This is a genomic window from Dyadobacter sp. OTU695 (assembly GCF_038440355.1).
GTDB lineage: Bacteria > Bacteroidota > Bacteroidia > Cytophagales > Spirosomataceae > Dyadobacter.
On record NZ_JASATN010000024.1, the window covers coordinates 1 to 57,671 of the forward strand.

A 57,671-nucleotide genomic window follows, 5' to 3' on the forward strand; every position below is an offset into this window, starting at 1 on the left:
TTTTAATTTTCTAATCGTCAATTCTGAATCAGAATGTCACATTAAGCCCAAACACATACACTTTCTGGTTCGGATAAGCGGTTTCACGGTCGGTGTAGCCTACTTCCGGGTCCATGAATTTCAACTTGCTGAAAGTAAGCAGGTTTTGACCGGACGCATACACGCGCACGTTTTGAATGCTGATGGAGCGTGTGAGGCTTTTCGGCAGCGTGTAGCCGATGATAGCGTTTTTGAGGCGCAAGTGGGCCGTGCTCGTCATCCAGAAATCCGAAAGCTGGGTATTGTTCGCGTAAGGCGCCTGGGTAGCGCGCGGATAGCGCGCGTCCTGCGTCTGCGGCGTCCAGCGGTTGTCGTAATATTCGTAGCTCGAATTACTGTTGTTATTATTGAACGGAATAGTCTGGAACTGGCGGATATCCAGGCTAGCCAGCGACGAGCCCTGGAAGAACAGGTTCAGGTCGAAGCCTTTCCAGTCGGCAGTGGCATTCAAACCATAGGTGAGCAGTGGGTAAACGGGCTTGCCTATCACTACTTCATCGTTCGAATCGATCTTGCCATCCGGCACGCCCTGCGGGCCGCTCACGTCCACGTACCGGATATCGCCCGGGCGTAATGCACCAAACTGGGTTACATTATAGCCGTCCGCCGTGTTGATCAGGCCGTCGTCGTTTTTGTCATCGTCGGTCGTAAAAAGGCCATCGGTTTTATAGCCAAATTGCGTTCCCAGTGCCCGGCCTGTGCGGCTGCGGTTCGGATTGTTTCGCGTTGCGGCCGTTTCGAAGACCTTGATCATTTTGTTTTTGGCATAACTCACATTCCCATTGATGCCCAGCCTGAGGTCGTTCTGAAAGCGGTAATTCGTACCGAGGCTCAGTTCAATCCCGTTGTTTTCCATGATCCCACCGTTTTCATCGGCCAATGCCAGCCCGTATTCTACCGGCACACTCACTGCTGGCGGCAAGAGCATTCCGGTGCGTTTTTCGTGGAAATAATCGGCCTCGATCGTCAGCAAACCACGCCATAACGATGCTTCCAGACCGATATCGGTTTTGGTAGAGATCTCCCAGGTGATATTCTTGTTCGCCTCGTTCGGCACTACCGCCCCTTGGACCATCGAGCCCGGGCCGAATGCGTAGGCATTGCCATTGAGGTTGTAGCCGGTCAGGTATTGAAACGCCGTACCTGCCAGGTTCCCCGACTTGCCCCACGATCCACGGACTTTCAGGTTGTCGATCCAGTTGAAGCTATTTTTAAGAAAATTCTCCTCCGAAATCACCCAACCAGCCGAGAATGCCGGGAAATAACCCCAGCGTTTGCCCGGCGCAAAATAGTAGTGGCCGTCGTAACGTCCCGACGCTTCGAGCAGGTACTTGCCCGCATACGCATAGCCCGCGCGGTACACGTAGCCGATCTGGCTACCGGTAGAAGACGTACCGCCATTATCGAAATCGTTTTTGTTGGAGCTACCCATATTGAGCTCATCCACGTCCACGGCGAAGTTGTTGCGGCGGGCAGAAAACAGCTCGTAAGTATTATTGCGCGCCTCGGCCACCAGCAAACCCGTGAAATCGTGCTTACCAAATGTGTTGTGGTAATTAAGATAACCCTGATAGGTGAATGTCTGTGTCTTGATAAACTGTTGCGCCAGCCAGGAGAATGCCGCCGCCCCACCTTCCGCGGTAGAAATTTCGCGCTTGTAGGTGTAAGGCGTAGTGGTCAGGTCCTGGGTGTAATAATAGAATGGCTTGTGATACCCCTTCTTGGTACGCTGGCTCGGGTCGTAGCTGAATGTACCTTTGATACTCAATCCCTTGACGAACGGAAGCTGCTGTTCAATAGCAATGGTCGTCAGTAGTGTATTGTTTGAATTTTTGGTATAGCCTGCATTCAAAATCCCTACCGGCGAGTTGCCTGCAAATTCGCCCCACAAACCATTACTATAATACAGCGAGCGTATCGGCACATATTTGAAGCCGTTACGGAACAAATTCCCGGCTGAAACCGCGGTATCCACCGACGATATGCGTTCCACCGAACCGATCAATGAAAGCGACACCGTCGTCGTTTTGGTCGCCTCGGCCGTCAGGTTCATATTGTAGCTGTACCGCATGTATTTCACGGGATCGAACATCCCGTTTTGTTTCAGAAAACCAAGACCCGTCTGGTACTTGATCCGGTCCGAACCACCGCTTAGCTGCAAGGTATAATTCTGCATCGGCGCGTTCATATTTACGAGGTCCTTCGTGTTGCTGATCGGGTATTTGTCCGGGTCCTCGCGGTTCAGGTTCACATAGTTTTCGACCAGGTCCGTGGCGAATGGCAACTGCGTTCCGGTTGGATTTTCATTCAGATACGCCTCGTTTTTAAGCCGCATATAATCCTGTGCGCTCAGCATTTTGGGATAATAGGTCGGAGTCTGCGTGCCGTAATAGGTGCTGAACGACAAGGTAGGTGCGCCGGTAGCCCCTTTTTTAGTGGTAATCAGCAATACCCCGTTTGCACCGCCCAATCCGTATGGCGCAACCGCCGCAGCATCTTTCAACACGGTGACTGTTTCAATCGAACCGGGATCGATCTGATTGATATTGTCGCGGATCACCCCGTCCACTACCACCAACGGCTTGTTATTTCCCGTAGTACCAATGCCCCGGATATGTATTTCGGGAGAATCGGAACCGGGCTGTCCGCCATTCGGGCGCATGCTCACCCCGGCCACACGTCCGGCAATAGAGTTGGAAATGTTGGGAACCGGGTTTTCTGCAATCTCGCTCCCTTTCACGGCGGCAATGGAACCGGTTAATGTCGATTTCTTTTGCGTACCATAACCCACTACCACGATCTCGTCCAACGCCTTGGTATCGAGCTGCAATGCAATGGCGAGGTCGGTACGGTTGCCGACGATTACTTCCTGCGACAGGTAACCCACAAACGAAAAGATCAGCGTCGCGTTCTCGTCCGGTACATCCAGTTGGAATTTGCCGGAAACATCCGTGGTTGTACCGCGCTGGGTACCTTTCAGGATAATGCTCACACCGGGCAGCGGCTCATTGGTTTCAGGCGAGGTAACGGTGCCTTTCACCGTCCTGTCGGCTATCGAGGCCAGATTTTCAGCGGATAACACGGCAGCCGGAATTTCACTCGTCTTTTTCGACGCGCGGGAAAGGAGTATCTGGTTATTCCTGACACGGTAGCTGATTTCCAGCGGCAGCAGCAGTCGGTCGAGTACCGCGAAAAGTTTTTCCTGACGGGCATCGATACTCACGGTTTTTTGGAGGTTGACTAAACCACTGCTATACGCAAATTTTACCTTGGTACTCTGTTCGAGATGGGTAAGGGCCTCATTGAGCGTGACATTCCTAAGGTCCAGCGTCACGTCGCGGTTTAGCAGCTCCTGGGCCGGCGAATGGCTAGCCACGGCAACCACCGAGAACAGGCTGATCAACAGTAACTGATAAAAAGTCAGGCGCATGATATCGAGTAGCAATCTATGCCATGGATGAAAAGGTTTTTTCATAATTTTACATTTGACTGGGTTAAAATTCAGACAATAGTTATCCTGCCAAGCCTGCCTTCGGGCGAGCCTGTGAACCGCACGTTCCGGGATATTTTAGCCGGTCGTTATCAGGGGTGTCGTAACCACTCCTGATTTTTTTATGGCTAAAAGTTGCTGGTTGGGATCGTTAAGTTTTCATGATTTTGTAGGGGATTGAAATTTGGGTTAGTTATTCAAGCAGCGTTGTTTTAGATGGCTGGTGTTACCGGCAGCCCTGCCCTTTCAGCGTAATGCTGTCACCGTCGAGCCGGTAAGTACTACCAAGCAGCGTGTCGATCATTTCCAGGATTTCGGGCAGGCGCTGGTCGGTGAAATCTACTTTCAGTCGGCAATCCGCCAGGCCGTCGTCCGCGAAACCGATCTTTACATGAAATGTCTGCATCAGGCGCTCTGCCACCTCGGTCATGGGCGTATCGTTGAAAACCAGCGATGCCGACTGCCAAAGCTCCTTATCCGAAGTCTTTTCCTGCACCGCCAGAACTTCCAGGCGTTTATTTCCCGGTTCAAAAACTACCTCCTGCTCCGGTTTCAATACGACATGCTCTTTCTTTTTCACACCGCTTACTTCCACGCGCCCGGTCGCTACGGACACTTTGAATGTCCCCTCACCCGGAATAGCCCGCACATTGAAACTGGTACCCAGTACCTTTGTCTCCAGATCGCCGGTATGGATTACGAAAGGCCGCGAAGGATCGGGTTTTACATCGAAAAAGCCTTCGCCCGAGAATGTCACATGCCGGTTTGTAAATGGATGGGCATGAGAAACCTCAGCACCGGGATGCAGCCAGATAACCGTGCTGTCGGGCAACAAATGCGGAACGATCCTGGGTTTTTTGTTCGTAAATGTCACCCAATCCCCATCTGGCCTGGCGACCTTTGCGACGTTTTTCGGCCTTTCGTAAAGAAAATACAGTAAACCGAGGCCTATCAGGAGCACCGCAGCAATGCGGCCCAGGTAATTCCACAGGCTCACTGTCGGAGCGGCAGGCTCATCAGTGCGGCGCAACTCGGAGAGATGCGATTTAATGCGGCTATACAACCGGTCCTCATCAGCATCGGTGATCGGCTCGTCGGCTGGCAGGTCCAGGTGCTGGTACCATTCGTTCACCAGACGACGCTCTTCATCCGTGCAATCGTTGGCCAGATACTTTCTCAAGGTTTCAGGAGATAACGGGGGCTTTCTCATTAGGTGTAATTTTTACACTTATTAATCAACTAACAGTACAGTCCCGGAAAAGCAGGTGGAACCCTTACTCCAATAGTAATTTTTTTTCAAAAAATTGGATGTGTCAAATGAGAGCTAGCGTCAGGAGCGCCAATGCGATATAATCTTTCATCTCCACGCGCAGGATTTTCAGCGCTTTGCTGATATGTGCCTCCACCGTTTTCTCGGAAATTTCCAGCTGCGCGGCTATCTCTTTGAGGCTGTAACCCTTGCGACTGAGCGAGAATACTTCGCGGCATTTCTCGGGGAGTTTGAGCAGCGATTGCTCGTAGAATTCATTGAGTGTATTGAAATCGAGGTTTTCGGCTGTTATATTGTCCGGCAGAAAATCACCTTCTTCAAGCGTAAAAACCTGTTTACGTTGCTCCTCGTGGTAGTAGTTGATGATACAATGGCGGAGTGTGCCGTTGAGATAAGCCTGAATATTTTTTTGTATGTCAAACTTATGGCGTCCGAGCCAGAACTTTACGAAAGTTTCCTGCACAAGGTCCTCCGCGATCGCCTTCACTCCGGTCTTCCGGATGGCCGTATGCACGAGCAACCGCACATGCCTGCGATACAACTCCCTGAACGCCAATTCCTCGTCCTGCTCGCACACAAGCGTCAACAAGGCCTGTTCGGAATAGTTGGTGTATGGATGGCTCACGGGCGGCAAGTGGTAAACGTTTAATAATGTCAGGCAAAGCTACCCGGAAAAGCGGATGGTGTTTACAATTTAATGATATAAATCATAATAATTGTCCATCTGAAAGAACACACTGACAAGAAATGCAATACATTGTTACACTACATCTTTCACGCCAACTTTAAGTATGACCACCACCGAACTTCTTATTCAACAGAATGCAAGCTCCTACGACTGGACCAACAAACTCATCGAAAACGTTCCGTTTCAAAAGTGGGAAATCATCCCGGAAACCATTGAATCCAGCATCAGCTGGCAGGTCGGGCACTTGATCGTAAGCCATTATTTCAACACCATCATGGTCATCCGCGGCCATCAGATGGATATCCTCCGCCAGCTGCCCATCAAAGAGTACAACGACTATTTCACCGTCGCCAGGGCCGAGCAATCCTCCGGCAGGTTCTCCCCCGAAAAACTGCTCTCCGACCTGAAAGTAATGCAACAAAAATCACTGGAAATTCTTGGCACCCTCACATCGGAAGAGCTGGAAACGCCACTGGAACCCACCCCGGTCCGCCACCCCGTCGCCACCAACAAATTCGAAGCCATCGACTGGAATGCAAAGCACACAATGTACCACTGCGGACAGATCGGGATTTTGAGAAGAGTTGTGGATCAGAGGTTTGATTTTGGGTTGCGGCTCGTGTAGCTGCAATTCTTCTGTCACTCACTATCATAAATCGCCGCGATCTTCCTCCGGAAATCTTCCGGGGCGTATCCTGTCTGCTTTCCAAAAAACCGTGTGAAATAGGACGGTTCCGTGAAACCCAACTCGTAGCTGATCTCCTTAATGGGCTTCCGAACATAGCCGATTTCTCGCTTAGCTTCGAGAATGAGCCGCTCGTTGATCATCTGGCTAATGGTTTTCCCGAAGGATTCGCGGGTGAGCTCGTTGAGGCGCTTCGCACTCAGGGATAGCTCGTTGGCGTAAAAATCGGCTTTCCGCTGGCGGCGGTAGTTGTTTTCGATCGATTCCAGCAGCATCTGAAGGCGCGGATCGCGCGGGATGGGGTCGCCGGAGTCCTTTTGCAGATCGATACAATGCAGAAACCAGCTCCGGAGGTAGGATTCCAGGATAGCCGGACGTTTTGCCTCATCATATTCAGCTCGGATGAGGGTCAAAAGCGTGTTTAGTACGGACAAGCGGCATTCGGGAATTGTAACTTTGAAATTGGTCGAGTATTGAAACAGTTTGAATATATCATTGCCAATAAGCCTTTCAAAAAAGTCCCTGGAAATAGCCATCAGGAAACCGCTCTTTTCGCGCCGGTCCATGCTGTGGACCTGGTCGGGGAGCAAGAGAAATACCTGGTTGGGTGAGATCGTATATCGGTTGAAATCAATGTAATGAGCCTGCTGCGGCTTCACGTCGGTGAACCACAGCACCTCATAAAAGTCGTGGCGGTGGATGCCGTTGAAGAAGTGCTCGTCGCCGCCCTCGATCGTTGCCATTTCAAAAAAGGCGTCGCCCATGTCGTGCAGCGGGAATTCGCTGCGTTGTTGCTCGTAATGCTGCTCTTCTTTGACTCTGCTACCTGGGTAATCCATATCACTTTCCTGCTGCTTGCTCCGCGTTCTTTGCGGCAAATATCGGTTTTTCAACACAAATCCCCGCCGTTTCCAATGGCCGGCGGGGTTTGTAGTACTTCTAAAACCCAAACTATTTGACCTTGACAATGGCGGTAATAGCCCCGCCTTCGACTTTCAGGCCTTGCTTGGCTATCGCGGTGGCGATGTCCACCGTGTACACCCAGCTGCCGGCCTCGGTATTGATCCCTACGAAAACACTCTTTTTGTCGTCGCTGACGGTGTTGTTGTTATAAGAGGCCGAGGACGACGCGATCACATCGGGAACGCCGGTTACCCATGTAAATGTCTGATTATAAGCATCGGCAATAGCGAGTTTCTTGTTGCCAGACGCCTTACCCAGGTCTCCGTACATGTAAAGCAGGAACTTGCCGCTGCCGAGGTACGTCTGGTTAGCGATTTTATAACCGCCCGATTTTTCCTGTACATTAAAGAAATAGCTCTGGTCGAACTCGGTCGTTCCTTTTTTAATGCGCACGAATGCAGAAGGTTTGGTGGTGGTAGCCACGCCGCTGTTGGTGGCCGACGCAGGCGAGAAAGCGTACACGTCGCCATTTTCATCCACAGAAAGGCCATTATTGAAGTACGAACCAATAAAACTGGTACGGTTGTCCCTGATCACCTTATCGAGTGTCATGGACGGGTAAGAGAATACGGTGATCCAGCTGCTGTCGGGATAAGCCGTTCCGAACACGTCCGGTGCGGCGCCTTTGATGCTCATATAAGGAGCAAAAACCTTGTCGCCCACCTGCGTAGCCCATGTAAAGTGCGCACGCTCGCCGTTGCCTGCTAGTTTCACGATATTTACCTGCCCCTCGCCTACAATTTTGGATTGATCGGCATTAATGCGGAACCACGACGCGCTTTCGTTACCGCTTCTCGGGACTTTGATCGTCAAGATATCGTCGCCTGCCGGTGCGAAAACCTGAACGGTTTCACTCTGAAAATCAGAGGTTTTCACAAGCCCGCCTTTTTCGTCCAATGCATAAGTTGTTACAGCCCCCGGGTTGCCCTGACCGTATAACAAGCTGAAAAACTTGCCCTTATGCGTCAGATAATAGCGGTAGGAACCGTCCTGCTCGATCCCCTGCCCGACCGTGCTGATCGTCCCTTGCGAAAGGTCACCGGTAGTGAGGAGGTAATCGGCCACACCCTGCGAGCCGATCGGTGCGGAGGCCACCACGTAGCGCGCGCCCGCTCCTGGTTCCGGTGTTGGGTTGGTTGTATCGTCATCACTGCTGCACGCGCCCAAAGCCACGCCCATACCCACTGCGAAAAACCATTTCAAATATGACTTTTTCATTTTCTTATTTTGATTGGATAATTGAATTGTTAGAGATTATTTACTGATGAAATAGCGTAGTTTGACATAAAATCCCCGACTAGGCTTTTGTAAACTGAAATTATCGAACAGCTTGGCGTCGAGCAGGTTTTTGCATTCTAATGAAACATTGTACCGGCCGTCGGCCATGGCGTAAACCAGGTTCACATCGTGGCTGATCTGCTCCGGAATGTCCAGCTTATCGCTGCCCAGGCTAGGCCAGTAGAGGTAGTAGGCATGTACATAAAGCAGGTTGTAACCCAGTGTAAGCGTGTTGCCCTTTTTACCTAAATCCTTGAAAAACAAGGCAGCATCGGCATTACCGAAGAGGAAAGGCATATTAGGAATGCGGTCGCGGTAGAGCGGACTCTCGGTGGTGTAGCCTTCTTCGAAACGCGTGTTGTTGCGCAGGTTCTGGTAAGTGAGGTTCACGCCGACGGTTAGTAGCTGGCGGAAGGAGTAACGCACTTCCCCGTCGATGCCGAAATTGGTCACATCGGCCAGGTTATCCATGACCTGCTTGGTCTGGTTGGCATTCAGGCGGGGGCGGATAAAGCCCTGTGCGTCGCGGTAAAGCACATTTGCATCCACGCTGAACTGGTGCACACGGTTGATCGCACCATTGTAGCTGAAACCGAGGTTATAGTTGCAGCTCGTCTCGGGGTCGAGTTCGATATTGCCTTCGAGATTGAGCAGGTCCCCGAAGAGCTCGTCTGTTTCAGGCAAACGGTAACTCTTTTCAAATGAACCTTTTAACTGAAAATTACTGAATATAAAATAGGTAGAAGCGATGCCATAGCCTAGCTTTTCAAAACTGTTTTTCTGGACTAAAAATGCTTCGTCGCCCCAGTTGCCGGTCGGATTATAGGAGACTGAGAATTTGTTGTTTTGAGAAAAATGTTTGACAAACAAGGAAGTATTCCAACGCTCGTTGTAATCGAATTTGTAACCCAATCCCAGCACATTCTTGCGGTTAATGCGCGGTTGCTCGTATTTGGCCGATTCAGGGAAAAGTTCGTCTTCACCCTTCCGGTTGAAAGTATTAAATATATTATTAACAGTTATCGAATGGCGCGGGTCGATCTGGTAAGTCACGTTGGCAGTCGCCAGGCCATTGTTGTTCCGGAACTTGTACAGCGACCGCTCCCGCTCGCTACCCTTCCCTTCATATTGTTTGAACTGCTGAAACCAGTTGTACCGGCGGTACACCGTATCCACATTCTGCTCCTGGCCCAGGTTATAGTTAGCCGAGATGTTGACATTCAGTCCTTTGACAAACAGATCCTTCTTCTGGTATTTCAAACTCGGCATCACAATGTTGCCCTTTCGATGCCATTGCCCAAATACGCTCACCATCCGTGCGCCGGTCTGGATCTCCGCTTTATTTTTACCCAAAGTAACCCCTAACAGAAGCTTGTCGGCAAACTTCTTGCCCACCACGCCTACATTCGCGATAACGGTTTCATTATGGTAAGTATCGTGAAACCGGCGCAGCCGTTGATTGCGAAAATACTCGCCCGTATTTACATCCGCCACGTCGACAGTGATCCAGTAATTGTTATCGGAATAATTCTGAAATGCATTCAGCTGGGCCGTAAAGCCATTTTTGCCCGTGTAGCCTACATTGATCGTCGTGCGGTGCGTATTGAACGAGCCGTAGGAATAGGAAGCATCCAGGTAGCTGTTCTGGCGGGTGTTCGTCACGATATTCACCGCGCCGCCCAAGGCATCGGACCCGAGCCAGATCGGCACCACGCCTTTGTAAACCTCCACGCGCTCGGCGAGGTTGATCGGGATATTATTGAGCTGAAAGGAGGAACCGAAATTATCCATCGGTACGCCATCGAGGAAAAACTTCACTTGCCGGCCTGTGAAACCGTTGAGCGAAAAGTTCATGTTCGAGCCCACGCCACCGCTCTCCCGTACACGCACTCCCGACACCCGGTCGAGCGCATGGGAAAGATCGAGCGTGGAGTTTTGCAGCTTTTTGGCGTCGATAGCCGTTACATTATAGGCCTGCCGGTTAATTTCCTTCGTTTCCGTGCGTCCGATCACCGAAACGGATTCAAGCTCACGGGTTTCGGACACCAGTCTCGCATTGTGTTTGAAATGCTCCCCAGCTTTGACGGTAATGTCTTTGGTTTCCGTTTGATACCCCATAAACGACACCAGCAGCTTATAGGAACCCGGGCGGATGTGTTCAAGCATGTATTTTCCGTCGGCGCCTGTGAAGGTACCATGCGAAGTCCCTTTCAGGCTCACGGAAGCGCCGGGGAGCGTCTCGCCGTCCTCCGACCTTACGTGCCCGGTGAGGGTAACATCCGCGTGCTGGGCAACGGCAGCGAACGACAAGGCACAAAGGAGCCCTGTATGCAGAATTTTGCTAATTTGCATTACTTTAAATGTTCAAGCGTTTATAAGTGATGCGCTCCGGCGCAGCAAACCGGATGGGTACCAGCCATCCGGTTTTATTGATAAGTAGACTTATTCTAAATAACTCCGCAAAAGTAGCCACCCGGCGACAGTTATGCTTACACAATCTGCCGGTTTAGCTGGACAATCTGAACATCATTTGGAATGGCCCGAACCCGGACTAGCAACTAAATAGCTATTGGACTATCCGGTACGTGAAAGGTGCATCTATATTTGCCTCATCACCAAACCCGGACGAACAATGCGAACTTTTATTTTCCTGCTGCTAACGCTCACTTCAATCCCTTCGGTGGCGCAACATGAGCATTCCAAAACCAATGCACCCGCCGATCCTTTTCAGTTTCAGGCCGTTCGCAGCGAATGGCTCACCGACGTCGATCTGAAAGGCTATAAACTCGAATCGTCGGTGATGACGATCGCTCCCGGGGCAACGGATACCGTAAGCCACCGGCACGACTGCGACCTTTTCGGTTACGTGCTTGAAGGGGAGGTGCAGATTGGCCTGGACCACGCAGCTCCGGTTTTGTACAAAACCGGTCAGATGTTTTTCGAGAAAAGAAACGTCCTGCATTCATTAGCCGCCAATCCGCTCCGTGATCACCCGACGCGTGTGTTGCTACTGTTTCTGATCAAGGACGGCCGGGCCGCTTACACGCCCGAATACCCGGTCCCGGCAACCCGGAAATAGTTCAAAGCAGCACCAAGATCAAGTCAATATATCTATGAAGTTGAAACAATTACACAGAATTTCCGGGATCGTCATCGCCATGTTTCTCGTCCTACATCTTTGTAATCACCTTTTTGCCCTCGGAGGGCCAGCATTGCACATTACAGTGATGAAATATTTCCGGATGGTGTACCGGTTTCCGCCGGTAGAAATCCTGCTGCTGCTATGCGTAACAATCCAGATCGTTAGCGGCCTGCGACTTGTTTTCACCAATGGGTTCAGGAGGCAACCGTTTTACGTAATAGCACAGGCGCTCAGTGGCATTTACCTTTCGCTATTTCTAATCAACCATGTGAGAGCCGTACTGCTGGCCCGTTACGAGTGGCATATCGAGACAGATTTTTATTTTGCGTCGGGGGTTGCGGTCCATTATCCCGAAAAGCTGTTTTTTATCCCCTATTATACGCTTTCGGTACTTTGCGCTTTTACGCACATTGCGTGTGCACATTACGCGCGCAGGATGGAGCTCGCGAGCAACACAGCCGCGCCTGACGCAGGCGCCCGTTTCAGAAAAGAAGCATGGTTGATTTTTGGAACCGGTGTAATAGCGACGGCCCTGATCATGGGGTCCCTTACCGGACTGTTTTATCCGTTGTAGCCCCGGAACGGGCAGTATAGTAAAAAACGTGGCAGCTGCATCCCGAAAAAGCGGGCGCAGCTGCCAGGAGTAATATTTTAACTAGTATTTCAAACTTTTCAGATAAGCGATCGACTGCGGTACTTGCTTCGCATAACTTGGGCTTTCGTCCTCGATGTAGTAATGCTTAAAGCCCGCTTTCCTGGCGGCTTTCAAAACAGCGGGAATATCGATTTGGCCGGTGCCTAATGCAACATCGTTCTCAACCGGCGTATTACCCGACAAGTTGCCGGTTACCCCTTTTTTCAGATCCTTCATGTGCATGAGTTTGAAGCGGTCGGGATATTTGTTAATGAGGGCCGCCGGGTCCTGTCCGGGAAAGAAAGTCCATAACATATCCAGCTCGAAGCTGACATAATTCGGGTCCGTATTTTGGATAATATAATCCATAAGCGTACCGTCGCCATGTTTTTCGAACTCGTAGCCGTGGTTGTGATAGCAAAATGTCAGCCCGAACTCCTCTTTGAGCTGCTTGCCTATTTTGTTAAAATCTGCAACGGTCTTTTCGGCCATTTCTAAGGTAAAAGGCGCCTTATGCGGCACCCACGCCACACGCACGAAGCTCGCGCCCAGCGTTTTAGCATTATTGCCTACTTCCTGCGTCTTATTCAGCGCATCGGCATAGCCCACACCGAACGAAGAGCATTTGATACCACGCTCATCCAGCAGCTTGCGGAGCTCCGCGGCTGTCTTCCCGAAAAGGCTCGAAAACTCCATGTCCGTAATCTTCAATGCCTTGATCGTATCCAGCGTGGCGGCAGCATCTTTGGAAAGACTTGTCCGGAATGTGTACGAAACCATGCCCGGCTGCTCGGGAAAAAGCGGCTTTCCTTTCTGGGCCGAAGCTGAGTACCCGCAAGCCAGTGCCGTGAGGAGCGCCGTGTGGAACGTTAATTGTTTGATTTTCATGAAAAATGATGGTCTGGTTTGTGAGATTAACTAAGATCGAATAGTCCAAGGGATCTGAGATAAACGTGTTGACGAAAATTTGTCCCGGTGACCCTCTTCCACCCATGCCGCCCAGCTCATTTGTTACCTTTGGCATAGCCAGGCAAATATTTATCCATTAATTTGCGCCCCGACAAACTAAAAGATTAATGCGAAAAAGCTTCATCCACACCAAACCCCATATTGTACTCCTCCTCGCCTGCCCCATCCTCGCTATCGTTGCCTGGCTTCGGCGCAGTTACTCGATCGATGTACAGCTTTACGACACTTACTATATACTTGGCATCAGCCTCGTTGCGGAGATCCTGATCACAATCATCCTGATTACCAGCCTCCTGTATTGGCTCACACGAAACCGCACCGGCTTCCCGCAGCTGACCGCCGCACATGTGCTCTCAACAATCGGTATTGCCTTATACATCATCAGCGCGACGGGTTATCCTCCCAACAATCCTGTCGATACAGGGATACCTATGTCGCCCCAACAATACCAATCCTGGGAAGACCTCAGCATGCGCTTTATGATGGCGGTTGCTATATTCGCCTCGTTTCAAATACTGCTACTCGCCAATTTGATCTCCAGGTGGGTTAAAGGTTGATGCCGTATGCGGTGACGGGTTTGAAACGGTCGGGTGTAGTCAGGAATGGTCAGGAGTAGTCGAAATAGTCATTGGCAAATTCAAACCTGGCCTCTCAATCCTCTTCGCTCAAACCAACTTGTCGGGTGTGATCGGGAGCTCCCTTATCCTCTTGCCGGTGGCATTGAAAACCGCGTTGGCAACTGCCGCGGCGACTCCTACGATGGCAATTTCCCCAAGTCCTTTCGAGCCGATGGGGTTGACATGCTCGTCGGGCTTGTCGATATAATATACTTCAATAGGTGGAATATCGGCATGCACAGGAATGTGGTAGTTTGCAAAATCGGTGGTAACATAGCGCCCGAAGCGGTGGTCCATCGCCGAATGCTCCATCAATGCCATTCCGATTCCCCCTACGACGCCGCCGATAGACTGGCTTCGGGCGGTTTTGTAATTGATGATCGCGCCCACATCCGCACACGTAACCACCCGCGTAACGCGCACCTCGCCCGTAAGCGGACTCACGAGCACTTCCACGAAATGGCAGCCAAAAGAATACATCGAATACTGATTACCTTCCGCGCCCGCTTTCGACTCTTCCGTTACTTCCAGTTCATTTAAATGATGGTATTTCAAAATATCGGCATAACTCACCCCTTCTTTATCGTCCGCAGACCCGAATACCTCCCCATTCCTGACTACACCTGACCACTCCTGACTTGTTGGCCGACTGCCCCGGGGCATCTCCCGCGCCAAAGCGATCAGTTTGTTTTTCAACGCCTCACAAGCCACATGCACCGCCGAACCCACGCTCGGGATCGTCGACGAACCGTTCTGGCCGGGTGCGTCGGGCAAGGAGGAGTGTCCGAGTTCAAAGCGGACCTTTTTGGCATTCACCCCTAACACTTTGGCAGCAATGCGGGTCATGGCCGTTCCGGTACCCGGGCCGATGTCCATGGTAGCACTTTGAACAATCACGGAGCCATCTGCCTGCATGACCGCCCGGGCTTTTGAAGGGTGCCGGTGGAAGCCATACAGGCTCGACGCCATACCATAACCCATCAGCCAGCCATTCTGCGTCACCGATCGCGGTTCCAGCATCCTGTTTTGCCACCGAAATTTTTCCGCCCCCAGCTCATAGCATTCCCGCAGCGACTTCGCCGACCATGGTAAATTCCTCTCGGGGTCGGATTCTGCATAGTTTTTCAACCGAAATTCCAGCGGGTCCATTTTTAAGGCAAATGCCAGCTCGTCCACAGCCGACTCCAATGCAAACACCCCGGTGGCATCGCCTGGTCCGCGCATCCAGGTGGGCGTGTTCACATCGAGCGAAAGCAGGCGGTAGCGCGTGGTTACGTGCGGGCACGCATATAGGGCGCGTGAGGCCAGCACGGTGCGTTCCAGGTGCTCCTCGTACATCGATGTCTGCCCCGTGCCTTCATGTACGATACCCGTCAGCCGGCCGTCTTTGGTAGCACCCATGCTGATTTTCTGAACCGTGTAAGGCCTGTAACCAACAGAAGTGAACATCTGCTCCCTCCCCAGTACGAGCTTCACGGGCCGCTTCAACTGGCTGGCCGCCATTACCGCCGCCATTGTATGTGGCCAGACGCGAATACCTGACCCGAATGCGCCGCCAATGTATTTGGATACGACCTGCACATTTTCCCTTGGCAGTTTAAATGCCTGCGCCAGTTGCCCTTGTACGGATTTGACGCCCTGGTTTTTATCGTAAACCGTCAGCTTATCGCCGGCTTCCCATACCGCGATGATCGCATGCGGTTCCAGCGGCTGGTGATGCTGGGTTGGAATGGTGTATTCCGCTTCGATCTTCACATCGGTATTGCCTTGGGTTGCCGCCGTGCCGCGCTCATAGTCCTGAAACGGCGAGCTTTTGGAGCGCTGCACATTCAGCGGGACGCCGGCTTTGTGAATATTCTTTTCAAAATGCGTTTGGTGGGATTCCCGCTTGTACGTCACACGCACCAGCGACGCTGCGTGCATTGCCTGCTCGTGCGTACCCGCGATCACCATCGCGACGGGCTGGCCGTCGAAATAGACGAGCGGATCGTAAAACACCCGAAATGCTGTACCTACGGGAGCGCGTCCGGCAGATTGTTTGCGCTCCGGCCATCCCGGCACGGTAATCGCATTGAGATGACTGATCACCGCAAGCACGCCGGGCGCCGCTTCCGCTTCCTGCGATTCGATGGCTGTGATACTGCCTTTGGCAATGGTACTCGTCACCAGCACGGCGTGCACCAAGCCAGGTACCTTGTATTCGGCGGAATAGGTAGCCGCGCCAGTCACTTTTGCGGCCCCATCGACACGGTTAAGCGAGGTATCCGGTACATTATCCAGTTGTTTTTTCATAGTCGGTCAGGAAATGCCCGCGGCGGTTTTCAATGCAGCCACCATTGCGTTCGAAGTCAATCTAATCTTATATGCATTGTCTTCCAGGGCCTTTGCACTCTTCATTTCATGCTCCGCCACATCCCTGAAAAGCTTTTCCGACGGCGCCTGACCTCTCAACATCAGGTCGATAGCCCAGTAGCGCCACGGCTTGTGCGCCACGCCTCCCAATGCCAGCCGCGCATCCCATATCCGGCCGCCATCCATTTGCAAAGCTGCCGCTACCGACACCAATGCAAAGGCATAGGAAGCCCGGTCGCGCACTTTCAGATAATGGCTGTGCCTGACGAATGCATTGTCGAGCACTTCGATAGCCGTCACCAGTTCGCCGGGACCAAGGATGGTATCCAGCTCCGGCCTTTGGGTCGATAGCAGGTGAAAATCCCTCATCTGAACCCGGCGCTCTCCTCCCGGTCCCGTTACAACCACCACCGTGTCCAGGGCCGTGAGCGCCACGCACATATCACTTGGGTGGACGGCCAGGCACGCAGGCTTTTCGTCTACCGGAAAAAAGATGGCGTGGGTGCGGTTAACACCCCCTTCCGCCCCGCAACCGGAGCCTGGCTTGCGCTTGTTACAAGGCAATGCCAGGTCGTAAAAATAGCTGCAACGCGTTCGCTGCAAGAGATTCCCTCCTACCGTCGCCATGTTACGCAACTGACCTGATGCGCCGGCGAGCAATGCCTGGACGAGCAGCGGCTGACGTGCCATTACGCCCTTGTGCCGTGCCACGTCGCTGTTCAAGGCTAACGCGCCGATGCGGAGGCGATCGTACCGGTGTTCTATTTTCTTTAATGGAAGATGGTTAATATCAATCAGTTTTGTGGGCGACACAATGCCCCGCTTCATGAGATCGACCAGATTGGTCCCGCCGGCAATGTAACGCGCTTCGGGATCGTCGGCTGCCATACTTATAGCTTCCGGAACTGTTTTGGGACGGAGGTATTGAAATGGTCTCATACTTTCGCGCCCTCCTTTTTTACTTCCAGAATGGCATCTACAATATTAGGGTAGGCCCCGCAGCGGCACAGATTTCCGCTCATATATTCCCTGACCTCATCCGCCGAGCCCGCACAACCTTCGCGTATACACGCAACGCCCGACATGATCTGTCCCGGCGTACAGTAACCACATTGGAAACCGTCGTGTTTAATAAACGCTTCCTGCAACGGATGCAGGTTTTCCCCGTTTGACAAGCCTTCGATGGTCGTGATCTTCGAGCCGTGCTGCATGACGGCGAGTGACAGGCATGACAATGTTCTCCGTCCATCGACATGTACCGTGCAGGCCCCGCATTGCCCGAAATCGCAGCCTTTTTTGGTACCCGTCAGTCCGAGATTTTCACGAAGCAAATCCAGCAGCGTCATACGCGGGTCAATGGAAATGCGCTTGCGTTTGCCGTTGATCGTCAACGAGAGTTTAACCTTTACGGCATTACCGACAGGTCCGTCCTCGGGTAACAGGGCCGCTTGCAAAAGGTCTGCAGGCGCCATCGATAGGCCGGCAATGAACATGGATTGTTTCAGAAAAAAGCGTCGGTCTTCGTTGGTCTTGTCGGGCGGAGTAGCGTCGTGGTCGATGTCCATGGTCGTTCAGTTCACGTAATATTGTATTGAAAAGAGCGGTTAGGGTATGATTTACCGGTTGGAAAGGACCTGGTGTGGTTGTTTGTTGTCAGGAATGGTCAGGTTTGGTCAGGCGTGGTCAGGTTTGGTCAGGTGTTGGTTAGTGGGCCAATGCCGTTAGGCATATAACATTGGTGGAAAAAACGACGGGTCAGATTTCGGTAAAAATGCCGTCAGGCATGCAACAACATTGCTTTGCTGTTACATGCCTGACGGCATTTCCCGGTATATGCGATATGGTTCGATTGCTACCAATATGGCATCGCTACGCGATTTGGCGGCCGCATTCCTGCGTCACATTTTTCAAACTTTATTACTTAAAATCGGTGGCATTCCATGTTTTCGCTTTCCCTGCTGCTATCTCTGCATTGATCGTCTTGTTTCCGTATTTCAAAACACGTTTCTGCGCATCGGGTGAAGCTAACGTCACCGATTTCAGTTTGCCATTCTCCCAAACCTCATCCACGGTGACATTACCGCGTGCTTTCAACCCTTTCACCGAGCCTGTTGCCCAGGCATCCGGTAAAGCAGGTAGCAGTTCGATCACCCCGGTTTGCGATTGGAGAAGCATTTCGGCGACACCGGCAGTCGAGCCCATGTTACCGTCGAGCTGGAATGGCGGGTGTGCGCAAAGGAGGTTGGCATAGGAACCACCGCCGTCGGCCATGTTGGTACCCTGGTCGGCAACGGGGCGGAGGACGCTTTTGAACAGCTTGTGTGCCCGGTTACCGTCCTGCAAGCGCGCCCAGAAATTCACTTTCCAGGCCAGCGACCAGCCGGTACCATCATCGCCGCGAGCATTCAGGCTTACGCGGGCAGCTTCGGCTTCGGCCGGCGTTTTGGTAATGGAAATCTGCTTGCCCGGGTGCAATGCGTACAGGTGCGAAACGTGCCGGTGGTGGTTGGTAGAGTCGTCGACATCCTCACGCCATTCCTGCAACTGTTTCCAGCGACCTATCTGCAAAGGCAATATCTTGTCGCGGGTGGCTCGGGCTTGCCTGGCAAAATCTGCATCGATACCGAGCACCGTTGCTGCCTCGGCAGTGTTGTTGAGCACATCCCAGGCCATTTCGTGGTCCATGGTAGCGCCGGTGGAAATGCCGCCGTGCTCGGGCGAATATGACGGTGATGAAACGAGACGGCCTTTACCATCGCCGGTCAGATAATCCATCCAGAACTGCGATGCCTCCTTCATAACCGGATATGCCGTATTTTTCAGAAAAACCTTATCGTTTGTAAAAGCGTAATGTTCCCACAAATGCTGACAAAGCCATGCCGCACCGCCCGGGAAAAAGCCCCACGGAAAATCCCAGCCCGGCGAAGTATAGCCATAGGCGTTCAACATCGTGTTGACTATCCAGCCTTTGGCATTGAAAAACTCCTTCGCCGCCAAACGTCCAGGTTCTACAATAGACTGCGTGAAATCCATCAGCGGCAAATGGCATTCCGTAAGGTTGGTCGCCTCGGCAGGCCAGTAGAGCATCTGGACGTTGATATTCGTGTGATAGTCATTGGCCCACGGCGGGTTCGTACTGTCGTTCCATTTGCCCTGCAAGCTCATGGGCATGGTGCCCGGGCGGGTGGAAGAAATCATCAGGTAACGGCCATATTGGAAATACAATTCTTCCAGACGCGGGTCTGGCTGGCCTTTTGCATACGCTTTCTGGCGCTGATCCGTGGGGATAGCCGACGCGGTTGCATTACCCAATGTCAGCGCCACACGGTCGAACAGGCCGTGGTAATCCTTTTGCTGCTCGGCGAGTAATGCGGAATAGTTCTTGCCAGACACTTTGGCCATCGTAGCGGCGTTGGCTTTTTTGTAATCATTACCCTTGTAATCAGGGAATTTCATCAGGTAATCGGTAGCTACGGTATGGATCAGCACGATAGATTTAGCGCCCGTAACCGTTAGCAAACCGTCGCTGAAAGCGGTTTTACCGTCGGTATCAATGCGGTAAACGGTTTCAAATTCCTGGTGGTTATCCTTCAAATGGCCGCCAAACGTGTAATAGTTGTTAGCAAACTGCTCATAGTCTTTCGCATGCGGCGTTTCAAAACGTATCGAATAGGTTTCGGGCGTCGACGATGTAAATTGGTACACCATTACTTTGGAAGGATAATTCCCAAAAAACGTCCTTTCGAAATGGGTACCGCCCGCGTCGTAACTTACCCTACCCAATGCATCGGAAATGTTCAATTCCCGGCGGTAATTCTGTGGAGCGCCTTTGGAAGGCAGCTTAATATAAATATCGCCGACTGTTTGCTGCGCACCGAAATCGGAGGAAGGGGTATTTTCCTTTTTTTCATGAATAACCCCCGTAAGTTCCTTGTTTGCCAGCTCGTGCGCCTCTTTCATTTTCCCTGCGGCAAGCAGCTCGCGCACTTTGGGCAAATGTTTGTAGGCCTCTTTTTTCAAACCAAAATTATAATCGGCATTCGCTCCCTTGCCTCCCGCCCAAAGGCTGCCTTCCGAAAACTGTATCCGCTCTTCGTCCGTGCCGCCGAAAAACATCGCCCCCACGTGACCATTACCGATGGGCAATGCCTGGGTCATCCATTCCTTCGCGGGTTGGTCGTACCAGAGCGACAGCGGTGCGGGTTTGGGATTCGGCTGGGCTTGCGCAGCGGTGAACGCGGCAGCAGTACAAAAGAGCAGACTTAGAAAGGTTTTCATCAGGTGATTTTTGGCAAATAATGGTAAAATTAGATGCCGTTTTTGAATTAAAAAATGAACATTCCGGTAATGGCCGATGTACTGCCGGCTGTCAATTGAAAATCAGCTTTGGCGAGCCGCTTACTTTTAAACTGCTTTTCGGCATGTTTTCCAGCCGGATGTTTTTACCCAGCACCTCTCCTTCAAGCTTCAAACCCGAGACCTCCACACCCGAACAGCCGTTGAACCAGAGCATATTATGATTACCCGACTGCGGGGTGAGTTCCTGGGTGCGAATGACCTGGTTGTTACTAAAAATCAATCCCTGCGTGCTCTTGGCATACAGCACCGGGTAATCGAATGTCTTAAATGTATTCCCTTCAATGCAAATGTTGAAATGCACCGGTTTTTTCACATCGACTACCTTGTTGGACGGGTTAATGGCGATTACCGCATTGCCTGGGCCGCCCTGGTAGGCACAATCGATGAATTCGTTGTTGCGGATCGTAACGTTGCGAACCGGGCCGGATTCATACCAGCCTTCCGCATCCGCCTCGATGAGCACGGCGCTCATGCCGGTGCGAAAAAAGATATTGTTTTCGATCACTGCCTTGCGCGGGGTCGTAAGCAACACGCCGCGGGTGTTCGTACGCGTGAAATGGTTTCTGCGGATCAGCACCTCCGGCGTCCAGGTCATGTTTTCAACGCAGTCGTGCGGTTCCAGCGCTGTCGGGACAGGCTTTTCAAAAATCAGCAACAACTCGCGATCGTTCAGCCGGTTCACTGATTTTACCAAACCATTCGCAAACCGCTCCATCGACGCCGAATGTACAAAAGCTACCGTATCGCCCGGAAAAAACGCATTGAACCCGTAGCTTTGACCATGCATAAACCTCACTTTCAACGTATTGACCCCGGGCCTTTCGACAATGCGCAGGTTGGTACCATGGACGTTGATCGGGTCGTCGTGCGCACCGGAGAACCGGCAATCTTCCACGGTAACCTTGCCCCGGCAGCCCGAAAAATGCATAAAATCGGCGGAAGAGGCGATAATGCGCCCCGTTTCCGGTCGCGGCGCGCAGGTGACTCTGCGCATGGTGATGTTTTCGGTATACTGGCTCACAATGCCCAGGCCGTGCATATAATGCATGCCTACGTCTTCGAGCGTCACATTTTTGCACTCGCGGATGTGCATACCCACCTGGTCGCGGATAATGTCGCGAACTGTCAGGATGTTACCGGGTTTGGGTGTGATATTGGTTTTGAAAAGCACGCGCCCCGGTCGGATTTCCGTCGCCTGTGCATTCAAAAAGGGCTTCCAATCGCTGTACCGCATGGTTTTCAGGGTAGTGTCAAACTCCACGGCGTGGAAATGAGTCGTCTTCCAGCCTTCTCCAAACCATTCGAGCCTGCCGTCGCGGATCGCATACCGGGCATCGCGCTGAATGTCCAGTTCCACTTCGCCGTTGGAAACATTCGCATACCGCATTTCCGACATCGTCGGCCGTTCAAAATCGACGTGGATATTTTGCAGCTTCACATTTTCGCAACGTTCCAGCACGATCGTCGTCATTTTGCCATGGAATACAAACAGCGCGCCGTTGCCCTCGATGGTCAGGTTCCTGGCATTACGGAAAAGCATTCCGACGGTGCGGATTTTGAGCGAATCTTCTTTTTCAGTGGATGTATTGGAAATAAAATACTTTTCTCGGATCGCCCCATCCGGCCAGAAATCATAACGGCCTTTCTCGAACGTCAGGCTCGTCTTTCCCGTGCGGATGGCGTCATCAATGATTTTCTGAATACGGGCAGTGACGTTTTCGTAAGTATCCGGGCGAACGCCTGCATCGGCAACAGAAACGGTTTGAGCGTGGCAATGGCGCACCAGTAACAAGGCGCAAAACAGCGCGGCGGAAAAGCGGTAAAGCAAAGGCATTTGGGTCAGGAATTGTAAATCGACCCGCAAATTAGGTCAAATCGCAACACATTTCGCAAAAACGAAACACCCAAATCGCCTGGCGATGTAATATGGGTGGTATAGGACCCCGAAAATGCCGTCAGGCATGGTCAGATGTGGTCAAATTTTAGTCAGGTGTAGTCAGATTTGGTCAGAGATTGAAGGCCCTGACAACACCTGACAATCCCTGACCACACCTGACCATCACCTAATAACGATGCGGATGGTACGCATTTACAACCCGTCCATCCGCGTACAGTTCGAGCATTGCATATCCTGGCGGCGTTTCCTGGTAGTAGTTCGGTGCCGCTGATTCCGCATCCCCTTTTCCCCACCAGAAACCGCTCATAGCGCCGTTGCAGCAATATTGAACGCCATTGTATTCAGTTTCGTCCTGCAAATGCTGGTGCCCGCTCAGGCAAATCCGCACTTTGTCGCGGTGCTTGTAAAACAGGTTTTTCAGTTTTTTATAATCCGAATGGCCTCCCCCGCCCGCGAGCATGGGTGTGGCGCCCAGGATCGGGTAATGCGACATCAGGAGAACAAATGTGCCCGGCGCCACTTTCGCCAGGTCAGCTTCCAGCCATTGGTACTGTTCTTCGTCGAGAGAAACGTGCTCGTTATTACCGTCCAGGATCACGAAATGCCAGTTCTTTTTCGTAAAACTGTAATAGCGGCCCGGCGTTTTGAGCCTTTTGACCACATAATCCTTACCATACATTTCATCGTCCTTCGAAGGAGCCGCCCACCAGGGATCGTGGTTTCCGATGCAGCTGTGGATTTCGTAATCTTTGAGGTCCGCCGTGCATTCGTCCCAAAGTTTCCAGTAACCGAGCATGGTTTCGCGGGTAACGTCCTTGTAGTCTGCTGCATGGATGGAGTCGCCACCATTCAGGAAAAAGTCAGGCTTGTGTTTCAAAACATCCGTGAGGCATTTTTTGAAACGATTGGGGGCGTCATCGCCCTCGCGGATGTGCACGTCGGTAATGTGCGCGATTTTCAATACCGGCTTATCGGCAACAAGCCCGGACTGTGTAGCCGGGCCTGTTATCGAAGCAGCCGTGAGCAACCCGGTATTCCGGATCCAGGAACGTCTGTTCATCGTGTTTGTATTCAAATTTTAAATTAATTCCAGCCAAAAACCTGCTTCAAACTTGGGTTCAGCAGTATTTCTTTCTGGGGGATCGGGCGATAATAGTATTTTGGGTCTTCGAATTTGCGAACGGCCGTTTCAGTGACCATCGTACCGCCGGCGTTACCGTTTTTGAGGTACACGGTCACATCTTCGCCGATAGCACCCGCGCGGTAATACACGAGTGGAATCCCCAGCTTATTCTTTTCCTTGTTCTTTTCGTCGGGAATCGTCTTGGATTTATCGATCAGGATGATGTCCTCCACGTCATCGCCGGTCAGGTCGTATTTGCCCAGTCCGGCAAAATACATCCCTTCCGGGATCGCTGTGAGCAACTTACCCGCCTGCCAGCGCATGATATCGTCGAAACGGAGGTTTTCGAAAGCAAACTCCACCCTTCTTTCGCGGCGTATTTCGAGGATCACTCCACGGTTGGCACCCGTCACATTCGGGTACCTGGCTGCCAGAAAAGCATCCGGTTTGGCATTGGCTTCCGCCAGCAGCAGCTTCGGAAGGTCTACGCGAGCGCGGATGAGGTTCACGGTTTTGTCAAGATCATCCTGTGTAAGCGTCCCAAGTTCGGCTTTGGCTTCGGCATTGATCAAAAGCACTTCGGCATAACGGTACACCGGCACATCCACACTGTTCAGCACGGCATTATCGGTAGAATTTACATATCCTTTCAACTGATGGTACCCGGTAAAGTTCTTGTTCAGGCGCAGGATGTAGGATGCCGGATCCCCCACACGTACCCAACCCGGGTACACGAGCGTCTGCGCGAGACGCGGGTCACGGTTCTGGAATTCCTTGACAAAGCCCAACTGCTGGTAGCCCTGGACATCCGTGAAGCGTGTTCCATCTTTCATCAAGTAGGTTTGTACCAGATCCCGCGAGGGCGCCTGTTCGTAGTCGCCGAATACGGTGCTATTGATGTTCTGGCCCCGGTCCTTGGTCTGATCGAAAGCATTCGCCAGGATCACTTCCTTGTTCGAACTCAAATCCTGGCTGGCAAACAGGGCGGCATAATCTGCATTCGGCTTGCCGGTATTATAGATCACAAATTTGTTCGCGGCCATAATTTCGGCTGAAATCTTCGCCGCGGTTTCAAGAAACTTGTTGGCCGTTGCTTGCAAGTTCAGCTCAGAATGGTACTTGCGATAGGTACCTTCGTAAAGCGCTGTGCGGGCATATTGGGCCATGACCGCCCATTTGCCGGGCGTACCGCCAGGCACCGACTCCCGCACGCTAGCGGCTGCAAAAGCCAGGTCGGCCATGACGCTATCCATCACCGTGGCGCGTGGGTCCTGCGTTTTATACAGTTCCTCATCACCCGGATTCAGTGTTTTGGAAAACCAGGGTACGTCCGAAAACCGGCCTACTTTTTCGAGGTAGAACTGGGCGCGGTAGTAGCGTGCCAGACCGGCATAGTGCGCTTTCACATCCGCGGTGGCATTTGCCCTGTTGTAGTTATCCAGGAAGTAGTTGATATTCCGCAAGCGGCCCCAGTCCCAGCCACCCGTAATGGTTTGAGCGCTCGGCGAACCGGTCATGACCACCTTCATTTCCACAGCGCCGGTCGTGGCGGCATTATCCGTGCTCTGGTCGTTGAGATATACACCGTACATGTCCGGCAGGCTCAGGAGGCCGTTGACGTACAATGCAAGATCGCCCTCATTGTTAAAAAACGCTTCGGGCGAAATAGAAGTCTGCGGAAGCTTTTCCAGGAAGTCGTCGTTGCAGGCACTCACACCCGTCAACAACGCCAATAATAATATATGCTTTTTCATTTCAGTCTGATGGGATTAAAATCAAAACTCGACATTGACACCGAACGCGAACTTCCGCTGGAACGGGTAAGAGAACCCGTTGGAAGTATTGAAAGTGTTGCTGCTGGTGATTACCTCCGGGTCGAAGTATTTCTTTAGTTCGGAAAATTCGAACAGGTTCTCACCGCTCGCGAATACACGCACCCGGCTGATCTTATGCTTTTGCAGCAGCGAAGAAGGCAGCGAATAGCCGATTGTGATGTTCTTGATCCGCAGGTAAGCCGCGCTCAGCAAATACTTCGTCTGCGCGATGTCGAGACCCGAACCATAATTGTTATCCGCAAGCCACGATTGCAATACCGGGAAATTGGCATCGGTGTTGGCATCTGCAAGTCCTGCTGCGAGGTATGATTGCGAATGTTTGGCTCGCTGCTGGTCCGAATCCGGCTGGCCCCGGTAGTAGTCAAGGGTCCATGGATAAACGTTCGCATAGGGCTGCTGGTAAGGCCCCCAGTAAAGGTAATGACGGGGATAGTAGTCACCCTTCAGTACACCTTGCAGCACGGCCGAGAAGTCGAAACCGTTCCAATCCGCATTCAGGTTAAAACCGATGCGATAGCGCGGCGTGGTATTACCGATAACGGAAAGGTCTTTCGGGTCTTTTCTCGTGAGTCCCTGGGTAATGCGGCCGTCGCCGTCGAGGTCTTTGTATTTAGGCCATCCGGGCACGATCGAAAGCGCTCCCCACGGAATAATGTCGCTCTCGTCAAGCTTGGCAATTTCATCGGTATTTTGAAAAAGGCCGTCGCTGGTAAGGCCCCAGATCTCACCCATTTCCTGTCCTTTGCGGAACTTCGAGAAAAGCTCCTGGTCGTTTTTGAAACGGGTAATCTTCGAACGGGAGTCAGAAAGAATCAATTTTGCACTCAGCGACAGCGGCTTTCCCCCCACGTTATAGGAATCGTTGTAATTCAGGGTTAGTTCGAGTCCTTTGGTACGCAAATCGGCTACGTTCTGAGATGGCACCTTGGTTCCGAGCACGCCCGGCAACTCCTCGCCTTCTGTGAGCATGCCTTTGGTATCGCGGATATAGTAGTCGAAACCTAATGTCACGCGGTCTTTCAACACGCCCAGATCCGCGCCGAAATTCAATGTCGACACACGCTCCCAGGTGTAATTCGAGGGATCCACCCGCAGGATCGGCGAGTTGCTGATTACCGTTTGTTTGTCGCCGCCAATAAGGTAATTGGACAATGCGGTCGGCAACGCTTGGCGGAACGAGTAGTATCCGACATTCTGATTGCCGAGGTCGCCGTAGGAAGCACGGAACTTAAGTGTCGGAAAAAATGGCATTGCCTCCTTCACGAACGACTCTGAGCTCGCGATCCACGCGGCCGACACTGACGGAAAAAAGCCCCAACGGTTGCTGGATGGGAAGCGCGATGATCCGTCATAACGTCCGTTCGCTTCTATAATGTAGCGTTCATGAAGCGTATAGTTGATCCGTCCGAAGAAGCTGCGGGTTGCAAAGCTGCTGTAATCCCCGGAAGCCTGAGCAATTCCGCTGGTAAGGCTGATGTACGGTAATGAGGGTGAAATAAGACCGACCTTCTGCGCCTTGGTGGTGGTGTAACTGTAACTTTCCTGGTTATAACCTGCCAGCAGCTTTATTCCATGAACGCCGAGTGTTTTGGTGTAATTGGCAAACAGATCGAGCACATTATTGGCCAGGGTTGAACTCGATTCATACACTCCGCCAGTCCCGCCTTCTGTGCGGATGTCGTTCGGCCCGTAACCGATGCGGTAGTTGCGAACATCCTGCTTGCTATTCCATTGCTCACGTTTGAAACTCGCCGAACCGGTCACAAGCAGGTCGCCGTTCAGCGCCGTCGCGATGCCGCGGAAAATGTTCTGAAATCCGAACATATCTTCCTTCTTGTTACCGCCGTCGGTTAGTCTTGCGGCGAGGCGGCCGGCTCCGGTATTCGCCCATGTGCCGTCGGGGTTTACCGCCACCTGTGTGGGTTGCAGGGTATAAATGTCATTGATATTAGCTGTCGGTACGGCTCGCTCCGTGCGATAGATCGAAAGATTGTTATCCAGTTTCAGCCATTTCACAGGAGCGAAGTCCAGCCTCGCGCGGGAGGAGTAGCGGTTCCAGTAGTCGTCCGTCAGTTTGTTCAGACCACCTTCGTGGTTATAGTCCGCTGAAATGTAATAACCCACCGTGCGTTCGCTGGCCGTCTTGGCACTACCCGTAAATGAAATACTGTGATTTTGTGAAAAACTTCTCTTGGTAAAAAAGTAATCATACCAATTGTTGCTGCCCATATACGCCCACTTCGTAGGATCCGACGGGTCAATGCGCGTGTCGGGCGTGGAAGGGTTGTCCGAACGCTCTTTGGCCCAGGCGTAGTATTCATCGGAGTAGTTGACATAGTCCCAGGGCGTGTTGTCTGTGGAGGTTTCGAGCACGCGCGAAAAAATGTACGGGTCGGTTACCGGCTTGGGCAGCACCGTGGGCTGGCCCCAGGAAAAGAAGTTGTTATAAGTAATAGATTGCTTGCCTCTCCCGCCCTGCTTGGTGGTAATGAGCACGACACCAAATGCCGCCCGGGCACCGTAGATGGCCGCCGAGGCCGCATCGCGCAATACCGAAAAGCTGGAAATGTCGGAAGGATTCAGGCGAAGCAAATCGGAGCTGCTTGCCGCGGCGATCCCGTCGATCACGAACAAAGGCTCACCACCGTTAATAGACGTAAAGCCGCGGATGTTGAAGTTCGGTACCGTTCCGGGGGTACCGCTCTGGTAGGTAATGTTTAGCCCAGGGCTTACTCCCTGCAAACCCTGCATGACGTTGGCCACCGGCCGTGCCTCGAATTGCTTGCCGGAAATCTGGTCGACAGCCCCGGTAATGTTCACTTTTTTCTCGACACCGTAGCCGATCACGACCACTTCTTCCAGGTTGCCGAGGTCGGCCTGCAGTGTCACGAAAATCTCGCTCCGGCCTTTCACCAGCTCTTCCTGTGTTTTGTAGCCAATGTAAGAGAACACGAGAATGTCGGTACCCGACACGCCATCGAGACTATACTGGCCGTTCTGGTCGGTAATGGTACCCTTCTGGGAACCCTTGATCACGACATTCACGCCGGGCAGGAGGTCCTTTCCGTCGGTTACGCTTCCGGTTACACGAGCGGTTTGCGCATAGGCGGGCACGAGCCACGCCCAGGTCATCAATACAGCCAGCAAGGCACACCGTAGCCGCCTGGTACTGTAAGGTCTAGGTACATTTTTCATCATAACTAAAAGTTAAAGGTTAGCAACTTTTGAGGCATTTTCGGAATGCAAATGTCCTAATCAAAAGTTACGCCAATATTAAAAAATAGTTACCTGATTGTGATTATAAATTGAATGAATGTTCAATTAATTTTTACGAAATTAACAGACTTACGTATTTCGCAAAAATCCGTATATTGCCTATCCGTTACACTCCGAATCGCCGATGGGAAGAAAAAGCCTCAAAGAAGCCCGTAAGAAGGAAATCATTAAAGTATTTTACAGCCTGGCCAAGAAGAACGGCCTCGAAAACACCTCCATCGCCAAAATCGCGGCGAAGATGGACATCAATCCCAGCCTCATTATCCATTATTTCCAGACGCGCGAGGACCTGGTGTACGGGCTGGTCGACTACATTCTGGATAAATACAAGCTTATTTATAAGGTAAGCGCCGCCAATGCGAACGACTCAAGAAAGGCTTTGCTGGAAATCATCGGCAACATTTTTTCCAAAAAGTGGAATGCGCTTTTCGACGACGGCCTCTTTTACGGCTGTTATGCCATGACATTCCACGACGATAAAGTGCGGGACCTTTATAAAAAGCTGCTGGATTCGCTTCGGGAAATGCTGATGGGACATATCGAACAGTGCCGCGCGGACGGCGTACTGGATGTGACCGATGTGGAGACGCTGGCGGATAATATCTTCGTACTGATCGACGGTGCTTATTTTTACCTCAGCCTCGTGTCCGACAAGGCCGAATATGAGCAGCGCCTGGCCAGGTACCGGCAACAGGCATTGTCGATCCTGCATTTAAAGGAAGTGTCAGAGGTTGCCGGGTGACTTCCGGCTCAACCTGCGGGCCACGGCCCCTAATCCGATCATCAGCCAGATCACATTGACGGCGACGTTCGGTTTGTCGCCATATTCGAGCGAATATACGATGAGGGTCGCGGCACCAATCATATTAAGGATGTGGAACGGGTAGCCATTCGGTTTCAGCACGCCGATCGTAAGCAGCAGGTATGCCAGTACATACGCAACTACGCCCAGCCAGCCCATCGTTTCCAGTATCAGTGCGGTATTCATATCTCTATTTTTACTTCACAATATTAGTTGAGGACGTCTTCACGGCCAAATCGCCTCGCCGGGCACAGAACAAGCCATTATTCGCTGTTTTTGAGGATTAGCCAAATAAAATCACCCAAATTCACAGTTTTGCGGAATTTCGGAAAGAAATAAGTTAATATCGGTAAAAAAGCCGCTAATTCACATCAAGTTTTTGGTTTTCCGACCTGCTAATTTTACAAATAGATAATTTCCAAAACCGGCCGTCACGGCGGCACATTTGCCCAACTACCTGTGCAACAGGTGGCTAGCGTTTTATTGCCGTTATATTCTCAAAGCAGCTATGAAAAACCCTAACCCAAGCCTTTACAAGAAACTTTACCTGCACACAGTCAGCGCATTATGCATTGCGGCACCGCTCATGGCGCAAAAATCGCTGCCTGCTTACCAGCCAAATCCCGCTGAGCTGTCTGCCTCCTATAAAAGGATGACATTGATGGATTCGTTGACAAAAGGCAGCGTACTGAAAGCACAGGTACAACCCAACTGGCTTGCCGACGGCCAGTCTTTTTGGTATAGGAATGTATTAAAGGATAGCCTGACTGAATATTTGGTTGTAAAACCCGGCGAAAACAAACGAATGCTGGCTTTCGAGAATGCCAAAGTAGCGGCGGCGCTTTCCCGGGCGTATGACTCGACGTTTTCGGCGACGAAGCTCTGGATCAGCGATATTCATTTTGAACCTGAAAAACATAGTATTATCCTTCAAAGCAAAGGAAAATGGTTTGCCTACGATACGGAAACGGGCACGGCCCAGAAAATTACCAAACCGGATTTACCCAAACCCAAAGAAACAGGCTGGACGAAGCAGCTCAGCCGCTGGGGACGTTTTCGCGCCGATAGCGTCTCGCCCGACCGGCAGACGAAGGCATTTGTTCGCAACGGCAATATTTATTTAGGTAAAAAAGATGGGAAAGACGGTAAGCAGCTTACCTACGACGGCAACCCGCTGAAACCTTACGGGGAGCTGAGCTGGTCGCCCGACGGCCGGTACCTCGTCTGTTACCGCATCGACCACCGCGAAGAGCGTCAGGTAAGCATTATATTTTCATCCCTGCCGAATACTACCCGTGGTGAGGTCAAAACACGGGGTTATGCGCAGCCGGGCGATGAGTTTACGAGCTATGAAATGTATGTAATCGATGTGGAGAGCGGAAAACCGGTCAAAGTACAGTCAGAAGTGATCGACTTTTTCAATGCTCCGGTGATCCGCTGGCGCAAGGGCGATCCCACCCACTTCACCTATGAAAAGGTAGACCGCGGCCATCAGCGGTTCCGGGTAATCGAAGTGGACGCTACCTCTGGTTCGACGAAGCATATCATCGACGAAAAGACCGATACATTCATTTACCAGAACATGATTTACACGCATTACCAGCCTGACAATCATGAAATTATCTGGGTTTCGGAAAAAGACGGCTGGCGGCACATTTACCTCGTCGACGAGGTGACCGGGAATATCAAAAACCAGGTTACCAAAGGCGAATGGGTAGTGCGCGACATCGATAGCGTCGATACCCAGAAACGCGAAGTGTGGTTCAGAGCCAGCGGCATGAATGCAAATGAGGACCCGTACCACATTCATTATTACCGCATGAAGTTCGATGGCACGGGCCTGGTGAAACTCACCGACCATGCAAAGGCAACGCACCAGCTCACATTCTCACCCGACCGGACTTACTACGTCGATACCTATTCGACTATGACGAGTGCGCCTGTTTCGGAATTACGGAAAACCGCCGATGCGTCGTTGGTGATGAAGCTCGAAACTGCCGATATTTCACAGTATCTGGCGTTAGGCTTCAAGCTCCCTGAAATTTTCAAAGCCAAGGGCCGTGATGGCAAAACGGAGATTTGGGGTATTGTGTACCGCCCGAGCAACTTCGATCCAAAAAAGAAATATCCGATCATTGAAAACATCTACGCCGGCCCTCAGGACTCGTTTGTTCCCAAGGCGTTTCGTCACTACGGCGAAATGCAGAGTATGGCCGAACTGGGCTTCATCGTCGTGCAAATGGACGGAATGGGCACTTATAACCGCTCGAAGGCATTTCACGACGTGTGCTGGAAGAACCTGGCCGACGCCGGCTTTCCCGACCGCATTGCTTGGATGAAGGCGCTGGCCGAAAAATATCCCCAGGTGGACTCGACCCGCGTAGGCGTGTACGGGACCTCTGCCGGCGGGCAAAACTCGCTGGGTGCGTTGCTCTTCCACCCGGGCTTTTACGACGCGGCGGTTTCGGCATGCGGCTGCCACGACAACCGCGTCGACAAGCAATGGTGGAATGAGCAATGGATGGGCTACCCGGTTGGCAAGCATTACGACGAACAATCGAATGTGACCAATGCAGCCAAATTGCAGGGCGATCTGCTGCTGATCGTGGGTGAGGTGGACACCAATGTGCCGCCGGAAAGCACCTACCGCGTAGCCGATGCCTTAATCAAGGCCAACAAAGAATTCGACTTGCTGGTAATACCCGGTATGGGCCACAGCGACGGCGGGCCTTACGGGCGCCGGAAGAAAAGGGACTTTTTTGTACAAAAGCTTTTAGGTGTAAATCCTCCGAACAGAAACAGGCAAATCGCCGCCGAGTCAGCGACGCTGGGGCGGTAGTGGGTGGTAAGTGATGGGCTTTAGGCTTTAAGCTCTAGGCTATAAGCAATAGGCTTTAGGCTTACGGTTATGAAGGGATCATCAGCGATGGCGGCTTGCTGCCGGCGTGGAGAGATTTGTTTAAAATAATACAAAACACATTATAGTCCATAGAAAAAAAACAGCTTAAAGCATAGTGCTTACAGCTTAAAGCATATTGTCATCCATGAAAAAAACATTACTTGTCCTGGCCGTATTTCAAATGCTTTTCGCAGGCTGTGCTCAGAAGCGCCAGGCCACCAGGCGGACCAGCGCCACGGCAGAATCGATCGAAGCGCGCCGCATAGAGCTTCTTTTCCTGGGCCACGACAGTCGCCACCATTTTTCGGAGAAATACTTCCCGATGCTCTCGTTGCCGCTTTTTCAGAAGGGCATCAACATGACCTACACCTCCGATCCGAATGCATTGAATGCGGAAAATCTCGCCCATTACGACGGCGTGGTGATTTACGCCAACCATAACACCATTACCCCGGCGCAGGAGGCTGCATTAAAGACATTTGTGGAAAGCGGCAGGGCCCTTATCCCACTCCACGCAGCCTCTTTCTGCTTTCAGAATTCGGATTGGTATATCAAAGCGGTGGGCGGCCAGTTCAGCTCGCATAAGTATGGCACATTCACCGCGCCGGTCGTGAAGGCCGACCATCCGGTCATGCAGGGTTGGAAAACCTTTGAGACCTGGGACGAAACTTACGTGCATACGAAACTGAACCCGGACATGATTGTGCTGCAAGAACGCGTAGAGGGCGACCACCACGAGCCGTGGACATGGGTGCGCACGCAAGGCAAAGGCCGCGTGTTTTACACCGCCTATGGGCACGACGAGCGCACATGGAAACAGCCTGCATTCCAGGAATTGGTAGCAAACGGCATCATGTGGGCCGTTAGCGACGATGCGAAAGAGCGGTTGAAGAAATTTAATTTAACCAAACCTACCTACACGGACGCCAATGTTCCTAATTACGAAAAGCGCGACCCGGCACCAAAGTTCCAGCAGCCCTTATCGCCGGCCGAATCGCAGAAGCTGACCCAGGTACCCGTCGATTTTGAACTCAAACTATTCGCCTCCGAGCCCGATATTGTAAAACCCATCGCGATGGCATGGGACGAGCGCGGCCGGTTGTTTGTGGCTGAAACACAGGACTATCCCAACGAGGTCCGCGATCAGGACGGTGTGGGCAAAGACCGCATTAAAATCTGTGAAGACACCGACGGCGACGGCAAGGCCGATAAGTTCACCGTCTTTGCGGATAACCTCAATATCCCTACCAGCCTGGTATTTGCCAATGGCGGGCTTATCGTGGCACAAGCACCGCATTTCATTTTCCTGAAAGACACCAATGGCGACGACAAGGCCGATATCCGCGAAAATATCATCTCTGGCTGGGGCAAGAGCGACACGCACGCAGGGCCTTCTAATTTGAAATATGGGTTGGATAATAAAATTTGGGGGGTGCTCGGCTACGCGGGTTTTCGGGGAACGAATAGTGATAAGCAGCTAAATTTCAGTCAGGGAATCTATCGGTTTGACTATGACGGCAAAAACCTGGAATACATTGGTCGCACGTCCAACAATACCTGGGGACTGGGTTTTTCCGAAGAATTTGAAGTGTTTATCTCAACCGCGAACGGGAATTACAGCGGGCATTTCGCGATGCCGCTTGAATATGTAAAACGCTCGGTTGCAGATGGTTCTGGCAATACAGTTTACAAACTGGATTCGCATTACGAAATGAACTACCTCACGCCTGCATTGCGCCAGGTCGATTTTCACGGCGGATTTACAGCGGCGGCGGGGCATAATATTTATACCGCCCGCAATTTCCCGAAATCCTACTGGAATACAACCGCGTTCGTATGCGAACCGACCGGGCGCTTGCTCTACCAGGCATTACTGAAACCGAAAGGCGCGGGTTACAAAGAGAAAAACGGATTTAACCTGCTGGCGAGCGCCGACGAATGGTTCTCACCCGTACACGCGGAGGTGGGCCCGGACGGGGCCGTGTGGGTAGCCGACTGGTACAGTTTCATCATCCAGCACAACCCTACCCCGCGCGGTTTCGAGAATGGCAAGGGCAATGCATACATTAATCCGCTGCGCGACAATCAGCATGGACGTATATACAGGGTCGTTTGGAAGAATACCAAAACCAATCCCTACCCTAAACTGGATAAGAACGACACGGCCAGCCTGGTGGCCGGTTTGAAAAACGACAACATGTTTTGGCGCACAACAGCCCAACGGCTGATCGTAGAGTCGAAGAATACTTCCGTTGTTCCCGAGTTGATTAAACTGGTGAATGATCAGTCGGTGGATGAAATTGGGCTGAATAGTCCTGCGTTACATGCATTATGGACGCTGGATGGCCTTGGCGCCTTCACTGGCCCTAATGAAGAAGCCTATCACACGCTTGTACGAGCCATGCGTCACCCGGCGGCGGGCGTACGGAAGACGGCTGTCAAATTGCTCCCGCGCAATGACAAGACCCTTTCCGCATTGAAATGGACCAATTCTTTAAATGATCCGGATTTGAAAGTAAGGCTGGCCACCATTCAGGCATTGACCGACCTCCCCGCTTCGGAAGAAATAGGCAGAATGCTTTACCTGGCCGGTCAGGATTCGGAGAATGCGGCCGACGAGTACCTTGCTCAGGCTATTTTTTCTGGTGTGATTAAACATGAAAGCGGTTTCAAAGCAGCGGCTGCAAAGCTGAAAGACTCGACATTAACCGCCCGAATCGAGCGCGGACTGATCGAGGAAACTTACATACTTAACCTCTGGTCCCCGCCTATTTATCCGCCCGACGTTTCGCATAAAGAACTCAAAATCAAAGCGATCATTACCAAGGCACAGGAAGAACTCTCCGGCGTGGTAGTGTCACAAGGCAATCGGCAGAATGGGTATAGCCTATATATGCAGGACGGGAAATTGCATTGGCTCGTGCGGCAGGACGGGAAATCATATCAAATCACTTCTACCCAAAAACTGCCCGAGGAACGCTTCAATGCCTATGCAACCCTATCGGAAGGCGGCAAAATGACACTTGCGATCGAGGACGAAACGCCGGTGACGGGCAATGCCGCGGGACTTTTTCACCAGCCTTTCACACCGGACGATATCCGGCTCGGCCGCGATTTGCGCGATGGAAACCAGGTAGGTGACTATGCCGATAATGCAAGGCTGCGCGGCTGGCTGGACATTAAAAGCACATTACAGCTCAACCAGGTAGTGCATCAAAAAGAGGAGAAAAAGGTCTCCCATACCAATCCCGAGGCGCCGGCGGAAGTGCTGAAAGGCAAAGGCACGCCGGTAACGGTGAAGTTGAAAGTGATCGAGCATGAAATGAAGTTCGACCAGAAGACATTCACGGTGAAACCCGGCCAGAAGGTGACGATACAGTTTACGAATCCGGATTTCATGCAGCATAACCTGCTCATCATCAAACCGGGAACATTGGAAAAAGTAGGCAATGCGGCCGATTTGCTGGCGCGGGAGTCCAATGCGATCGCGCTCAACTATGTACCCAAAATGCCCGAAGTACTGCAAGCAACGGAACTCGTAAGCCCGGAAGGCAACGCGACGCTGGTGTTCATCGCGCCCGACAAGCCCGGCGACTACCCGTTCCTGTGCACGGTACCCGGCCATTGGCGGATCATGAACGGCATTATGAAAGTGCAATGAGTACCCTCAAATAAGTTTAACCATCTAACTTCAATTGTATGAAAAGACCATTATCCCGTCTGATCCGGGAACTGCACCGCTTTTGCCTCGTTGCGGCGGCGGTCGCCTGTTTCCTGAGTGAAAATGCCCTGGCGCTCGCCGCCGACCGCCAGATTTCCGGCAAAGTGGTGTCCGCCGAGGACAAAAACCCGCTACCCGGCGTAACCATCATCGTGAAGGGGAAAAATACCATCGGTACTGCCACAGACTCGGATGGAAAATTTAAGCTGAGCGTTCCCGAGGACGCCATGCTGATCGTGAGCTACATCGGCTACGTGAGCCAGGAAGTGGCCGTAGGCAACCAGAGCGAGTTCAATGTAGAGCTTGCACCCGACCAGAAGCAATTGCAGGAAGTGGTCGTGATCGGGTATGGTACCCAGAAAAAGGGCGATGTGACTAGCTCCGTGGCCAGTATCAAACGGGAGGATTTCGTACAGGGAACCGTCCGCGACGCGGCGCAGCTGGTGCAGGGAAAAGTGGCCGGCTTGCGCATAACGACGCCCAGCGGCTCCCCTACCGCCAATACGCAGATCAACCTGAGGGGTATCAACTCCATCGAGGGCGCTACCAATCCACTGATCCTGATCGACGGTATCCCGGGCGGGCTTAATACCGTGGCACCGGAAGACATCGAGTCTGTAGACGTGTTGAAAGACGGCTCCGCGGCGGCTATTTACGGTACCCGTGCCACTGGCGGGGTTATTTTGATCACCACCCGTAAAAACCGGGCAAATTCACGTGCGACGGTGGAGTATTCCAACTATGTGAACATCCAGTCAATCGCCCGCCGCCCCGAGTTGCTTACCGGCGACGACTACCGTCAGAAGATCAAGGAAGGCATCGATTACACCGACTACGGCGGTAATACCGACTGGCTTTCAGAGATTATGCAAAAGCCCGTGAGCCACAACCATAACCTCACGTTCTTCGGCGGAAACAACACGACTAACTTTACCGGCTCGGTCAATTACCGCAACTGGGAAGGCATATTCCTGAGATCGGGGCAGAACCGATTCACCGGTCGTGCCGATCTGAACCATTCCATGTTCAAAAACAAACTGAAAACCAACTTACAGATCATCAACCGCATCACGCGTTCGAATGGAGCTGTTTCGCCGGCGAACGACGATGCTGCCTATGGTTACGCATACCGCCAGGCCATTATCCGCAACCCAACCGACCGCGTGCGGACCGACGACGGGAAATGGCAGGAGCGCGACGGCTACTTCTATGAAAACCCCGTATCGCTGCTCAACGAATCGAATTATGAAAGTTCATTCAAGGAAATGCGGATGGCCGGAAGCCTCGACTATGCGCCTATCGACGACCTGAACTTCAAGTTGATGGTGTCTAACGTTCAAAACAGCAATCTCGAAGGCGGTTCAACGACATTTAACCACACGGCCACCCGCCTGAGCAACCAGAATGCGACGGCATACCGCAACACGTACGCCAACAACGAAAACCTGCTCGAATTCACAGGAAATTATTCCAAGACAATCGGTAAACACCGTTTCTCAGTACTTGGAGGATACAGCTGGCAGGACGCTACCTACGAAGCATTCTCCGCCAACAACTGGGATTTCCCAACCGACGCCTACGACTGGAACAACCTCGGCGCAGGTGGTGCATTGCAAAAAGGACAGGCAGGCATGAGCAGTACAAAAAACAAATGGCAGCTCGCCGGTTTCTTCGGCCGTTTAACGTACAGCCTGAACGACAAATACCTCTTCATGGCGAGCGTACGCCGCGAAGGTTCGTCACGCTTCGGGGTAAACAACCAATGGGGTACATTCCCGGCTGCATCGATCGGCTGGCGCATCAGCAAGGAACGCTTCATGGGCGGCCTGGGAGCAAATTCGGACATCAAACTTCGCGCGGGTATAGGCGTAACGGGCACGATCGCGAACAACCCGTATATGTCGCAGATCAGCTATAATTTCGACCGTGACGAAGGTGCATTCATCGGCGGCAAATGGGTACCGGGTTTTGTCCCTGCCCGTAACTTCAACCCTAACCTGCGTTGGGAGAAAAAAGAGGAATATAATGCCGGTGTCGACTTCGGTTTTATGAAAAACCGCATCAGTGGCTCGATCGATTTTTACAGTCGCAAGGTAAAAGACCTGCTCTACAACTTTCCTGTACCTGTGCCACCTTACCTGACGGGCAGCATGTTCATCAACGCCGGGGTAATGCAGAACAAAGGAGTTGAGGTACTATTAAACATCGTTCCGATCCAGACGGGCAATTTCCAGTGGAACACCGGAGTTACCTATTCAACCAACCGCAACAAGCTTGTAAGCCTTTCGAACGACCAGTTCCAGGCAGCGAACGACTTCTTCGACGCGGGCTACACGGGCGAACCGATCCAGGTAAGCACACACCGCGTGAAAGTAGGCGAACCGATCGGCCGCTTCTTCGTTTGGAAAAGCGTAGGTGTTGACGATAAGGGCGCCTGGCTCGTTGAAAACAAGGATGGCGAGGTGATCCCCATCGCCGACGCGACACCGGAAGACCGCCAGTATTATGGAAATGGTATTCCAAAACACATCGTGGGTTGGAACAACAACATCCGCTACAAGCAGTTTGACCTGGCTGTAAATATGCGCGGCGCATTCGGGTTCGACATTCTGAACTTCCAGGGGATGTTCTATGGCAACCCGCGTAACAAGGCGTATAATATGCTCAAATCAGCCTACGATCCTATCGATGGCAAGGTGCTAACCAGCGACCTCGTGTATGTTTCGCATTATATCGAGAAAGGCGATTACTGGAAAATCGACAATGTAACCCTGGGCTATACATTGCCTGCCAACACGCTCAAGGGTGTCAGGAACCTGCGCGTTTTCGTATCGGGGCTCAACCTCGCGACCATTACGGGCTATACCGGCATCGATCCCGAGGGTGTAAGCTTCACCGGCTTCGCGCCGGGCAGCGACTATCGCGACAAGTACCCAACGACCCGGACATTCACTGCCGGCCTGAGCGTCACATTCTGATCATTCAACTCTCGCAAACAATGAAAACTCAAAATATAAGATACGCGGTCCTTGCCGCATTGCTCGCCGGGGCGCCGCTCTACTCCTGCACCGACCTGAATGAGGAAGTGTATTCCGAAGTGCTGGGAAGCAGTTACCAGCCTACCGAAAAAGACCTTCCGGCCATCGTAGCGCCCGTCTATTCGTCGTTGCGCTCGCTGATGCTCGGCTGGCAGGGCTACTTCGACTTGCAGGAAGAAGCCGCCGATGCTATCATTACACCCGTCCGCCCGAATGGCTGGGACGATGGCGGTACCTATCGCCGCATGCACCAGCACACGTGGACATCCCTTCAATGGCAACCCGAAAACGCCTGGCAGAGTGCATTCCGCAGCATTACCACGGTAAACCGGGTGCTTTCCCAGATCGCTGACGGTGATTTACCCATTACCAACGGCAAGGACGCAACCATCGCCGAGCTCCGCGCCGTGCGTGCATTTGCATACTATTTGCTGCTCGATAATCATGGTAATGTCCCTATTGTAACGGATTTCAAAGACGTTACGCTTCCCAAGCAAAGCACGCGCAAAGAGGTTTATAATTTTGTGGTAAAAGAACTGACGGAATCGCTTCCAAACCTGAGTGAGAATGCAACCACTACCTACGGCCAGATGAACAAATGGGGCGCGAAAACACTTTTGGCCAAAATCTACCTCAATGCACAGGTATACACCGGCACGGCCGAGTGGGCGAAGGCGATCCAGGAGGCCGATGATGTGATTAAAAGCGGCAAATACGTGCTGGACGCCAACTATTCCGATGTTTTCACCTGGACTAATTTCAATTCCAAAGAAATCATTTTTGCCATTCCCTACGACGAAATTTATGGAACCGGCAACCAGATCCACATGAAAACGCTCGACCCGCTGAGCCGTTCGGTGTACCCGATGAATGCAGGTCCCTGGGGAGGAAACTGCGCCGTACCGCAATTTATCGACACCTACGACGCCTCGGACAGCCGCCTGGCCGACACCTGGATCATGGGACCGCAGAAAAGTGCCGCGACCGGCGCCGTCGTGATCACTTACAACAAGGCCGTGCCCGGGATGGAAAAGACCTCGTCGTCGGATGGTTTCAGGATTGGTAAATACAAAATCAAACCCAATGCAACCGGCAGCCTCGACAACGACTTCCCATTCCTGCGTTATGCGGATGTGCTGATGATCAAGGCCGAAGGCTTGCTCCGCACAGGCAAAGCAGCCGAGGCGGCGGAACTGGTTACGCAGGTGCGTCAGCGCGCGTTCAAAGGCACTCCGGCGAAAGCTACGGTTACGGCGGCCGATCTGGCGAAAGGTAGTCGCTATAATTATGGCTACCAGGCAACCGACGGCAGCATCATCGAACGACAAGGAGGCGATGATATTCAGTTCGGCCGGTTCCTCGACGAGCTGGGCTGGGAATTTGCCGCCGAAGCGCACCGCCGCCAGGACCTGATCCGCTTCGGGGTGTATGAAACCAAAAAGTGGTTCAACCACCGTCCGCAAACGGCCCAGCGCGCGCTCTTCCCGATCCCGCAGAACGAACTCGACAAAAACCCCAATCTGAAACAGAACCCGGGTTACTGAACCATTTATTAATTTGGGTTAGGTAGTTCCTATTTGCTCACCGGACGAAGTATATTTGTTTCGGTGGGCAAATTTTTTGTTGTATTCCAAAACCGTTTTTATCTCATGTTTTCCAAATCAACATACTTAAACCGCAGACAAACGCTCAAATCCAAACTTGGCAGCGGCATTATCCTGCTCCTGGGCAATGAGGAAAGCGGAATGAATTACCGTGATAACGTATATTCATTCCGTCAGGACAGCACATTTCTTTACTATTTCGGCATCGACCAGGCATCGCTTACGGCCGTCATCGACCTTGATAACGACCAGGAAATCATTTTTGGAGATGAGCTCACGATCGACGACATCGTGTGGACCGGCCCGAAAGAAGCGATTGCTGAAAAGGCGGCCAAGGTGGGCGTCAGCGAAGTAAAACCGGCTTCCGCGGTAGGAAGCTTCCTGAAAGACGCATTATCCCGTCGGCAAAAAATTCATTTCCTGCCTCCTTACCGGGGCGAGCACTACCTGAAATTGCAGGAATGGCTGCACGTTAGTCCTTCCGAGGCGACGCAAAAGGCCTCCGTCGACCTCATCAAGGCTGTTGTCGCCATGCGTTCATACAAAACAGCGGAAGAAGTTGCGGAAATAGAAAAGGCAGTCGACACCTCGGTCGACATGCATTTGTCCTTCATGCGCGACACCCGTGCGGGCATGACCGAGAAGGAAATCGCCGGTAAACTCCAGAGCATGGCCATCGGGCGGGGCGGCGACATTTCCTATCCCGTGATCCTGACCGTGAACGGCGAGATCCTGCACACCCACGCCCGCGGCCTCGCGCTCCGCGACGGCCAGATGGCCTTATGCGACGCCGGTGCGGAAACCGCCATGCATTATTGCGGTGATCTCACACGTACCATTCCGGTCGGCAAGGCATTTACAAGCATTCAGAAAGAAATGTACGAAATCGTCCTTAATGCGCAGGAAACGGCCATTGCGGCCTGTAAACCAGGGGTTTTATTCAAAGACGTGCACAAGCTGGCTTCCACCAAACTGGTCGAAGGCATGAAACAAATGGGCGTCGTCAAAGGCGACGTTGCCGAAGCGATAGAGCACGACGTACATACTTTGTTCTTCCAATGCGGCCTGGGCCACATGATGGGCCTCGACGTCCACGACATGGAAAACCTGGGCGAACAATACGTGGGCTACACCGAAGACCTTCAAAAAGGCACGACATTCGGATGGAAATCCCTCCGCCTCGGCCGCGCCCTCGAACCCGGCTTCGTCATCACCGTCGAGCCCGGCCTCTACCTCATCCCTACCCTCATCGACCGCTGGAAAGCGGAGAACAAACTGGCGCAGTTCATTGATTATGAAAAGCTGGAACTCTTCCGCGATTTCACGGGAATTCGTATCGAGGATAACCTTTTGATAACTGAAAATGGCAACCGGGTGCTTGGGAAGGAGCTGGTGAAAAGTGTCCGGGATGTGGAGGCTTTGAGAGGATAATGTTAGTGGGGAGGTTCGTTAACTTTACACTTCGGTGTTAACCTCCACACGCTATTAATTCATGCATTTACCAAGATATCACTTCTATGCCGGTGCCACAAAGACTATTTTTGAGTTTGTCAGCGAAGGGCCAAAAGGTTATATCCACAAATTGGTAGAATACTCGCCGGTTAACTCAAACGACATTTACAACCTGGGCTTTGGAGATGTTGACGAATTGGAAGAGCCATACAACGATATGATTGTTTCCAACAATGGGGACAGCGCCAAAGTATTGGCAACGGTGGCAGCCACCGTCTTTGAATTTACCCAAAAGTACCCCAAAGCCTCAGTTTTGGCAACAGGAAGCACAAAATCCAGAACACGATTGTATCGCATGAATGTCAATCGGTATCTGCATGAAATCCAGGAGCATTTTGTTATTTTTGGATACTGTAAATCAAATTCCTGGGAAGAGTTCAATAATAAAAAGGATTACGAAGCATTCTTATTAACCAGAATAGAAAACCGCAACGAAATATGGCTAGAACTGCAAACCCTAAATCTGACAATGAAAACGGTAGGATGATCATCAAGGACATGAGCCATCTTGAAGGGAAGGTACATTTTCCAGAAAAGCTGGAAAAAGCCCGGCAAATATTGGCGCCCCTTATCGCCCTAAGAGAACAGCGGAAAACTAGTTCCCCCGACTCCAACTCTTAAATATCTCCTTTTGCAAAGCATCCGGCGATGCCTTTTTCGTAATCTTAAACGTGCCGTAATGCTTCTCAGTAGTTAAGTCAATGTCGAGTCCCGCATAACCCAGGTACTTTTTATAATCCGGCTCGGTGGTGGTGTAGATATAGCTGAATAACTCATCCAGCTTCATTCCGGCGACCGCCTCGATCGTTGATCGTAATTCGGCTTCGCTGAATCCGCGGTTCTTCTTCATGTAAAAATCCTGATACAATTTCCGCATCACGTTGTCCAGCGAGCGTTTGTTTCCGGTTTCGTGCCGGATTGCCAGATCGAAAAGCAAACCTACTACCGGCCCTTTTTGATAGTAGGAAATGGTTTTGTTTACCACATCGCCGGTGCGGCCGAAGGGGCCGTCGGACCAGGTTTCGAAGCTTGCCTCGGCGAGGGTTTGGAACAAACGACCGGGTTTGGTTTCGACATGGATGATCTGCTTTTGGAAGAAATCGAGCAACTCCTCCTCGCCCATAAGGCCCGTTGCGCGCATAATCAACGGTTCGTAATAAACCGTCAGGCCCTCTGATACCCAAAGCATATTGGTTTTGCTGCCTTTGTCGTAGTCGAATGGCCCGAGCTCAATGGGACGGATGCGTTTGACATTGTAATGATGAAAATATTCATGCGTGATAAAACTCAGCATACCATTCCAACCACGCGAATTCAACTGGTCGCCACTGAAACTGATCGTCGTCGAATTCAAATGCTCGATACCACCCTGCCCCGGGCCGATTGCGATGAAGGTGTAATGCTTATAAGGAATATCACCAATGAGCCCTGATGCCTTTTCGACGATCTTTTGAATATCCGACATCAGTCTGGCCCTGTCAAAATCACCCAGCTTGTAGCCTATAAACCGGTGCGGAACACCTTTGACTTTGAATGCCGGCAGCTCTTCCAGGTTACCGGTGAGCATGGGACTATCATATAATATGTCAAAATCCGGGGCAATGTAAGTGAATGACTTGCCAGGCACAGCATCGAGCCCGGTAGCGACGCGGTTCCAGTCTTTGTATGGCGTGATCGTCACTTCCGACGGCGTTTTGATTTTCCCCGCTTCATGCAAAAACATACTCACAGGCGTAATATAGCCATGTTCTTCATCCAGGTAGCTCGTCGCGACGAACTTGCGCGTGGTCTTTACATCATACTCCGCATGCAGGCTGAGCGTGCCTTTTGTAGCAATCGTCCAGCCGTTCCTGCCTGATTTCACCCAACGTAACACATGCCCGTTCTCATCTTTCACGACCAGCTTTTCGATATTCGAAGCATAATCCATCAACTGGTAATAGCCTGGTTGCCAATCCGGCAGTTTGAGCCATGTGCTGTCGCCTTCACCGGCTTTCCATTCCATCATGACGTGGAAAGTATGGTTGGCGGGCTCCGGCATAGAAACTGTAAATCGAATTGGCTCCGGTTTTTGACCCATTGCGCCGGCTACGAGGCAATGCGTCGCCAGCAGGCATAGCCAGCGCTGCGTTTTCTTGAAATTCATGATATAGGAGTGATTAAAGAAGTTTATTTAAACTGATAGAACTTCCACTGGGTTTTGAAATCGGATTTCAATGGCTGGTTGGTCAATGTCGCACGCACCATCTCTATCGGCATATTATTTTCCTTCATCACGGCATCATGGAACTGCTTGAATGTCATTTTACCGCTATCTACAAGCTCCTTTTTGAGGCTGAATAACTGCAAACCGCCAATAAGATAGGCTACCTGATAAAGCGGGCTATAATTACCCTCGAACGACCTCCTTACCTCTCCTTCCGCATTCGCGCGCTCGTGCCCCACGCGGTCGACGAGGAAATCGATGCATTCCTGCGGCGTCCATTTGCCCAAATGGTAGTTCAACGAGAAAATAATGCGCGCGCACCGATGCATACGCCAGAAAAGCATCCCAATGCGCTCCTCAGGCGTTTTCGCAAAACCCTTATCATACAAAAGCAGCTCCCAATACAACGCCCAGCCCTCGGTCCAGAAGGGCGTCCGGAAATCGCTGCGGTACGATTTGTAGCGACTGTTCATATAGTATTGCAAATGGTGGCCGGGCACAAGCTCATGATGCACGGTGGAGCGGGAGAAATACGGGTTATTGCCACGCATGCTCATCAGCTTGTCGTCGTGCGCCATTGTATTCGTTGGATATGAGATGATAATATCCCTACCGCCGAGGAAAAATGGGTTCACCAGTTGCCTTTCCGGTGTCATCATCTGCATTCCCCAGGTTTCATCCGCAATTTCAGGATAGTCGATGAGGTTGTTTTTAAGGATAAATTCCTTGGCGTCGTTATAAAGTTTCAGGATCAGTTCGGGTTGGGTACCGGCATGGACATAGCTGTTTTTAACCTTTTCCTGCGCCTTCTTCCAGTCATTACCAAAGCCCATTTCGGCCGACGCTTTCAGTAACTCCTTATCGCACCATGCGAATTCCTTATTAGCCAGTTCGATCAGCTCGTCGGGCGTATAGCTGATCATCTCGGTGCCGAGCTGCCGGATCAGTTCGTCCCGCCCGATCGGAACGCCTTTGATACCGCTAGCGTCTTCCTTCTGGGTTGTATGGAGCTTTCCTTTGCTTTGGATCAGTTTCGAATAGGCGAGTAATGTGCTATCCAGCGTTTTATAAGGTTTTGGTACCCACCAGGTAAACAGCGGATCATAACCATTATAAAACTCAAATGTACTTTTCAAACGCGCCTCCAGGCCGGTTACCGCCTCCACGCCCATCCGCGAGAGTGGCATGTCTATCGATTCCAGCTTTTTGAACGACTCCTCTGCTTTCTTTACTTCCTTCTGCAAATCGTTCAGCTTCCCTGCCACCGCCTGTCCATCCACAGTAGCCCCGCGCCGGCGACCTTTTTCCAGATCGTAAATCCCGGCGGCAAACGGGATGTATTTTTCGATCTGAGTATATTCCTTTTCTTCCTGGTCCAATGTCAGCAAATGATCATCGATATTGCGTTTCAGCAACAGGTAGTCCACTTTACCATAAATACTCATCGCATTGAAATCCGTCTTCGCGAGCTTTCCGAGATAGTCATGATCCACCTCCCGCAGCCTTTTCCGCTGCTCCGGCGAGTTCAAAGCCGGACCACCGCCCTGCTGGCCCCGCCCGCCGGTTGGCATAGGGCCGTAAAAATATTTTACCGCACGAATGTCCTGCGCATACTGGGTTACCAGGCCGGCGACTTCGCTGGTCTGTTCATATAGGTTAAATTTGGATTTGGAAGACTGGGCCGCTGCACCGAGTACCGTCAGCCAACAGAAAAGGAAAACCGCCCAACGCGTGCGCGTCACGTACATATGCGTCATAGGATTCAGGATTTTAAGATTGGATTTTACCAAAATTAGCCCAAAATCCCTGTGAAAACGTACCGGGTTTTAATCATTTATTGACCGATTTTAGCCTGTGGGGGTTTGGCAGCGTTCAATAACGGGAAGGCAAGGCTGACCCTGCTATGCCTGCAAATCGAGCTGCTTAGTTCTGGGAAGTTCAGCCCGGTACCTTGTGATAATCGCTTTTAATGTCTCGCCGGTGCCTTTGATCACCATTTTATTGAGGTTATACTGCGACGTATTCATGGCCGCAGCTAGTTCCTGGATGGTCAGGTGCTCGTTCTGCTGCAACATTTTGCGGACGTCGTTGAGCACACTTTCGGTCTCTTCGCTGTAATGCGCCGCCGGTTCTGCCCGCAGCGCGTCCGATAAATTGCGTTTCACCAGATTGACCAGCAACGCAGCCGAATTGGCGACAAGTTCACGACTATTTTCCTGTAAATGCCCGAGTTCTGTTTCGATCAGGCGTACGAGATGTGTCACCGCCAATCTATCTGTTTCGCTTTGAAGTTCCTTCTGGCGCAGAAAGCTTGGAACCGAAAACAGGTCGCGAACGGCCCGGAACATGCCCGTGAAGCTATTAAAAGGATCCGCCGCACCGGCTATGCGGAACGGATCGAAGAAGATAGTAAGCAAATTGGTCCGGTAAAAGGATTTGAATCGGAATGAGTGGCCGGGGGAAAGGAGAAAGATCGCCTGCTCTTCGTAATGCCAGGAATCATTGTCGCAGGATAAAACACCCTCCCCCTCGGTGACAAAGGCAATACCAAACAAGCCGCCGTAGCGGGATGACTGTTCGAGCTCACGGGCCTCACAGCTTACCAGGTTCAGGGTCTGATCGATATTGAGTTCTTTCATCACGTTGAAGAAGGGTTTAGGAATAGTCACCTTTATCCATGGCCGCCTTCGTGGCGTACACGAACACAGGGTTTAGGTTTATGGTCAACTTACTGTTGGTTTTCGCAAAAACACAGTCAGTAACCAAAGGTGTTTACCAATGCTTAAATCAAAAAATCAAAGGTGCCCAATGCCTGATTTAAGGAGCCGAATGCCCGCTTTGAGAGGAAGAAGGAAAAACGGTCGGGGTGGCTATTTGCCCAGCCATTGCTTGAAATCGGCCATCCTGTCACCACTTACGAAGACTTCCTGAGAGGCCGGTGGGGTCAATTCGAGTTTTAACCTGCCCGCCGAAACCGTGTAAATGGACCGAATGCTGTTCAACGAGATAATCAGCGAGCGGTTGATGCGGAAAAACTCTTTGGGATCGAGCATTTGCGCCAGCTTGTCGAGGCTGTAATCCATAGCGAGGTGCTGGCCATCGAAAGTCCGGAGGAATGTCGCTTTCTGCTCGATGGTGAAATAGGCGATCTCGCTCGTGCGGATGCTGAAAAGCTTCGGACCGGCCGATGCCAGGAAGCGCTCCTTATAGCCTTCCTCGTTACCGGATTGGTACATAGCCATCAGCGCTGCAAAGTCCGGCACCGGGGTAGCAGCCGCTTTGGAATGCAATGCAACGAATTTGTCGATCGCCGCCGAAAGCTCAGCCTTATCCACGGGTTTCAGCAAGTAATCGATTCCGTTCGCTTTAAATGCCTTGAGCGTGTACTCCGAGTAGGCGGTTGTAAAAATGATGGGAATGGTCAGTTTCAGTTCCTCGATGATCTTGAATGCGAGGTCGTCTTCCAGGTGCAGGTCCATGAAAATCAGATCAGGCCGTATGTTACCGGCATCGTTCAGCCACTGGATACTGTCCCTGACCGACGACAGTTTCGCCATCACATTGATTTTCGGATCATATTTCCCGACAAGGCTTTCCAGCCGGTTGGCACTCAACGACTCGTCCTCTATAATAAGCACATTCATGAAAGCAGTGGCACTTTAACGGTAAAACGGCCATCGGTCTTATCGACCATCACCGGTTTGTCGATCAGCAACTTATAGCGGTTTACAATATTCTGAAGCCCAAGGCGTGTCGAAGATTCGGGCAGATCGCGGACCTGCAGCGGGTTGCTGATCACCAGATAGTCGTCGTCCACGCCGATCGTAATCAGCAGCGGATTGCTGGTCGACATCCGGTTATGCTTCACGGCATTTTCCACGAGCAACTGCAGTGTGAGCGGCACGATCGAGTATTTTTCTTTTTCCTGACAGGAAATCCGGATATCCAGGTTCAGTTTGTTCTCAAACCGGATCATAAGCAGGAACATATAGGTTTCCAGAAACTCAACTTCCGTGGCCAGCTTGATCGAATCATAAACCGATTTTTCAAGAATATACCGGTAAGCCTTCGAAAGCTGGTTAATAAATTTGACGGAAAGCTCCTGATTGGTTTCTACCAGCGTCGTGAGCACGCTGAAATTATTAAAAAGAAAATGCGGGCTTACCTGGTTTTTCAATGCATTGAAATGGGCGGTCGCATTCTCCTTTTGCAAACGCTCTTCGTTGATTACCACCCGTTGCAGGCGCTCATACACACGCTTGTTGGCGGCGAGATAGTATTCCGCCATGAGTGCCATCACGGTAATGCTCGTATTGGCCCGCTGTTTCAGTACCGGCGAGTTGTTCAGCGTGATGGGCAGGACATCGAAGCTCCTTTTGTCGAAAACAGCCTCCGTCCAGTGCCAGAGGTAGCGGTACCAATGGTTGAAGACCATTGCCAGCGCAATAGCCACCACGAGCATGATCGCCTGGTTCACAACACGAAAACGTTCCGGAAAATCCTCGCCCAGGAAGCGGGAAGTGACATATTGCAACCATTCGATCACATTGATCCAGAGAATAAAGAAGGCAATGCTGAACAGCAATTCCATCGTCCACAGCGGCAGCCGGTGCCAGAAAGTAGGCATATCGATCTGCAAAACGTTCATATAAATGCGGATAGGCACATATATGACCGCAAGGCCAAGACCAAGTTCCCATTTTTGACGGTTGGTAAGACGGGATGTTATTCGGGATTGCATTTACTTTTGGATTCTGAACATCAAAAGTAAATAAAGTAGCATTAAGTGTGATCTACTATTTTCAAGCAAAGGGCCCGATCTCACCGACCGGGCCCTTTACTTATCCTGATGCTATTTCCAAATTACTGCTCCGCATATTTCTTGAAATTGTCAAGAATAGCCTGCCAGCCGGCTTGCTGAAAATCAACCGGATGCGTGTTTTCAGGGTCGAATGTTTCCACAACTTTGGTACCGTTGCCTTCCTGCTCAAACGAAACCGTCACTTTCCGGCCGTCGCCCAGCGTATAGGCCAGATAGCGGTTTTCCTCCACTTCGGTGTATGTACCACCAAATTCGAAACTGAAACTACCGTCTTTTGCAGCCATGGTAGTTTTAATGTTTCCCCCTACACGCACATCGTTTTCGGAATAAGGCGCATGCCAGTCGTCGGATGCGAAACACCACTGGGTAATGTGTTCCGGCGCATTCCATTTGTTCCAGACTTCCGCTACCGGTGCATTGATAATCGCTTGTACAGTTACAGGTTGTGTTGTCGCTTCCATTTCTTTGTGTTTTTTAGTGATGATTGATGTTACAAAGTTGCCGGGTTTCCGGGAAACGGAGCGATGCCTGTTGCGACAAAAAGCGGGTGCGTTTGCGTCACCCGCCTTAAAAACGTCACTATTTAACTGCCAGAGCCTTTTTCACTGCCGGAGCTACATGTGTTCCGAGCAGTTCGATCGACTTCATAAGGTCCTTATGGGCAGGCGCACCCACGTCCGTATGCATGAGAAAGCGCGTAAGGCCGAACATCTCCTGATGGTACAAGATCTTATCGACCACCTCATTCGGCTCGCCTACGAACAATGCGCCTTCGCGTCCTTGTCCGCCTTCGAACTGAGCGCGCGTGTAGGGCGCCCATCCGCGGCTGCGGCCGACGCGGTCCATTTGGGATGCATAGGAAGGGAAATACAAATCGCTTAACGCTTTTCCATCCAGCCCAACCAACCCGTGCGAATGCGTAGCCAGCTGCATTTTGGCTGGATCATGGCCCGCTTCGAGGTATTCTGTTTTATACAATTCAAAAAACGGCTTGAACTGCGACGGCATACCGCCAATGATCGCGATGATTAACGGTAAGCCGAGCCTTGCGGCGCGTACTACCGACTGTGGCGTGCCCCCCACGGCAACCCAGATTTCCAGGTGGTTGTTCACGGCGCGGGGTAATACTTCCTGCCGGTCGAGCGTCGCGCGGAATTTGCCTTTCCACGTAATCACGTCATTCTCATTGATTTCTTTCAGCAATTGCAATTTTTCCGTGAACAGGCCATTGTAATCATTCAGATCATAACCAAAAAGCGGGAACGATTCGATGAAACTGCCCCGGCCCACCGTGATCTCCGCCCGTCCGCCCGAGATAAGGTCGACCGTCGAAAAATTCTGGTAAACCCGCACCGGGTCCGCCGAGCTTAATACGGTTACCGAACTCGTAAGTTTGATGTTTTTAGTCACCGAAGCGGCAGCGGCAAGAATGATCTCGGGTGTTGAAACGGCGAAATCCGGCCGGTGGTGCTCGCCTATCCCGAACACATCGAGGCCCACCTCATCGGCCAGCCTGATTTCTTCCAACATATCCTGCAAACGCTCCTGAGGCGACTGAAAAGAACGGGTGGCATTGTTGAATGCCAAATCCCCGAACATACTGATTCCTATTTCCATTGTTTATCGTCTTTGCTTTGTTTCTGGCCACCAAAACCCCGCGGCGGCGGCCCCTGGTGGCATCCGAAAAGACAACCAGCATCACGGCCGATAGATTCCGGAAACAAGGAAAGACGTAGTATCCAAAAGTATAGTGCAGCCTACTCGCTCCTCAGGCTTCTTACCGGATTTACCATCGCGGCTCTGATCGACTGAAAGCTGATCGTAAAAACGGCAATCAGCACGGCAATGATCCCGGCCAGTGCGAACATCCACCATTCGATATCGATTTGATAGGCGAAGCCTTGAAGCCATTGCTGCATAATGTACCAGGCAACCGGCGAGGCAAGTACGATCGCCATCACGACGAGTTTGAGGAAATCCCTGGAAAGCAGCCCCACAATGCCGGCTATCGAAGCGCCCAGTACTTTGCGGACGCCGATTTCCTTCGTACGCTGCTCCGCGGTGAATGCCGCGAGGCCAAATAGGCCCATGCAGGAAATGAATATCGCCAGAGAAGCAAAGTAACCCGCCAGCTTCCCTACTACCTGCTCGCTCTGGTACTGACGGGCATATTCCTGGTCGGTAAATGCATAGGTAAATGGCACATTAGGATTGAGTTTTTTGCATATGCGCTCCATCGCGGCCAATGTTTCGGGCGTTTTGCCGGCCTGGATTCGGACCACGACACTCCCTTGCGGCTCACGGGCCCCGAGGTAGGCGATCAGCGGGCGGATGGCCGTGTGCAACGACTGGAAGTGAAAATCTTTCAGCACACCAACGATACGGACCTTCGTTTTACCCCAATTGATCTCCCTTCCGACGGGATCTTTAAGCCCCATCACTTTCACCGCCGTTTCGTTAACGATCACCCCAGATGAGTCTGTCGGGAAAGCTTTGGAGAAATCGCGGCCGTCGGCCATTTGGAGGTTCATCGTTTTGGTAAAATCATAACCCACCCCCACGGGCGTGAACCTCACCTGGTTGTTCGGATCGCCGCCCGGCCAGGTTATACCGTCGGCACCGTTGCCGTTGGATGCCGGTGTGGCGGTCATATGCGAGACCTGTTTGATACCCGGAACTTGAGTCAATTGTTCTTTCAGGAGTTCAAATTTGTTGAATAGCTCGCCTTCAATAGGGAAATAGACCAGGTTTTCACGATCGAATCCCAGGTTTTTGTTTTGGACAAAACCTACCTGCCTGTAAATAACGATCATGCCGACGATCAGGATGACCGACAGTCCGAACTGAAACACCACCAACCCCTGCCGCACCCACACCGAGCTTGAGTCAGATTTCAAAGCGCCTTTGAGAATGCGGACCGGGTTGAGCGACGACAGGAAGAACGCCGGATAGCTGCCCGCCAGCAGGCCTGTCGCAGCGAGCAAGCCGGCGATAACACCCCAAAACAACGGCTCCGACCAAGGTAGCGCCATTTGCTTGCTTGTCAGGCTGTTGAATGCGGGTAGCAACAATGCCACCAGCACGACCGCCAGCGCCGCCGACAGCCCTGCTATCAACAGCGCCTCGCCCATAAACTGCCCGGCGAGCATGGACCGCATCGCACCTATCACTTTCCGAACGCCCACCTCTTTGGCCCTCCGCGACGACCGCGCCGTAGCCAGGTTCATGAAATTAATGCAGGCGATGAGCAGGATAAATACCGCCACAAAGCCGAACAGCTGCACATATTCAATCCGCCCGCCATCCATTTTCGCGTCTTTGATATTGCTGTTGAGATAATACTCGTGAAAAGGCTGCATGGCAAGCTGCGTCTTATACGGCTTACCGCCGTCGCGGTTAGTTTTATCGAGCAGTTGGCGCATTTTGGCTTCCACTTTCGCAGGGTCGGCATCTTTCCGCAACTTAAAAAACGTAAGGGGGTCGGTGTTACTCCAATTTGTGGCCCAGCCATTGTCGTCGACATAGGCATCCCAGGTCATCAGGCAATCGAATTTCAGCGAGCTGTTTGCCCCGACATTCTCAAACACCGCCGAAACAGTCATTTCCTTACGATTGTCATAGCGGATAGCCTTTCCAATGGCCGCTTCCGGGCTTCCGAAAAACGCTTCGGCCATATCGCGCGAAATGGCTATACTGCCGCGGTCGCGTAAAGCGGCTTCGGGTGTCCCCTGTAACAATTTGTAGCTGAACATTTTAAAGAAATCCCCGCTCGCCCAGTTGGTCGCCTTTTTATGTATTTTGCTGCCCACGGAAAAAGTCTGCTGGATGGTCCATGAAAAAGGCGTACTCATCTCGATTTCCGGTACCGATTTTTTTAGCTCCTCGGCGAGCGGCCCTGGAGTCCAGATCACCCCCTGGACTTTGCCGCTGAAATACTCCCGCATATAAATCCGGTACAGCTGGTCCTTGTTCGCATGAAATGCATCGACGGCCCGTTCGTCGCGGATCCAGAGCATGATCATGAGGCTGCAAGCCATTCCGAGCGCGAGGCCAAGGACATTAATAGCAGAAAACGTTTTGCTTTTCAGCAGGTTACGTAACGCGATTTTGAAATAATTACGGATCATGGCTGCGCTGAATGAATAGGTTTCTGAAAAGTCTGCCACCGCTTTCGGGCGGGGCGAATGGCCGGATGAGCCGGATCGCCCTCAAGGGTGTATTTAAATGCCGTGCCAAATTAAAAAACACCTTCTCAGCCATTCAGAACAACGATTTTACGAATTCAGGCAGTTAGGAGAATGTCCGATTCCGAACATCTGCGGCCTCAGAACGGACAACTCGTAAATACGGCTTGAAAACCGGTTGCCAAACAGTTACATTTGGGATACAATCGGTTCTGTTTTATGAATATAGGCAAAGAAATCCTGTTCTTTTTCAGCGCGCTGGGGGCTTTCAATGGAATTCTCCTCGGAATATTCCTCCTGTTTTTTACCCAAAAGAAATACCTGGCCAACAACTTCCTCGGCGCGTTGCTGCTGGCGTCCAGCGTCCGGATCGCCAAGTCGGTATGTTTGTATTTTGATGGCGCATTGCCCAAAATCTACCTGCAAATCGGCCTTTCAGCCTGCTTTTTCATCGGGCCGTTTTTGTATTATTTCGTGAGATCGGCGTTAACGCCACTGGAAAAACTCCCAAAGACTTGGGTGTGGACGCTCATTGCATTCGCAGCTCTTACCCTGGGCGTAGGCATTATGTTCCCTTACGAGCAATACCCTGCTTTATGGAACAAGTTGATTGCCAGAGCAATATATGTGCAGTGGTTTGGTTTCCTGCTGGCTTCGGGTATCCTGATCCGCGATTTGCTCCGCAAACAATTCAGCCGCTCCTATACCATGAAACCGGCGGAGACCTGGATCTCCATGATCTTCCTGGGCAATGTGCTGATTTTCCTTTTGTATTTTTCTTCGCTGATCAATGCGCCCTTCGCTTCCTATATCAGTGGCTCCATTGCATTCTCGCTTATTCTTTACCTGATGATCACGCTCGTGATCTACAAGAAGAAAACCGACGAGCTGTTTTTACTTTTGCCCGACAAACCCGTTGCGAAGAAACTCAATGAGAACGACGCCGAAATATGGCTCGCCAAGCTGGAAAAGGTGATGACCGAAAAAGCAGTTTACAAAAATCCGGACCTGAAACTGCACGATCTTTCCCGGGAAATACAGGTTTCCAGCCACCAGCTTTCGGCATTGCTGAACGACCGGCTCGGTAAAAATTTCACGACCTACATCAACGAATGGCGCATCGCGGAAGCCTGTAAAATGATCGCGACCGAGCAGCACCTTACCCTGGAAGCGATCGGTTACGAGGTGGGTTTTAATTCCAAATCTACATTCTTTGCAGCTTTCAAGAAGGTCAAAAGCGCCACTCCTTCATCCTATCAACAAACTATCAATCAACCAATTACTTAATACCCAAAGTACTGATTTATAAATCCGTACTCCTGATTCTGCTTTTACATACCTCCGGAAACGGCCCACTTTGGACTTTTGCTTCAAATCAGATCCATTGTATCCGCCATGAAGCTTTCCGGCATCCTTATCCTCTTTGTTTTTCTTACCAAAATCGCAGCTGCACAGAGCCGCTACTCGGTTTCGGGTAATGCCGTCGGCGCAAACCGGCAGCAGGTAGCCGTGTACGCCCGTCTGCTCGCCCTGCCCGATTCCACACTTTTGCAAGGCGCTCCATTCGAAGACGGCCGCATTACTTTCACAGGCATCCAACTTGAAACGGTGGCCATACGGCTCAGTAGCATCGGTCTTGCCGACACGCTTATCGTAGTGAACCGGAACGGCCGCACGCTCATCGACATCGGGACGGTCCTCATGCACGAGCAGGCACAGGCGCTCGCGGGCGTAACCGTGCGCGGACAGGCGCCGCTTGTTCGGCAAGGCACGAACGGGACCACTGAAATCCAGGTTACGGGTAGCATTCTGGCAGGCAGCACGTCCGCGACGGAACTGCTCGAAAGGTCGCCGGGGATTGTGTTCACGGAAGGGCGCGCAGGCGTTGCCGGGCGTGGCGAAGCGTTGATTTTTCTGAACGGGCAGGCCATTACGTATGAGCAAATGGCGGCCATCCCCGTGAGCCGCATTGCCCGTGTGGAGGTGATCCCCAACCCGTCGGCGAAATACGATGCCGCGGGCAAGGCGGTGATCAATATCATTACAAAATCGGTGATTAATGATGGTATGACAGGCTCCGTAACCCAGCAATATGCCTACACAAGTTTCGCCGGCAGCGAGCTCAATACGCTCGCCGATGCACAATACATGCACGACAGGTTATCGTTTCAAGCCAACTATGCCCTCCAGACGGGCAACAGTCGCGAAGTGCTGCATACCACACGCACACGCCCCTCTCCGGTCGAATACCTGCATTCCGACCTCACCACCGACTGGCAGCGGAAAATGCGTAATTACTCCAACTTCGGTGCGGGCGCGCAATGGAACCTGAAAGAGAACAGCTATGTGTCATTAAGCTACAAAGGAAACCTGAACAGTCTCGGTGGCAGCCAGAACAGCGGAAATGCGCTCACCGACGGTTCGGGAAGCAGTTTCTACCAAAGCCGCGTGGCGAAGAACGAAGAACGCTGGAACCATGCCGTTACGCTCAATTTTCAACAGACATTGGATACGCTGGGCTCTGCGTTGTTCGTCGGCAGCCAGTATGCCCGCTTTAAAACCGACCAGCACGATCGCATTGCCGAGAGCAGCCTCATCGGCGATAGTACGGCATCCCGCAATTTGCTCAATGATGTGCTTGTCCGGATCAGCATTTCCAGTACCCAGGTCGATTACACCAAGGCATTCCGGAACGGCGGTAAACTCGAAACCGGCGCAAAATTCAGCTATGCGGACAATGGCTCCGGCACCGGCTTTTTGGTTTCCGCCGGCGACAATCCTTTCGTGCCTGATCCCGGTCTTAGCAGCAATTTCCGCTACCTGGAAAAGGTACCAGCTGCCTACGTGAATTACGTGGGAAGCTCGAAACGCAACCTGCGCTTTGGCGCGGGTTTGCGCGGCGAGTATACGCATTACACGCTCAACACGACGGCCCGGGGCGGTCAGAACATCGGAGACAGCTATTTCAATGTTTTTCCCACCCTTTTTGTGAGTAGAAACTTCGCTAATGGTCTGCAAAGCCGCATTTCCTACGTTTCAAAGATCACCCGCCCGCGCTACCAGGCACTGAACCCTTTTGTGATTTACCAGGACCCCTTCACGACCATAGAAGGTAATCCGAATATGCAACCAGAGAAGATCCATACGTTTGAAACGGGCCTGCAATACAAGCAGCTGGATGTCCGGGCGGGCTACACGTACACCAGGGACAGGATTAGCGGCGCCGCATTGCGCGGAGATTCACCGAACAGCTACATTCTCAAAGGCATTAACCTCGCGAAGGAACATGCCCTTTTTATCACCGCCTCAGCGACATTCAATATCAACTGGTGGAGTACGACGAACACCGTGACAATAAGCCGCAACAAGCTGGTTGATAATAAATACGGCTTTGAAGTTCTCAAACCCATGCCCCAGGTTTATGCTTACACCAATAATACTTTTGATATAAACCACTTTCTCAAAATCCAGCTGATGGCCTGGTACCTCAGCGAAAGGTCACAAGGGCTTTACAACGATTTCAGCCGGTCTACCGTAACCGTCGGAGTAGAGAAAGATTTTTTCAGGACCGCATTGAAAATCAGGCTAACGGCCAATGACATATTTCACCAGAGCCATGTTCACGGTAAATACAGCGTCGGAGCTACCCAAATTTACTATCGTCGCACCTATTCCACGGCGTACTTCGGCATCAGCGCCGTGTACCGCTTCGGACGGTTGGGAAAAATCACATTTAACAGCAGATCCACAGGGGAAACCGAGCAAAGCCGGGCGCGGTGACGTAGAAGTGTCAGGCGCCTGCATTTATGGTCATTTGAAGCACAGGTGGCCATTAAATAGTAATTAAAAAAACATTTAGAATGCATTCGGGTTGAAGCGGTTTGCTACTTTTGAAGCATTCACTTCAACTGAAAAACGATGAAAAATTACATTGTCATTTTCCGCGAGCCTGATGGCAGGCAGGATTCCCACACGGAGACAGAAATCGCAGCACATCGTGAAAACTGGTCCCAATGGTTTGCAGAATGGGGCGCCAAGGGTAAGCTCGCAGGCGGCAGCGGATTGACGCTCAACGGCCGGATCATCAAAGACGGACACCCCAGCGAAGGCGTTCACCAGGTCGGCACCGAAATAGTCGGTGGCTTTCTGCTACTCAAAGCGGAAGACCTCGACGAAGCGACGACCATCGCCGCCAGCTGCCCGATCTACGAATTCGATGGCTACGCGGAAGTAAGAGAAATGCAGCAATAGCGCACTGCTTCCAAA

At 51.8% G+C, this 57,671-nt stretch carries 38 protein-coding genes; 14 read left to right on the top strand and 24 right to left on the bottom strand.

The window, feature by feature from the left end; genetic code table 11:
* Positions 1-28: 28 nt before the first annotated feature.
* The 3 genes from AAHB90_RS28200 to AAHB90_RS28210 all read right to left on the bottom strand — a co-directional run bounded on the left by AAHB90_RS28200 (position 29) and on the right by AAHB90_RS28210 (position 5,424).
* On the bottom strand, positions 29-3,514 hold the full coding sequence (locus tag AAHB90_RS28200) for a TonB-dependent receptor (protein WP_342088613.1): 3,486 nt from the start codon (positions 3,512-3,514) through the stop codon (positions 29-31).
* 241 nt (positions 3,515-3,755) lie between these two features.
* Complete coding sequence (locus tag AAHB90_RS28205; RefSeq protein WP_342088614.1) at positions 3,756-4,709, bottom strand: FecR family protein; 954 nt, start codon at positions 4,707-4,709, stop codon at positions 3,756-3,758.
* Between the two features lie 133 nt (positions 4,710-4,842).
* Positions 4,843-5,424, bottom strand: a complete 582-nt coding sequence (locus AAHB90_RS28210) for an RNA polymerase sigma factor (protein WP_342088616.1) — start codon at positions 5,422-5,424, stop codon at positions 4,843-4,845.
* 166 nt (positions 5,425-5,590) lie between these two features.
* Between AAHB90_RS28210 and AAHB90_RS28215 the strand changes: the two genes are divergently transcribed.
* Complete coding sequence (locus AAHB90_RS28215) at positions 5,591-6,112, top strand: DinB family protein (protein WP_342088617.1); 522 nt, start codon at positions 5,591-5,593, stop codon at positions 6,110-6,112.
* Positions 6,113-6,126: 14 nt separating this feature from the next.
* Here AAHB90_RS28215 and AAHB90_RS28220 read toward each other — a convergent pair whose 3' ends face one another.
* The 3 genes from AAHB90_RS28220 to AAHB90_RS28230 form a co-directional block, all read right to left on the bottom strand.
* The gene (locus AAHB90_RS28220) at positions 6,127-7,050 is read right to left on the bottom strand and encodes a helix-turn-helix domain-containing protein (RefSeq protein ID WP_342088618.1); all 924 of its coding nucleotides are present in this window, start codon (positions 7,048-7,050) and stop codon (positions 6,127-6,129) included.
* A 73-nt stretch (positions 7,051-7,123) separates the two neighbouring features.
* Positions 7,124-8,353, bottom strand: a complete 1,230-nt coding sequence (locus AAHB90_RS28225; RefSeq protein WP_342088619.1) for a DUF4374 domain-containing protein — start codon at positions 8,351-8,353, stop codon at positions 7,124-7,126.
* 36 nt (positions 8,354-8,389) lie between these two features.
* A complete protein-coding gene (locus tag AAHB90_RS28230) occupies positions 8,390-10,765 on the bottom strand; it encodes a TonB-dependent receptor (protein WP_342088620.1) in 2,376 nt (791 codons plus the stop codon).
* A 280-nt stretch (positions 10,766-11,045) separates the two neighbouring features.
* On the opposite strand from AAHB90_RS28230, the gene AAHB90_RS28235 reads away from it, so the two are divergent.
* Both AAHB90_RS28235 and AAHB90_RS28240 read left to right on the top strand, forming a co-directional pair.
* Positions 11,046-11,492 carry a cupin domain-containing protein gene (locus AAHB90_RS28235; protein ID WP_342088621.1) on the top strand — a complete coding sequence of 149 codons (447 nt, stop codon included), beginning with the start codon at positions 11,046-11,048 and terminating at the stop codon, positions 11,490-11,492.
* 34 nt (positions 11,493-11,526) lie between these two features.
* Positions 11,527-12,129 (top strand): hypothetical protein, encoded by a 603-nt coding sequence (locus tag AAHB90_RS28240; RefSeq protein ID WP_342088622.1) that lies wholly within the window; start codon positions 11,527-11,529, stop codon positions 12,127-12,129.
* Positions 12,130-12,210: 81 nt separating this feature from the next.
* Here the strand turns inward: AAHB90_RS28240 and AAHB90_RS28245 are convergent, their stop codons facing one another.
* Complete coding sequence (locus AAHB90_RS28245) at positions 12,211-13,077, bottom strand: sugar phosphate isomerase/epimerase family protein (RefSeq protein WP_342088623.1); 867 nt, start codon at positions 13,075-13,077, stop codon at positions 12,211-12,213.
* A 188-nt stretch (positions 13,078-13,265) separates the two neighbouring features.
* Between AAHB90_RS28245 and AAHB90_RS28250 the strand changes: the two genes are divergently transcribed.
* The gene (locus AAHB90_RS28250; RefSeq protein WP_342088624.1) at positions 13,266-13,715 is read left to right on the top strand and encodes a hypothetical protein; all 450 of its coding nucleotides are present in this window, start codon (positions 13,266-13,268) and stop codon (positions 13,713-13,715) included.
* Positions 13,716-13,823: 108 nt separating this feature from the next.
* Here AAHB90_RS28250 and AAHB90_RS28255 read toward each other — a convergent pair whose 3' ends face one another.
* From AAHB90_RS28255 to AAHB90_RS28290, 8 genes are all read right to left on the bottom strand, one after another.
* Positions 13,824-16,067 carry a xanthine dehydrogenase family protein molybdopterin-binding subunit gene (locus AAHB90_RS28255; protein WP_342088625.1) on the bottom strand — a complete coding sequence of 748 codons (2,244 nt, stop codon included), beginning with the start codon at positions 16,065-16,067 and terminating at the stop codon, positions 13,824-13,826.
* Between the two features lie 6 nt (positions 16,068-16,073).
* Entirely contained in the window at positions 16,074-17,066 is a 993-nt protein-coding gene (locus AAHB90_RS28260; protein WP_342088627.1) for an FAD binding domain-containing protein, read from the bottom strand.
* Complete coding sequence (locus tag AAHB90_RS28265; protein WP_342088628.1) at positions 17,063-17,692, bottom strand: (2Fe-2S)-binding protein; 630 nt, start codon at positions 17,690-17,692, stop codon at positions 17,063-17,065. The genes AAHB90_RS28260 and AAHB90_RS28265 overlap by 4 nt, the downstream gene beginning before the upstream one ends.
* A gap of 352 nt (positions 17,693-18,044) precedes the next feature.
* Positions 18,045-20,405, bottom strand: a complete 2,361-nt coding sequence (locus AAHB90_RS28270) for a glycoside hydrolase family 95 protein (RefSeq protein WP_342088629.1) — start codon at positions 20,403-20,405, stop codon at positions 18,045-18,047.
* Between the two features lie 91 nt (positions 20,406-20,496).
* Positions 20,497-22,320 (bottom strand): right-handed parallel beta-helix repeat-containing protein, encoded by a 1,824-nt coding sequence (locus AAHB90_RS28275; protein ID WP_342088630.1) that lies wholly within the window; start codon positions 22,318-22,320, stop codon positions 20,497-20,499.
* 229 nt (positions 22,321-22,549) lie between these two features.
* Complete coding sequence (locus tag AAHB90_RS28280; RefSeq protein ID WP_342088631.1) at positions 22,550-23,443, bottom strand: metallophosphoesterase family protein; 894 nt, start codon at positions 23,441-23,443, stop codon at positions 22,550-22,552.
* A gap of 23 nt (positions 23,444-23,466) precedes the next feature.
* Positions 23,467-25,260 (bottom strand): RagB/SusD family nutrient uptake outer membrane protein, encoded by a 1,794-nt coding sequence (locus AAHB90_RS28285; RefSeq protein ID WP_342088632.1) that lies wholly within the window; start codon positions 25,258-25,260, stop codon positions 23,467-23,469.
* Positions 25,261-25,281: 21 nt separating this feature from the next.
* Positions 25,282-28,539: a SusC/RagA family TonB-linked outer membrane protein gene (locus tag AAHB90_RS28290; RefSeq protein WP_342088633.1), complete on the bottom strand. Its 3,258-nt coding sequence runs from the start codon at positions 28,537-28,539 to the stop codon at positions 25,282-25,284.
* 202 nt (positions 28,540-28,741) lie between these two features.
* Between AAHB90_RS28290 and AAHB90_RS28295 the strand changes: the two genes are divergently transcribed.
* Complete coding sequence (locus tag AAHB90_RS28295) at positions 28,742-29,359, top strand: TetR family transcriptional regulator (protein ID WP_342088634.1); 618 nt, start codon at positions 28,742-28,744, stop codon at positions 29,357-29,359.
* Here AAHB90_RS28295 and AAHB90_RS28300 read toward each other — a convergent pair.
* Positions 29,342-29,605 (bottom strand): CBU_0592 family membrane protein, encoded by a 264-nt coding sequence (locus tag AAHB90_RS28300; protein ID WP_342088635.1) that lies wholly within the window; start codon positions 29,603-29,605, stop codon positions 29,342-29,344. The genes AAHB90_RS28295 and AAHB90_RS28300 overlap by 18 nt on opposite strands.
* 322 nt (positions 29,606-29,927) lie before the next feature.
* Between AAHB90_RS28300 and AAHB90_RS28305 the strand changes: the two genes are divergently transcribed.
* From AAHB90_RS28305 to AAHB90_RS28330, 6 genes are all read left to right on the top strand, one after another.
* Positions 29,928-32,258, top strand: a complete 2,331-nt coding sequence (locus AAHB90_RS28305) for a S9 family peptidase (protein WP_342088636.1) — start codon at positions 29,928-29,930, stop codon at positions 32,256-32,258.
* Between the two features lie 205 nt (positions 32,259-32,463).
* Entirely contained in the window at positions 32,464-35,979 is a 3,516-nt protein-coding gene (locus AAHB90_RS28310; protein ID WP_342088637.1) for a PVC-type heme-binding CxxCH protein, read from the top strand.
* A 38-nt stretch (positions 35,980-36,017) separates the two neighbouring features.
* The gene (locus AAHB90_RS28315) at positions 36,018-39,017 is read left to right on the top strand and encodes a SusC/RagA family TonB-linked outer membrane protein (protein ID WP_342088638.1); all 3,000 of its coding nucleotides are present in this window, start codon (positions 36,018-36,020) and stop codon (positions 39,015-39,017) included.
* A 20-nt stretch (positions 39,018-39,037) separates the two neighbouring features.
* On the top strand, positions 39,038-40,621 hold the full coding sequence (locus tag AAHB90_RS28320) for a RagB/SusD family nutrient uptake outer membrane protein (RefSeq protein ID WP_342088640.1): 1,584 nt from the start codon (positions 39,038-39,040) through the stop codon (positions 40,619-40,621).
* A gap of 105 nt (positions 40,622-40,726) precedes the next feature.
* Positions 40,727-42,112: an aminopeptidase P family protein gene (locus AAHB90_RS28325; protein WP_342088641.1), complete on the top strand. Its 1,386-nt coding sequence runs from the start codon at positions 40,727-40,729 to the stop codon at positions 42,110-42,112.
* Positions 42,113-42,173: 61 nt separating this feature from the next.
* Positions 42,174-42,680 carry a DUF6934 family protein gene (locus AAHB90_RS28330; protein WP_342088643.1) on the top strand — a complete coding sequence of 169 codons (507 nt, stop codon included), beginning with the start codon at positions 42,174-42,176 and terminating at the stop codon, positions 42,678-42,680.
* Positions 42,681-42,788: 108 nt separating this feature from the next.
* Here AAHB90_RS28330 and AAHB90_RS28335 read toward each other — a convergent pair whose 3' ends face one another.
* The 8 genes from AAHB90_RS28335 to AAHB90_RS28370 form a co-directional block, all read right to left on the bottom strand.
* Entirely contained in the window at positions 42,789-44,339 is a 1,551-nt protein-coding gene (locus AAHB90_RS28335) for a M61 family metallopeptidase (RefSeq protein ID WP_342088644.1), read from the bottom strand.
* Positions 44,340-44,362: 23 nt separating this feature from the next.
* Entirely contained in the window at positions 44,363-46,156 is a 1,794-nt protein-coding gene (locus tag AAHB90_RS28340) for a DUF885 family protein (RefSeq protein WP_342088645.1), read from the bottom strand.
* Positions 46,157-46,300: 144 nt separating this feature from the next.
* On the bottom strand, positions 46,301-47,038 hold the full coding sequence (locus AAHB90_RS28345; protein ID WP_342088646.1) for an AraC family transcriptional regulator: 738 nt from the start codon (positions 47,036-47,038) through the stop codon (positions 46,301-46,303).
* Positions 47,039-47,269: 231 nt separating this feature from the next.
* Positions 47,270-48,043 carry a LytR/AlgR family response regulator transcription factor gene (locus AAHB90_RS28350; RefSeq protein ID WP_342088647.1) on the bottom strand — a complete coding sequence of 258 codons (774 nt, stop codon included), beginning with the start codon at positions 48,041-48,043 and terminating at the stop codon, positions 47,270-47,272.
* Positions 48,040-49,140: a sensor histidine kinase gene (locus tag AAHB90_RS28355; RefSeq protein WP_342088648.1), complete on the bottom strand. Its 1,101-nt coding sequence runs from the start codon at positions 49,138-49,140 to the stop codon at positions 48,040-48,042. The genes AAHB90_RS28350 and AAHB90_RS28355 overlap by 4 nt, the downstream gene beginning before the upstream one ends.
* Positions 49,141-49,262: 122 nt before the next feature.
* A complete protein-coding gene (locus AAHB90_RS28360; protein ID WP_342088649.1) occupies positions 49,263-49,682 on the bottom strand; it encodes an SRPBCC family protein in 420 nt (139 codons plus the stop codon).
* A 118-nt stretch (positions 49,683-49,800) separates the two neighbouring features.
* Positions 49,801-50,838, bottom strand: a complete 1,038-nt coding sequence (locus AAHB90_RS28365) for an LLM class flavin-dependent oxidoreductase (RefSeq protein ID WP_342088650.1) — start codon at positions 50,836-50,838, stop codon at positions 49,801-49,803.
* Between the two features lie 140 nt (positions 50,839-50,978).
* On the bottom strand, positions 50,979-53,348 hold the full coding sequence (locus tag AAHB90_RS28370; protein WP_342088651.1) for an ABC transporter permease: 2,370 nt from the start codon (positions 53,346-53,348) through the stop codon (positions 50,979-50,981).
* A gap of 276 nt (positions 53,349-53,624) precedes the next feature.
* Here AAHB90_RS28370 and AAHB90_RS28375 point away from each other — a divergent pair, with 276 nt between their 5' ends.
* The 3 genes from AAHB90_RS28375 to AAHB90_RS28385 all read left to right on the top strand — a co-directional run bounded on the left by AAHB90_RS28375 (position 53,625) and on the right by AAHB90_RS28385 (position 57,656).
* Positions 53,625-54,692, top strand: a complete 1,068-nt coding sequence (locus AAHB90_RS28375; protein WP_342088652.1) for a helix-turn-helix domain-containing protein — start codon at positions 53,625-53,627, stop codon at positions 54,690-54,692.
* 108 nt (positions 54,693-54,800) lie between these two features.
* Entirely contained in the window at positions 54,801-57,185 is a 2,385-nt protein-coding gene (locus AAHB90_RS28380; protein ID WP_342088653.1) for an outer membrane beta-barrel protein, read from the top strand.
* A 138-nt stretch (positions 57,186-57,323) separates the two neighbouring features.
* The gene (locus AAHB90_RS28385) at positions 57,324-57,656 is read left to right on the top strand and encodes a YciI family protein (protein ID WP_342088654.1); all 333 of its coding nucleotides are present in this window, start codon (positions 57,324-57,326) and stop codon (positions 57,654-57,656) included.
* The last annotated feature ends 15 nt before the right edge of the window (positions 57,657-57,671 follow it).

Bases quoted from the DNA above. Each gene is read 5' to 3' on its own strand.
- AAHB90_RS28200 (WP_342088613.1), bottom strand. From the start codon at position 3,514: ATGAAAAAACCTTTTCATCCATGGCATAGATTGCTACTCGATATCATG.
- AAHB90_RS28215 (WP_342088617.1), top strand. From the start codon at position 5,591: ATGACCACCACCGAACTTCTTATTCAACAGAATGCAAGCTCCTACGAC.
- AAHB90_RS28225 (WP_342088619.1), bottom strand. From the start codon at position 8,353: ATGAAAAAGTCATATTTGAAATGGTTTTTCGCAGTGGGTATGGGCGTG.
- AAHB90_RS28230 (WP_342088620.1), bottom strand. From the start codon at position 10,765: ATGCAAATTAGCAAAATTCTGCATACAGGGCTCCTTTGTGCCTTGTCG.
- AAHB90_RS28235 (WP_342088621.1), top strand. From the start codon at position 11,046: ATGCGAACTTTTATTTTCCTGCTGCTAACGCTCACTTCAATCCCTTCG.
- AAHB90_RS28240 (WP_342088622.1), top strand. From the start codon at position 11,527: ATGAAGTTGAAACAATTACACAGAATTTCCGGGATCGTCATCGCCATG.
- AAHB90_RS28245 (WP_342088623.1), bottom strand. From the start codon at position 13,077: ATGAAAATCAAACAATTAACGTTCCACACGGCGCTCCTCACGGCACTG.
- AAHB90_RS28250 (WP_342088624.1), top strand. From the start codon at position 13,266: ATGCGAAAAAGCTTCATCCACACCAAACCCCATATTGTACTCCTCCTC.
- AAHB90_RS28255 (WP_342088625.1), bottom strand. From the start codon at position 16,067: ATGAAAAAACAACTGGATAATGTACCGGATACCTCGCTTAACCGTGTC.
- AAHB90_RS28260 (WP_342088627.1), bottom strand. From the start codon at position 17,066: ATGAGACCATTTCAATACCTCCGTCCCAAAACAGTTCCGGAAGCTATA.
- AAHB90_RS28265 (WP_342088628.1), bottom strand. From the start codon at position 17,692: ATGGACATCGACCACGACGCTACTCCGCCCGACAAGACCAACGAAGAC.
- AAHB90_RS28270 (WP_342088629.1), bottom strand. From the start codon at position 20,405: ATGAAAACCTTTCTAAGTCTGCTCTTTTGTACTGCTGCCGCGTTCACC.
- AAHB90_RS28275 (WP_342088630.1), bottom strand. From the start codon at position 22,320: ATGCCTTTGCTTTACCGCTTTTCCGCCGCGCTGTTTTGCGCCTTGTTA.
- AAHB90_RS28280 (WP_342088631.1), bottom strand. From the start codon at position 23,443: ATGAACAGACGTTCCTGGATCCGGAATACCGGGTTGCTCACGGCTGCT.
- AAHB90_RS28285 (WP_342088632.1), bottom strand. From the start codon at position 25,260: ATGAAAAAGCATATATTATTATTGGCGTTGTTGACGGGTGTGAGTGCC.
- AAHB90_RS28290 (WP_342088633.1), bottom strand. From the start codon at position 28,539: ATGATGAAAAATGTACCTAGACCTTACAGTACCAGGCGGCTACGGTGT.
- AAHB90_RS28295 (WP_342088634.1), top strand. From the start codon at position 28,742: ATGGGAAGAAAAAGCCTCAAAGAAGCCCGTAAGAAGGAAATCATTAAA.
- AAHB90_RS28300 (WP_342088635.1), bottom strand. From the start codon at position 29,605: ATGAATACCGCACTGATACTGGAAACGATGGGCTGGCTGGGCGTAGTT.
- AAHB90_RS28305 (WP_342088636.1), top strand. From the start codon at position 29,928: ATGAAAAACCCTAACCCAAGCCTTTACAAGAAACTTTACCTGCACACA.
- AAHB90_RS28310 (WP_342088637.1), top strand. From the start codon at position 32,464: ATGAAAAAAACATTACTTGTCCTGGCCGTATTTCAAATGCTTTTCGCA.
- AAHB90_RS28315 (WP_342088638.1), top strand. From the start codon at position 36,018: ATGAAAAGACCATTATCCCGTCTGATCCGGGAACTGCACCGCTTTTGC.
- AAHB90_RS28320 (WP_342088640.1), top strand. From the start codon at position 39,038: ATGAAAACTCAAAATATAAGATACGCGGTCCTTGCCGCATTGCTCGCC.
- AAHB90_RS28325 (WP_342088641.1), top strand. From the start codon at position 40,727: ATGTTTTCCAAATCAACATACTTAAACCGCAGACAAACGCTCAAATCC.
- AAHB90_RS28330 (WP_342088643.1), top strand. From the start codon at position 42,174: ATGCATTTACCAAGATATCACTTCTATGCCGGTGCCACAAAGACTATT.
- AAHB90_RS28335 (WP_342088644.1), bottom strand. From the start codon at position 44,339: ATGAATTTCAAGAAAACGCAGCGCTGGCTATGCCTGCTGGCGACGCAT.
- AAHB90_RS28340 (WP_342088645.1), bottom strand. From the start codon at position 46,156: ATGACGCATATGTACGTGACGCGCACGCGTTGGGCGGTTTTCCTTTTC.
- AAHB90_RS28345 (WP_342088646.1), bottom strand. From the start codon at position 47,038: ATGAAAGAACTCAATATCGATCAGACCCTGAACCTGGTAAGCTGTGAG.
- AAHB90_RS28350 (WP_342088647.1), bottom strand. From the start codon at position 48,043: ATGAATGTGCTTATTATAGAGGACGAGTCGTTGAGTGCCAACCGGCTG.
- AAHB90_RS28355 (WP_342088648.1), bottom strand. From the start codon at position 49,140: ATGCAATCCCGAATAACATCCCGTCTTACCAACCGTCAAAAATGGGAA.
- AAHB90_RS28360 (WP_342088649.1), bottom strand. From the start codon at position 49,682: ATGGAAGCGACAACACAACCTGTAACTGTACAAGCGATTATCAATGCA.
- AAHB90_RS28365 (WP_342088650.1), bottom strand. From the start codon at position 50,838: ATGGAAATAGGAATCAGTATGTTCGGGGATTTGGCATTCAACAATGCC.
- AAHB90_RS28370 (WP_342088651.1), bottom strand. From the start codon at position 53,348: ATGATCCGTAATTATTTCAAAATCGCGTTACGTAACCTGCTGAAAAGC.
- AAHB90_RS28375 (WP_342088652.1), top strand. From the start codon at position 53,625: ATGAATATAGGCAAAGAAATCCTGTTCTTTTTCAGCGCGCTGGGGGCT.
- AAHB90_RS28380 (WP_342088653.1), top strand. From the start codon at position 54,801: ATGAAGCTTTCCGGCATCCTTATCCTCTTTGTTTTTCTTACCAAAATC.
- AAHB90_RS28385 (WP_342088654.1), top strand. From the start codon at position 57,324: ATGAAAAATTACATTGTCATTTTCCGCGAGCCTGATGGCAGGCAGGAT.